This window comes from Aeromicrobium terrae, from assembly GCF_008039565.1.
GTDB lineage: Bacteria > Actinomycetota > Actinomycetes > Propionibacteriales > Nocardioidaceae > Aeromicrobium > Aeromicrobium terrae.
This window is the reverse complement of the sequence record NZ_VDUX01000008.1, coordinates 1-55,321: the sequence shown is the minus strand read 5'-3', so window position 1 is coordinate 55,321 and position 55,321 is coordinate 1. Positions and strand designations below refer to the sequence as shown.

At 71.3% G+C, this 55,321-nt stretch carries 55 protein-coding genes (1 of these 55 cut by a window edge); 22 read left to right on the top strand and 33 right to left on the bottom strand.

Annotation, left to right across the window (positions count from 1 at the left end; all coding sequences use genetic code 11):
* A protein-coding gene (locus FHP06_RS14590) for a SigE family RNA polymerase sigma factor (RefSeq protein ID WP_147687537.1) crosses the window boundary here: on the top strand, positions 1 to 1,493 show its 3' portion. 322 nt of this gene lie to the left of the window's left edge; the window shows 1,493 of its 1,815 coding nt (coding positions 323-1,815); the start codon falls outside the window, past its left edge; the stop codon is at positions 1,491 to 1,493.
* On the opposite strand, the gene sucD is transcribed toward FHP06_RS14590, so the two are convergent.
* Complete coding sequence (gene sucD / locus FHP06_RS14585) at positions 1,494 to 2,390, bottom strand: succinate--CoA ligase subunit alpha (RefSeq protein WP_147687536.1); 897 nt, start codon at positions 2,388 to 2,390, stop codon at positions 1,494 to 1,496.
* Positions 2,391 to 2,400: 10 nt separating this feature from the next.
* Positions 2,401 to 3,561 (bottom strand): ADP-forming succinate--CoA ligase subunit beta, encoded by a 1,161-nt coding sequence (sucC, locus tag FHP06_RS14580; RefSeq protein WP_147687535.1) that lies wholly within the window; start codon positions 3,559 to 3,561, stop codon positions 2,401 to 2,403.
* A gap of 134 nt (positions 3,562 to 3,695) precedes the next feature.
* Here sucC and FHP06_RS14575 point away from each other — a divergent pair, with 134 nt between their 5' ends.
* Entirely contained in the window at positions 3,696 to 4,583 is an 888-nt protein-coding gene (locus tag FHP06_RS14575) for an alpha/beta fold hydrolase (protein ID WP_187271958.1), read from the top strand.
* On the opposite strand, the gene FHP06_RS14570 is transcribed toward FHP06_RS14575, so the two are convergent.
* The gene (locus tag FHP06_RS14570) at positions 4,568 to 4,840 is read right to left on the bottom strand and encodes a hypothetical protein (protein ID WP_147687533.1); all 273 of its coding nucleotides are present in this window, start codon (positions 4,838 to 4,840) and stop codon (positions 4,568 to 4,570) included. The genes FHP06_RS14575 and FHP06_RS14570 overlap by 16 nt on opposite strands.
* A gap of 234 nt (positions 4,841 to 5,074) precedes the next feature.
* On the opposite strand from FHP06_RS14570, the gene FHP06_RS14565 reads away from it, so the two are divergent.
* Both FHP06_RS14565 and FHP06_RS14560 read left to right on the top strand, forming a co-directional pair.
* Complete coding sequence (locus tag FHP06_RS14565; protein WP_147687532.1) at positions 5,075 to 5,749, top strand: M23 family metallopeptidase; 675 nt, start codon at positions 5,075 to 5,077, stop codon at positions 5,747 to 5,749.
* Between the two features lie 132 nt (positions 5,750 to 5,881).
* The gene (locus FHP06_RS14560) at positions 5,882 to 6,811 is read left to right on the top strand and encodes a PDDEXK family nuclease (protein ID WP_147687531.1); all 930 of its coding nucleotides are present in this window, start codon (positions 5,882 to 5,884) and stop codon (positions 6,809 to 6,811) included.
* Positions 6,812 to 6,873: 62 nt separating this feature from the next.
* Here the strand turns inward: FHP06_RS14560 and pcrA are convergent, their stop codons facing one another.
* The gene (gene pcrA, locus FHP06_RS14555) at positions 6,874 to 9,192 is read right to left on the bottom strand and encodes a DNA helicase PcrA (protein WP_147687530.1); all 2,319 of its coding nucleotides are present in this window, start codon (positions 9,190 to 9,192) and stop codon (positions 6,874 to 6,876) included.
* Between the two features lie 62 nt (positions 9,193 to 9,254).
* Here pcrA and FHP06_RS14550 point away from each other — a divergent pair, with 62 nt between their 5' ends.
* Positions 9,255 to 9,614, top strand: coding sequence for a GntR family transcriptional regulator (locus FHP06_RS14550; protein ID WP_147687529.1), 360 nt, complete (start codon positions 9,255 to 9,257; stop codon positions 9,612 to 9,614).
* Here the strand turns inward: FHP06_RS14550 and FHP06_RS14545 are convergent.
* Complete coding sequence (locus FHP06_RS14545) at positions 9,604 to 10,818, bottom strand: oxygenase MpaB family protein (protein WP_147687528.1); 1,215 nt, start codon at positions 10,816 to 10,818, stop codon at positions 9,604 to 9,606. The two genes, FHP06_RS14550 and FHP06_RS14545, sit on opposite strands and share 11 nt — an antisense overlap.
* A gap of 79 nt (positions 10,819 to 10,897) precedes the next feature.
* Between FHP06_RS14545 and FHP06_RS14540 the strand changes: the two genes are divergently transcribed.
* On the top strand, positions 10,898 to 11,488 hold the full coding sequence (locus tag FHP06_RS14540; RefSeq protein WP_222706499.1) for a TetR/AcrR family transcriptional regulator: 591 nt from the start codon (positions 10,898 to 10,900) through the stop codon (positions 11,486 to 11,488).
* 3 nt (positions 11,489 to 11,491) lie between these two features.
* Here the strand turns inward: FHP06_RS14540 and zwf are convergent, their stop codons facing one another.
* Positions 11,492 to 12,928: a glucose-6-phosphate dehydrogenase gene (gene zwf, locus FHP06_RS14535; protein WP_147687527.1), complete on the bottom strand. Its 1,437-nt coding sequence runs from the start codon at positions 12,926 to 12,928 to the stop codon at positions 11,492 to 11,494.
* An 88-nt stretch (positions 12,929 to 13,016) separates the two neighbouring features.
* Here zwf and FHP06_RS14530 point away from each other — a divergent pair, with 88 nt between their 5' ends.
* Entirely contained in the window at positions 13,017 to 13,973 is a 957-nt protein-coding gene (locus FHP06_RS14530; protein WP_147687526.1) for an ATP-binding cassette domain-containing protein, read from the top strand.
* Positions 13,970 to 14,788, top strand: a complete 819-nt coding sequence (locus tag FHP06_RS14525; RefSeq protein ID WP_147687525.1) for an ABC transporter permease — start codon at positions 13,970 to 13,972, stop codon at positions 14,786 to 14,788. Before FHP06_RS14530 ends, FHP06_RS14525 begins: the two co-directional genes overlap by 4 nt.
* On the opposite strand, the gene FHP06_RS14520 is transcribed toward FHP06_RS14525, so the two are convergent.
* Genes FHP06_RS14520 through FHP06_RS14510 form a run of 3 tightly spaced genes read right to left on the bottom strand, consistent with a single transcriptional unit; the run spans position 14,785 to position 19,804 of the window.
* Positions 14,785 to 17,856: a BTAD domain-containing putative transcriptional regulator gene (locus FHP06_RS14520; protein WP_147687524.1), complete on the bottom strand. Its 3,072-nt coding sequence runs from the start codon at positions 17,854 to 17,856 to the stop codon at positions 14,785 to 14,787. The two genes, FHP06_RS14525 and FHP06_RS14520, sit on opposite strands and share 4 nt — an antisense overlap.
* 23 nt (positions 17,857 to 17,879) lie before the next feature.
* On the bottom strand, positions 17,880 to 18,527 hold the full coding sequence (locus tag FHP06_RS14515) for a response regulator (protein WP_147687523.1): 648 nt from the start codon (positions 18,525 to 18,527) through the stop codon (positions 17,880 to 17,882).
* Positions 18,524 to 19,804 (bottom strand): ATP-binding protein, encoded by a 1,281-nt coding sequence (locus FHP06_RS14510; RefSeq protein WP_147687522.1) that lies wholly within the window; start codon positions 19,802 to 19,804, stop codon positions 18,524 to 18,526. Before FHP06_RS14510 ends, FHP06_RS14515 begins: the two co-directional genes overlap by 4 nt.
* 131 nt (positions 19,805 to 19,935) lie before the next feature.
* Between FHP06_RS14510 and FHP06_RS14505 the strand changes: the two genes are divergently transcribed.
* The 3 genes from FHP06_RS14505 to FHP06_RS14495 are packed head-to-tail and all read left to right on the top strand — an operon-like array spanning position 19,936 to position 21,570.
* Complete coding sequence (locus FHP06_RS14505; protein WP_187271957.1) at positions 19,936 to 21,096, top strand: PspC domain-containing protein; 1,161 nt, start codon at positions 19,936 to 19,938, stop codon at positions 21,094 to 21,096.
* Entirely contained in the window at positions 21,093 to 21,350 is a 258-nt protein-coding gene (locus tag FHP06_RS14500) for a hypothetical protein (RefSeq protein WP_147687520.1), read from the top strand. Before FHP06_RS14505 ends, FHP06_RS14500 begins: the two co-directional genes overlap by 4 nt.
* Entirely contained in the window at positions 21,331 to 21,570 is a 240-nt protein-coding gene (locus tag FHP06_RS14495) for a PspC domain-containing protein (RefSeq protein WP_147687519.1), read from the top strand. Before FHP06_RS14500 ends, FHP06_RS14495 begins: the two co-directional genes overlap by 20 nt.
* On the opposite strand, the gene FHP06_RS14490 is transcribed toward FHP06_RS14495, so the two are convergent.
* Positions 21,503 to 22,507 (bottom strand): glycerophosphodiester phosphodiesterase, encoded by a 1,005-nt coding sequence (locus tag FHP06_RS14490; RefSeq protein WP_147687518.1) that lies wholly within the window; start codon positions 22,505 to 22,507, stop codon positions 21,503 to 21,505. The two genes, FHP06_RS14495 and FHP06_RS14490, sit on opposite strands and share 68 nt — an antisense overlap.
* Before the next feature lie 9 nt (positions 22,508 to 22,516).
* Between FHP06_RS14490 and FHP06_RS14485 the strand changes: the two genes are divergently transcribed.
* Entirely contained in the window at positions 22,517 to 23,278 is a 762-nt protein-coding gene (locus FHP06_RS14485) for a glutamine amidotransferase (RefSeq protein WP_147687517.1), read from the top strand.
* A gap of 56 nt (positions 23,279 to 23,334) precedes the next feature.
* Complete coding sequence (gene nhaA, locus FHP06_RS14480) at positions 23,335 to 24,546, top strand: Na+/H+ antiporter NhaA (RefSeq protein ID WP_147687516.1); 1,212 nt, start codon at positions 23,335 to 23,337, stop codon at positions 24,544 to 24,546.
* Here the strand turns inward: nhaA and FHP06_RS14475 are convergent.
* The 9 genes from FHP06_RS14475 to FHP06_RS14435 all read right to left on the bottom strand — a co-directional run bounded on the left by FHP06_RS14475 (position 24,537) and on the right by FHP06_RS14435 (position 34,876).
* A complete protein-coding gene (locus FHP06_RS14475) occupies positions 24,537 to 25,157 on the bottom strand; it encodes a hypothetical protein (RefSeq protein ID WP_147687515.1) in 621 nt (206 codons plus the stop codon). The two genes, nhaA and FHP06_RS14475, sit on opposite strands and share 10 nt — an antisense overlap.
* Before the next feature lie 4 nt (positions 25,158 to 25,161).
* Positions 25,162 to 26,724 (bottom strand): glutamine-hydrolyzing GMP synthase, encoded by a 1,563-nt coding sequence (guaA, locus tag FHP06_RS14470; RefSeq protein WP_147687514.1) that lies wholly within the window; start codon positions 26,722 to 26,724, stop codon positions 25,162 to 25,164.
* A 336-nt stretch (positions 26,725 to 27,060) separates the two neighbouring features.
* Positions 27,061 to 28,755, bottom strand: coding sequence for a GMC oxidoreductase (locus tag FHP06_RS14465; protein ID WP_147687513.1), 1,695 nt, complete (start codon positions 28,753 to 28,755; stop codon positions 27,061 to 27,063).
* Positions 28,748 to 30,298, bottom strand: a complete 1,551-nt coding sequence (locus FHP06_RS14460; protein ID WP_187271956.1) for a succinic semialdehyde dehydrogenase — start codon at positions 30,296 to 30,298, stop codon at positions 28,748 to 28,750. The genes FHP06_RS14465 and FHP06_RS14460 overlap by 8 nt, the downstream gene beginning before the upstream one ends.
* Before the next feature lie 45 nt (positions 30,299 to 30,343).
* Complete coding sequence (locus tag FHP06_RS14455) at positions 30,344 to 30,823, bottom strand: SRPBCC family protein (protein WP_147687511.1); 480 nt, start codon at positions 30,821 to 30,823, stop codon at positions 30,344 to 30,346.
* 13 nt (positions 30,824 to 30,836) lie between these two features.
* Positions 30,837 to 32,096 carry an iron uptake transporter deferrochelatase/peroxidase subunit gene (efeB, locus tag FHP06_RS14450; RefSeq protein WP_222706498.1) on the bottom strand — a complete coding sequence of 420 codons (1,260 nt, stop codon included), beginning with the start codon at positions 32,094 to 32,096 and terminating at the stop codon, positions 30,837 to 30,839.
* A gap of 15 nt (positions 32,097 to 32,111) precedes the next feature.
* Entirely contained in the window at positions 32,112 to 33,242 is a 1,131-nt protein-coding gene (efeO, locus tag FHP06_RS14445; RefSeq protein WP_147687510.1) for an iron uptake system protein EfeO, read from the bottom strand.
* Positions 33,243 to 33,302: 60 nt separating this feature from the next.
* Positions 33,303 to 33,776: a GNAT family N-acetyltransferase gene (locus FHP06_RS14440; RefSeq protein WP_222706497.1), complete on the bottom strand. Its 474-nt coding sequence runs from the start codon at positions 33,774 to 33,776 to the stop codon at positions 33,303 to 33,305.
* Positions 33,773 to 34,876, bottom strand: coding sequence for a GuaB3 family IMP dehydrogenase-related protein (locus FHP06_RS14435; protein WP_147687509.1), 1,104 nt, complete (start codon positions 34,874 to 34,876; stop codon positions 33,773 to 33,775). The genes FHP06_RS14440 and FHP06_RS14435 overlap by 4 nt, the downstream gene beginning before the upstream one ends.
* A 133-nt stretch (positions 34,877 to 35,009) precedes the next feature.
* Here FHP06_RS14435 and FHP06_RS14430 point away from each other — a divergent pair, with 133 nt between their 5' ends.
* Together FHP06_RS14430 and FHP06_RS14425 are read left to right on the top strand one after the other, a co-directional pair.
* Entirely contained in the window at positions 35,010 to 35,432 is a 423-nt protein-coding gene (locus FHP06_RS14430; protein WP_147687508.1) for a cyclic nucleotide-binding domain-containing protein, read from the top strand.
* Positions 35,429 to 36,415: an adenylate/guanylate cyclase domain-containing protein gene (locus FHP06_RS14425; protein WP_147687507.1), complete on the top strand. Its 987-nt coding sequence runs from the start codon at positions 35,429 to 35,431 to the stop codon at positions 36,413 to 36,415. The genes FHP06_RS14430 and FHP06_RS14425 overlap by 4 nt, the downstream gene beginning before the upstream one ends.
* Here FHP06_RS14425 and FHP06_RS14420 read toward each other — a convergent pair.
* From FHP06_RS14420 to FHP06_RS14405, 4 genes are read right to left on the bottom strand one after another with little or no spacing between them, the layout of a single operon-like run.
* Positions 36,395 to 38,074, bottom strand: a complete 1,680-nt coding sequence (locus FHP06_RS14420) for an FAD-binding dehydrogenase (RefSeq protein ID WP_147687506.1) — start codon at positions 38,072 to 38,074, stop codon at positions 36,395 to 36,397. The two genes, FHP06_RS14425 and FHP06_RS14420, sit on opposite strands and share 21 nt — an antisense overlap.
* The gene (locus tag FHP06_RS14415) at positions 38,071 to 39,096 is read right to left on the bottom strand and encodes an NYN domain-containing protein (RefSeq protein WP_147687505.1); all 1,026 of its coding nucleotides are present in this window, start codon (positions 39,094 to 39,096) and stop codon (positions 38,071 to 38,073) included. The genes FHP06_RS14420 and FHP06_RS14415 overlap by 4 nt, the downstream gene beginning before the upstream one ends.
* Position 39,097: 1 nt before the next feature.
* Positions 39,098 to 40,609 (bottom strand): IMP dehydrogenase, encoded by a 1,512-nt coding sequence (gene guaB / locus FHP06_RS14410; RefSeq protein ID WP_147687504.1) that lies wholly within the window; start codon positions 40,607 to 40,609, stop codon positions 39,098 to 39,100.
* 9 nt (positions 40,610 to 40,618) lie between these two features.
* Complete coding sequence (locus FHP06_RS14405; protein ID WP_187271955.1) at positions 40,619 to 41,242, bottom strand: TetR/AcrR family transcriptional regulator; 624 nt, start codon at positions 41,240 to 41,242, stop codon at positions 40,619 to 40,621.
* Positions 41,243 to 41,280: 38 nt separating this feature from the next.
* Here FHP06_RS14405 and FHP06_RS14400 point away from each other — a divergent pair, with 38 nt between their 5' ends.
* Complete coding sequence (locus FHP06_RS14400; protein ID WP_147687502.1) at positions 41,281 to 42,336, top strand: oxygenase MpaB family protein; 1,056 nt, start codon at positions 41,281 to 41,283, stop codon at positions 42,334 to 42,336.
* 4 nt (positions 42,337 to 42,340) lie between these two features.
* Here the strand turns inward: FHP06_RS14400 and FHP06_RS14395 are convergent, their stop codons facing one another.
* From FHP06_RS14395 to groES, 4 genes are all read right to left on the bottom strand, one after another.
* On the bottom strand, positions 42,341 to 43,099 hold the full coding sequence (locus FHP06_RS14395; RefSeq protein WP_147687501.1) for an ABC transporter permease: 759 nt from the start codon (positions 43,097 to 43,099) through the stop codon (positions 42,341 to 42,343).
* On the bottom strand, positions 43,096 to 44,490 hold the full coding sequence (locus tag FHP06_RS14390; protein WP_147687500.1) for an RNB domain-containing ribonuclease: 1,395 nt from the start codon (positions 44,488 to 44,490) through the stop codon (positions 43,096 to 43,098). The genes FHP06_RS14395 and FHP06_RS14390 overlap by 4 nt, the downstream gene beginning before the upstream one ends.
* Before the next feature lie 64 nt (positions 44,491 to 44,554).
* The gene (gene groL, locus FHP06_RS14385; protein WP_147687499.1) at positions 44,555 to 46,153 is read right to left on the bottom strand and encodes a chaperonin GroEL; all 1,599 of its coding nucleotides are present in this window, start codon (positions 46,151 to 46,153) and stop codon (positions 44,555 to 44,557) included.
* 81 nt (positions 46,154 to 46,234) lie between these two features.
* Positions 46,235 to 46,528, bottom strand: coding sequence for a co-chaperone GroES (gene groES / locus FHP06_RS14380; protein ID WP_147687498.1), 294 nt, complete (start codon positions 46,526 to 46,528; stop codon positions 46,235 to 46,237).
* 103 nt (positions 46,529 to 46,631) lie between these two features.
* On the opposite strand from groES, the gene FHP06_RS14375 reads away from it, so the two are divergent.
* From FHP06_RS14375 to FHP06_RS14360, 4 genes are read left to right on the top strand one after another with little or no spacing between them, the layout of a single operon-like run.
* On the top strand, positions 46,632 to 47,783 hold the full coding sequence (locus FHP06_RS14375) for a class I SAM-dependent methyltransferase (RefSeq protein WP_147687497.1): 1,152 nt from the start codon (positions 46,632 to 46,634) through the stop codon (positions 47,781 to 47,783).
* A gap of 10 nt (positions 47,784 to 47,793) precedes the next feature.
* Positions 47,794 to 48,483, top strand: coding sequence for a LamB/YcsF family protein (locus FHP06_RS14370; protein WP_187271954.1), 690 nt, complete (start codon positions 47,794 to 47,796; stop codon positions 48,481 to 48,483).
* Positions 48,480 to 49,061, top strand: a complete 582-nt coding sequence (locus FHP06_RS14365) for a 5-oxoprolinase subunit B family protein (protein WP_147687496.1) — start codon at positions 48,480 to 48,482, stop codon at positions 49,059 to 49,061. The genes FHP06_RS14370 and FHP06_RS14365 overlap by 4 nt, the downstream gene beginning before the upstream one ends.
* The gene (locus tag FHP06_RS14360; RefSeq protein ID WP_147687495.1) at positions 49,058 to 49,930 is read left to right on the top strand and encodes a 5-oxoprolinase subunit C family protein; all 873 of its coding nucleotides are present in this window, start codon (positions 49,058 to 49,060) and stop codon (positions 49,928 to 49,930) included. The genes FHP06_RS14365 and FHP06_RS14360 overlap by 4 nt, the downstream gene beginning before the upstream one ends.
* Position 49,931: 1 nt before the next feature.
* Here the strand turns inward: FHP06_RS14360 and FHP06_RS14355 are convergent, their stop codons facing one another.
* Positions 49,932 to 50,798 (bottom strand): patatin-like phospholipase family protein, encoded by an 867-nt coding sequence (locus FHP06_RS14355; RefSeq protein ID WP_147687494.1) that lies wholly within the window; start codon positions 50,796 to 50,798, stop codon positions 49,932 to 49,934.
* Between the two features lie 149 nt (positions 50,799 to 50,947).
* Positions 50,948 to 51,994 carry a tRNA (adenosine(37)-N6)-threonylcarbamoyltransferase complex transferase subunit TsaD gene (tsaD, locus tag FHP06_RS14350; protein ID WP_147687493.1) on the bottom strand — a complete coding sequence of 349 codons (1,047 nt, stop codon included), beginning with the start codon at positions 51,992 to 51,994 and terminating at the stop codon, positions 50,948 to 50,950.
* A gap of 25 nt (positions 51,995 to 52,019) precedes the next feature.
* Here tsaD and FHP06_RS14345 point away from each other — a divergent pair, with 25 nt between their 5' ends.
* A complete protein-coding gene (locus FHP06_RS14345; protein WP_147687492.1) occupies positions 52,020 to 52,526 on the top strand; it encodes a DinB family protein in 507 nt (168 codons plus the stop codon).
* Here the strand turns inward: FHP06_RS14345 and FHP06_RS14340 are convergent.
* Genes FHP06_RS14340 through FHP06_RS14325 form a run of 4 tightly spaced genes read right to left on the bottom strand, consistent with a single transcriptional unit; the run spans position 52,523 to position 54,671 of the window.
* Positions 52,523 to 53,275 carry a lysophospholipid acyltransferase family protein gene (locus FHP06_RS14340; protein WP_147687491.1) on the bottom strand — a complete coding sequence of 251 codons (753 nt, stop codon included), beginning with the start codon at positions 53,273 to 53,275 and terminating at the stop codon, positions 52,523 to 52,525. The two genes, FHP06_RS14345 and FHP06_RS14340, sit on opposite strands and share 4 nt — an antisense overlap.
* Positions 53,276 to 53,312: 37 nt before the next feature.
* Entirely contained in the window at positions 53,313 to 53,735 is a 423-nt protein-coding gene (locus FHP06_RS14335) for a DUF5709 domain-containing protein (protein ID WP_147687490.1), read from the bottom strand.
* Positions 53,732 to 54,187 (bottom strand): GNAT family N-acetyltransferase, encoded by a 456-nt coding sequence (locus FHP06_RS14330; protein WP_147687489.1) that lies wholly within the window; start codon positions 54,185 to 54,187, stop codon positions 53,732 to 53,734. The genes FHP06_RS14335 and FHP06_RS14330 overlap by 4 nt, the downstream gene beginning before the upstream one ends.
* Positions 54,180 to 54,671, bottom strand: coding sequence for a MarR family winged helix-turn-helix transcriptional regulator (locus tag FHP06_RS14325; RefSeq protein ID WP_147687488.1), 492 nt, complete (start codon positions 54,669 to 54,671; stop codon positions 54,180 to 54,182). The genes FHP06_RS14330 and FHP06_RS14325 overlap by 8 nt, the downstream gene beginning before the upstream one ends.
* 39 nt (positions 54,672 to 54,710) lie before the next feature.
* Between FHP06_RS14325 and FHP06_RS14320 the strand changes: the two genes are divergently transcribed.
* Positions 54,711 to 55,193 (top strand): carboxymuconolactone decarboxylase family protein, encoded by a 483-nt coding sequence (locus FHP06_RS14320; RefSeq protein ID WP_147687487.1) that lies wholly within the window; start codon positions 54,711 to 54,713, stop codon positions 55,191 to 55,193.
* The last annotated feature ends 128 nt before the right edge of the window (positions 55,194 to 55,321 follow it).

Genomic DNA, 55,321 nt, shown 5'->3' with positions numbered 1-55,321 from the left:
TCGGGCAGACCGACCTCGTCGAGGCGTCCCGCGAGGTGGGCGTCCCCGCCGAGCACGGCATGGAGACGGTCACCACCGCCCTCGACGTCCTCGAGAAGCGGCTCGGCCAGCCGCTCGAGCAGCTCGAGGAGCGCATGCACGCGCTCGGCACGGTCACCCGGCAGATGCAGATGCCACCGGCGGAGACCATCCGGCACCGCGCCCAGATCGGCCAGCGCCGCAACACCCTGCTCCTGGTCGCCGCGGCCGTCGCCCTCGTGCTGGGTGGCGGGTTCCTGGTCACCGACGGCGACGCTCTCGCCAGCCGCGCCGACCTGCCGCACCGCCAGAAGATCGGCGACGAGGGCCCCGACGTCGTCCTCGAGGCCCAGAAGATCGGCACCGACGACCTCCTCACCAGCGCGCAGGTGAAGAAGCTCGACCCCGCCCGCACGTGGCGCGTGGTCGACACCAACGACGACCTCGAGGACAAGACGCCGTACGCCACCTGCCCCACCAAGCGGTTCGCCAACAGCGACCCGCTCAAGGCGTACGTCCGCACCTACGAGGTGAAGGGCGGCACCAACGAGCGCGTGGCGCAGGCGATCGAGGTGTCCCGCAGCACCGACGAGGCCGACGACGCGTTCCGCCGGCTCGTCCGCTGGTACTCCGACTGCGAGCACCCTCGGGTGCAGCTCGTCGGCTCCTACGTCGTCAAGCGCCCGTTCGGCGACTTCCGCATCCTGCGGCTCCGCTCGTACCGCTCCCCCGAGCGCACGTTCACCGTCGGGTTCAGCCACTCCGGCACCGTCGCGAGCACCGTGGTGCACGAGGTCGACGGCGCCACCGGGCCGGAGATCGAGACGTTCGCGCAGACGCTCAACGACTCCGTCGCGCGGGTGTGCAAGGAGAGCGGCGGCCGGTGCAGCGACGACATCGAGGTGTTGTCGGCCAACCCGCCGCGCACGTCGGAGGCGCCGCAGTTCCTCGGCATCGTCGACCTCCCGCCCATCGCCGACATCGACAAGGTCTGGGCCGGCGTCGACTCCCCGGAGCGTGGCATCAACCCGGCCGCCACGCAGTGCGACCGCGCGTCGTTCAAGAGCAAGGACGTCCGCCGCTCGCAGTCGCGGGTGTTCGTCATCCCCGAGGCGCGTGAGCTGCCCCAGGAGTTCGGCGTGGCCGAGACGGTCGGGCAGTTCCGGTCCGTCACGACGGCCAAGAAGTTCGTCGCCAAGATCACCGACCGCGTGAAGAAGTGCGAGGACGACAGCCTGTCGGCCCGGGTCGACCAGAAGATGTCGGTCACCTCCGGCGAGGCCAAGGGCACGGTGTGGCGCGTCGGCCTCGAGGTCACGAAGAAGTCACGCATCTACTATCGCGTGGCCCTCGTGCGACGAGGCGCCGACGTCGCCCAGGTGACGTTCACCCCTGCGGGGAGCTACGACATCAGCCAGAAGGTGTTCAGCACCCTGGCCGCCCGGGCGGGTCAGCGCCTCGTCTACATGCCCTGATCAGGCGTTCTTGAGGATCTCCCGCATCAGCTCGGCGGTCTCCGACGGCGTCTTGCCGACCTTGACCCCGGCGGCCTCGAGGGCCTCCTTCTTGGCCTGGGCGGTGCCCGACGAGCCCGACACGATGGCGCCGGCGTGGCCCATGGTCTTGCCCTCCGGAGCGGTGAAGCCGGCCACGTAGCCGACGACCGGCTTGGTGACGTTGGCCTTGATGAACTCGGCCGCCCGCTCCTCGGCGTCGCCGCCGATCTCGCCGATCATGACGATGGCCTTGGTCTCGGGGTCCGCCTCGAACGCCTCGAGGGCGTCGATGTGGGTGGTGCCGATGACCGGGTCGCCGCCGATGCCGATGGCGGTGGAGAAGCCGAAGTCACGCAGCTCGAACATCATCTGGTAGGTCAGCGTGCCCGACTTGGAGACCAGGCCGATCGGGCCCTTGCCGGCGATCGTCGCGGGCGTGATGCCGGCCAGCGCCTCGCCCGGCGTGATGATGCCGGGGCAGTTCGGGCCGATGATCCGGGTGCTGCTGTTCTGCGAGTAGGCGTAGAACTCGGCGGTGTCCTGCACCGGCACGCCCTCGGTGATCACGACCAGCAGGCCGATGCCCGCGTCGATGGCCTCGATGACCGCGTCCTTCGTGAACGCCGGCGGCACGAAGACGACCGACGTGTCGGCGCCCGTCTCCTGCATGGCCTCGGCCACGGTGCCGAACACCGGCAGCTCGACGTCGTTGCCGTCGGCGTCGACGTGGCTGACCGTCGTGCCGGCCTTGCGCGCGTTGACGCCGCCGACGATGGACGTGCCCGCCTTCAGCATCAGCGCGGTGTGCTTGGTGCCCTCACCGCCGGTGATGCCCTGGACGATGACCTTGGAGTCCTTGTTCAGGTAGATCGACATGTTCCGTTCCTCAGGCGTTCGCCAGCTCGGCGGCCTTGTCGGCCGCACCGTCCATGGTGTCGACGAGGGTCACGAGGGGATGGTTCTTCTCCTCGAGGATCCGTCGTCCTTCCTCGACCGCGTTGCCGTCCAGGCGGACGACGAGCGGCTTGGTGGCGGCGTCGCCCAGGAGGTCGAGCGCGCCGACGATGCCGTTGGCCACCGCGTCGCACGACGTGATGCCGCCGAACACGTTGACGAACACGGACTTGACCTGCTCGTCGCCGAGGATGACGTCGAGGCCGTCGGCCATCACCTGGGCCGAGGCGCCGCCGCCGATGTCCAGGAAGTTGGCCGGCTTCACGCCGCCGTGCGCCTCACCGGCGTACGCGACGACGTCGAGCGTGCTCATGACCAGGCCGGCGCCGTTGCCGATGATGCCGACGGCACCGTCGAGCTTGACGTAGTTGAGGCCCTTGGCCTTCGCCTTGGCCTCGAGCGGGTCGGCCGCGGCCTTGTCCTCGAACGCAGCGTGGTCCTCGTGGCGGAAGTCGGCGTTGTCGTCGAGCGACACCTTGCCGTCGAGCGCCTCCAGCACGTCGCCCTCGAGACGGGCGAGCGGGTTGACCTCGACGAGGGTGGCGTCCTCCTCGACGAAGACCTTCCAGAGCGCGAGCACGGTCTGCACGGCCTGGTCGGTGAGCGCCTCGGGGAACGCGGCCTCGGCGACGATCTCGCGGGCCTTGGCCTCGTCGACGCCGGTGCCCGGGTCGATCGGGATCTGCTTGACGGCGTCGGGGTTGGTCTTGGCGACCTCCTCGATCTCCACGCCGCCCTCGACGCTGGCGATGCAGAGGTACCGGCGGTTGGCGCGGTCGAGCAGGAAGGAGAAGTAGTACTCCTCCTCGATGCTCGCGCCCGGCGCGATGAGCACGCGGTTGACCGTGAGCCCCTTGATCTCCATGCCGAGGATCGCCTGGGCGTGCTCGTAGGCCTCGTCCGGCGTCTTGGCGAGCTTCACGCCGCCGGCCTTGCCGCGGCCGCCGGCCTTGACCTGGGCCTTCACGACGACGACGCCGAGCTGCTCGGCAGCGGCCTTCGCCTCGTCGGGGGTGGTGGCGACGATGCCTTCGGTGACCGGCACGTCGTGCTTGGCGAACAGCTCTTTCGCCTGGTACTCCATCAGATCCACGGGAATGTCCGTTCTGCTGCGTTGTCTTGAGCCTTCTGGACTCTAGCCCTCATCGGCGTGCCCGAGCGCGGCGGGTGGAGGGACCGTACGGTGACATAGGTACTGTTACGGACCCCATGACGAAGGACGCCTGCATGACCGACCGCATCTCCTCGGCCGACGTCGAGCTCGACCTGAAGGTGAGTGGTCCCGAGGACGGGCCGGTCGTCGTGCTCGTCCACGGGTTCCCGGACAACCGCAGCGTCTGGAGCCGGGTCGTCGAGGACCTCGAGGTCGACCACCGCGTCGTCGCCTACGACGTCCGCGGCGCCGGGGCGTCCACCGCGCCGTCGTCCCGATCCGGCTACCGGGTGGCGCGGCTCGTCGACGACCTCGTCGCGGTGCTGGACCACGTGACGCCCGACGGCCGGCCGGTGCACCTCGTCGGGCACGACTGGGGATCGATCCAGCTGTGGTCGGCCGTGATGCGTGAGGACCGGGACGCCCGACTGACGGGGCGCCTGGCGTCGTTCACGTCGATCAGCGGACCCGGCCTCGACCAGGTGGGCCACTTCCTGCGCGAGAGCGTGCGCCGCGGCCACTACACCCAGCTCGTCGGACAGGCGCTGCGCGCCTGGCACGCGGGGGCGTTCCAGGTCCCGTTCCTGCCCGAGCTCGTGCTCGGCCGCCTCGGCGGGCCGATCCGCGCGCGGCTGGAGAAGTCGCAGCACCTCGACGGCCACTGGGACGACTCCACGTTCCGTGCTGACGCACGTCGCGGCGTCAACCTCTACCGCGCCAACCGGCCCAGCCTGCGGCGCGCCACGACCTCGGTGCCGGTGCAGCTGATCGTGCCCACGAAGGACTCCTTCGTGACGCCGGGCCTCCTGGCCGACGTGAGCTCGTTCGCGCCCGACCTGCGGCGCATCGACGTCGTCGCCAACCACTGGGTCGTGCGGACCCAGCCGGGCCGGATCGCGGGCGCGGTGCGCACGTTCGTGCAGGACGTCTCCGAGCGCGAGGCGGCTCAGACCGGGGCGTGATGCACGGACACGCCCGGGAACGCGTGCTCCGCGAGCCACGCCCGCAGCGTGTCGGCCTCGGCAGCGCTCCCGAGGACGACGACCTCCGCGGCGTCCTCCGCAACCGCCGCGCGCGCCAGGTGCTCCACGTCGAGGCCGTGGCCGAGGAGAACCACCTCCTGACCTGCGTCTCTGCGCCTGCGGGCCTCCGCCGCGGCGCGGTCGGAGGCGCCCTCGTCGGTGGCCGTGGAGCCCACCACGACGCGTCGGTCAGCCATGTCGCCATCGTCTCGCACGGGTGCATTCATGCACATGGGTTGGTGGGTGACGGTTGACGGGAATCGCTCGTCCCCTAGACTCGTCAAGTCCCACCCCCCACTCCGGAGGCCTTCTGCGTGAGTTCGTCTGCGCCCAAACGCCGACTGGACGTACGTCAACAGACCCCCAACCGCGCTGGCGGTCGCCGTGCTGCGACCCGTCGCCGTCGGGCCTCGTTCCGTCCCACCCCTGCCATGGCAGGCGCCTTTGCGCTGGTCGTGGCGGGTATCGGCTCCGCTGTGGCCTCCTCGCACACCGATGACGGCGTGCTGAGGGCGAACTACCAGACCATCTCCGCCAACTACACCGGTGGGAACGACGCCGGCGCCGGCGCGTCCGTCGACGTCAGCCGCGACTTCGACCGCGAGCTGCTGGAGAAGCAGGCCAAGGCCCAGGTCGCGCAGCGCGAGGTGGCCCTCAAGGCCCTCACCGCCAAGACGCAGGCTCGCGCCGACGAGCTGCAGAAGAACCAGTGGGTCCTCCCCGTGGCGGGCTACCACCTGACCGCGCGCTTCGGCCAGCGCAGCTCGCTGTGGTCCAGCGGCATGCACACCGGCCTCGACTTCGCCGGCCCGTCCGGCTCCACGATCGTGTCCGTGGCGGCCGGCGTCGTGAAGTCCACCGGCTACGAGGGCGCCTACGGCAACCGCACCATCATCACGCTCCAGGACGGAACGGACATCTGGTACTGCCACCAGAGCCGCATCGCCGTCACCCCGGGCGACAAGGTCGATCCCGGCCAGGTCATCGGCTACACCGGTTCCACCGGAAACGTCACCGGCCCGCACCTGCACCTCGAGGTCCACCCCGGCGGCGGCGACCCGGTCGACCCGTACCCCGTGCTGATCCAGCACTCCGTGCGCCCCTGATCTTCGCGAAATGTGACGCCCAGGGCGTCTTTCGCTCCGGTTGACGCCCACAGCGTCACGAACCACGTCGCGTCGTCCACAGTGACTCTCGTGACGCTCGGACGTCGCCGCGCCCGGTACGACGCTGGCTGGATGAGTCGACACCCCTTCATCCCGCAAGAGCTCCGCGGGCGTCCATTCACGACGGCCGAGGCCGACGCCGCCGGGCTGACGGCGTCGATGCGACGCGGCAGACACGTCGAGCAGGTGCACCGCGGTGTGTGGTCCCTGGCAGACACACCGCGAACCTTCGAGTTCCAGGTCCACGCCGCGCGCATGGCGCTCGCCCGCGACGCGGTGCTGAGCCACGTCTCCGCCTTGCGTTGGCTCGGCGTCGAGGTCGGACGTGAGACTCCGATCCACTTCTCCACGAACCGGCCGCGTCAGACGCGGGAAGACATCGTGCTGCACCGCCGGATCGGCACGATCTCGCCGCGTCTCATCCGCGGCATCGACACGCTCGGGCCTGATCGCTCTTTCGTGGACAGCGCCACGATCCTCGGCATTCGACAGCTCGTCCGCGCCGGCGACGCCCTCGTCCGCGCCGGCCTGACGACGGTGGACGACTTGGTCCACTACGTCACCAGGTCACACCTCGACGGTGTCGTCCGCGCCAGACAAGCAGCCGCACTCGTCCGCGCCCGCGTCGACTCCCTCCGCGAGACCGACCTCCGCCTGCTCATCGTCCTGGCCGGGCTTCCCGAGCCCGAGGTCAACGTCGATGTGCACGCCGACGACGGCACATGGCTGGCCCGAGGCGACCTCGTCCTTCCGGAGCTGCGCGTGGTCATCGAGCACGACGGCTGGGTCCACGAGCGCGATGCTGAGCAACGGCAGAAGGACCACTTCCGTCGTGAGCGCATCGAGGCAGCGGGATGGACACTGATCGTCGTCACCGTGGCGGACTTCCAGCACCCGATCTCCGTCGTGACTCGCATCTTCGAGGCGCTTCGACGTCGCGGATACGACGGACCGCCACCTGAGCTGACCCGGACCTGGCGCCTCTGCGCCCGCAATCTGTGACGCCCAGAGCGTCATCGGGGACGAATGGCGCCTTGAGCGTCACATTTCGCGAAGAACCGGGGCTACAGCTTCTCCACCGGCGCGTAACGCAGCAGCAGCCGCTTCACGCCCTGGGAGCCGAAGTCCACGGCGGCCACGGCGTTGTCGCCCTGGCCCTCGAGCGCCACGACGGTGCCGAGGCCGAAGCTGTCGTGGGTGACGCGGTCGCCGGGCTCCAACGACGGGACCTCGCGCGAGCGCTTCGACTTGGCCGCCACGGTGGACGCGCGGAAGCTCGACGACGCCGCAGGGCGCCGGGTCCACTGGGTGGCGGGCTGGGCCTCGCGGCGCCAGTCGATCAGGTGGCCGGGCAGCTCGTCGAGGAACCGTGACGCCGGGTTGTACGACGGGGCGCCCCAGGCCGAGCGGCTCATGGCGCGCGTGACGTAGAGGCGCGTGCGGGCGCGAGTGATGCCGACGTAGGCGAGGCGCCGCTCCTCCTGCAGCTCGTCGGTGTCGCCGAGCGAGCGCATGTGCGGGAAGACGCCGTCCTCCAGGCCGGTGAGGAAGACCACCGGGAACTCCAGGCCCTTGGCGGTGTGCAGGGTCATCAGGGTGACGACGCCGTCGCCCTCGTCGGGCACCGCGTCGGCGTCGGCCACCAGCGAGACCTGCTCGAGGAACGCGCCGAGCGAACCGCGGGCGAGGTCGTCGGGCTCGGTGCCCGCCTCGTCGTCGCTCATCGTGGCGGCGCCGACGACGAACTCGCGGGCGACGGCCACGAGCTCGGCCAGGTTCTCGACGCGGGTCTCGTCCTGCGGGTCGTTGCTCTTCTCCAGCGTGCCGAGGTAGCCCGTGCGGGTGAGCGCAGCCTCGAGCACGGCGTCGGCCGGCTCGCCGGCGTCGGCCATGGTCTTGAGCTCCGCCATGACGTCGGCGAACTCGCGGATGCAGGTCAGGGAGCGGGTGGCGAGGTCGCCGGCCTCCTCGGCCCGCAGCATGGCGTCCCAGAACGAGATGTCCTCGCGGGCGGCCAGCCGCTCGATCGAGGCCTGGGCGCGGTCGCCGATGCCCCGCTTGGGCTCGTTGATGATCCGCCGTAGCGAGACGGCGTCGCGCGGGTTGGCCAGGACGCGGATGTACGCGAGCGCGTCCTTGACCTCCTTGCGCTCGTAGAACCGCACACCGCCGACGACGCGGTACGGCAGCCCGACACGGATGAACACTTCCTCGAAGACACGGGACTGCGCGTTGGTGCGGTAGAACACCGCGACGTCGGACGGCTTGGCGTCGCCCGCGTCGGTGAGCCGGTCGACCTCGTCGGCCACGAACTGCGCCTCGTCGCGCTCGTCGTCGCCGACGTACCCGACGATGAGGTCGCCGTCGCCCTCGGCGGACCACAGGTTCTTGTCCTTGCGGCCCTCGTTGCGGCTGATCACGGCGTTCGCGGCCGAGAGGATGGTCTGCGTGGAGCGGTAGTTCTGCTCGAGCAGGATCGTCTCGGCCTTGGGGAAGTCGTCCTCGAACTCCAGGATGTTGCGGATGCTCGCGCCGCGGAACGCATAGATGGACTGGTCGGAGTCGCCCACGACCATGAGGTCGGTCTCCTCGTCGCAGAGCTCGCGGATCAGGGCGTACTGCGCGTGGTTGGTGTCCTGGTACTCGTCGACGAGCACGTGGCGGAAGCGGCGGCGGTACGTCTCGCGCACGTCCGGGAACGCCTGCAGCAGGTGGACCGTCATCATGATGAGGTCGTCGAAGTCCATGGCGTTGGCAGCCTTGAGCCGACGCTGGTAGTGCCCGTACGCCTCGGCGTACAGCTCCTCGGTGGGGTTCTCGGCGCGCCCGCCGGCGGCCTCGTGGTCGACGAGGTCGTTCTTGAGGTTGGACACCCAGTGCAGGACCGCGCGGGGGTTGACGCGCTTGGGATCGAGATCCATGTCTCGGCACACGAGCGTCATCAGCCGACGCGAGTCGGCGGCGTCGTAGACGCTGAACGTGGACGTGTAGCCGAACCGGTTGGCCTCGCGGCGCAGGATGCGGACGCAGGCGCTGTGGAACGTGCTGACCCACATGGCCCGGGCGGCGCCGCCCACGAGCTCGGCCACGCGCTCGCGCATCTCGGCCGCGGCCTTGTTGGTGAACGTGATGGCGAGGACGGAGCCCGGGTGGGCGCCCCGGGCGGCGATCAACCAGGCGATGCGCCGCGTGAGCACCCGGGTCTTGCCCGAGCCCGCGCCGGCGACCACGAGCAGCTGCCCGGGGGCGTGTCCGACCGCTTCGCGCTGGGCGTCGTTGAGGTCGTCCAGCAGCGTCTCGGACCGCGGCCGACGGCGCTCGCGCGGCTGGTCCGAGGACGGCGGTGGAGCGGCCTGCGGCGGCACGGGAAAGGGGAGCGTCATCGTCGTTCCAGGGTACGTTCCGGGGGCGACAGTGCTCCGGGCGGCGTGCCAGAATCGGCCGGGTGAATCTCGTCAGCATCGACATCGAGAGCAGCGAGCCACCGTACGAGCAGGTGCGACGCCAGATCGCCGAGGCGGCCGCCGCCGGCGCCCTCGCGCCGGGGCACAAGCTGCCGACGGTCCGACGTCTCGCCGGCGACCTGAAGCTGGCCACCAACACGGTCGCCCGCGCCTACCGCGAGCTGGAGGTCGACGGCGTGGTGGAGACGCACGGGCGCAACGGCACCCTCATCGCGACCCGGCGGATCGGCGACACCGACGCCGCCGACGCCGCCGCGGCGTACGTGCACGTGGTGCGCAGCCGCGGGCTGTCCATCGAGGAGGCGCAGCGCCTGGTGGAGACCTGCTGGCTCAGACCTTGAGCGTGCCGATCTCCGGCTGGTCCGGCCCGAAGTGGCGGTACATGACCCGCTTCGGCACCCGGTCGCCCCACGCCTGGAGACGGCGCTCGCCCCAGGCCGTGCGGCCGACGAGCTGGTAGCGCACGACGTTCAGCGCCTGGACGTAGAGGATCGCCCACGGCGGGCGGCGCGGCAGGCCGAACTCCTTCATGCTGCGCGGGCCGAGCAGCAGGGTCAGCATGCTCAGCAGCCGCTCGCGGGACAGCCAGCGACTGATCCCGGCGAACCGGTCGAAGTGCAGCGTGCGCTGCGCGTCGACGATCGCCTGGGCGAGCTTCGGCCCGGCCTCGCTGATGTCGTCCTGCGCCAGCAGGACGTGGTAGTTCAGCCGGTGCTGCTCGCGCTCGGTCTCCATCAGCCACTGCTCGTCGACGCCCATGAGCCAGCCGATGTACTTCCACAGGTGCATCACGGCGTCGGACTCGGCGCGCGTGATCCGCACGCCCAGCGCCTTGGAGCCGATCAGGAGCACGCCGTTGAACAGCCCGAGCGTCGCGGCCTGGTCCGCCTGGTTGATCGGCAGGCCCCACCGCTCGACGTCCCACTTCTTCGTGAACGTCTCGTTCACCAGGGCGTGCATCACGCGGACGTGGACGGTCAGGCGGAAGCCCTCGCCGTCGCGGCGCATCGCGTGCGGCCGGCCCACGGCGACGGTCCACTTCTGCGTCTCGCCGAGGCGTCGCATCGTCGCGTCGCCGGTCAGGCCGCCGGTGGCGACGAGGAGGTCCGTGGGGCCGCCGAAGCGGTAGCCGCCGATCAGGGACAGCTGGGTGAGGACGTCGGCCGCGTTCTGGCCGAGGCGGCGCGACACCCGGCCGCCCTCCTCGACGAGGTCCCAGTCGACCCAGTCCGGCACGACGTCCACGACGTCGAACAGCGCCCGCAGCGCCGGTGGCGGGTCGTCGACCGCGTCGATGCCCGCGTCGATCGCCGTGCGCAGCTGCGCCATCGAGACGCGGTCCGGGTCGCCGTGCGGCAGCCGCATCGCCCGGGCCACCGCGGCACCGAGCTCGTCCTGCTCCATGAACCCGCGGGCCAGACGCTGCATCAGCTCCTCGTCGACCTCCCGCACGCGGGCCACCCGACGCAGCACGGCGCCGATGCGGCGACTGCGATGCTCGGCGGCGCGATAGCGGGTCGGGACGGCGACGGTGCTAGTCGTCATGGCTCCATGCTGACACGAGTCATCGCTCGCATACAATTCGCATCATGACTCAGCCGCCCGCGGCCCGGCACCCCCGCCGATGAAGAAGATCCCGCAGCAGGAACGGTCCCGGCAGATGGTCGGACGCATCATCGAGGCTGGTCACGCCGTCCTCGTGCGCGACGGCTATGACGCCCTCTCGACCAACCGCGTCGCGGCCGAGGCGGGCGTGAGCCCCGGCTCGCTCTACCAGTACTTCCCGAACAAGGAGGCCGTCATCGAGGCGGTCGTCGAGCGGTACTCCGACGTGCTGGCCGAGCGCATCACCGCGTCGCTGGCCGATCGGATCGACGACGCCGGGCCCGCCATGGTGCGGCCCACGATCGAGGCGCTCCTCGACGCCCTGGAGGAGAACGCGGAGTTCCTGCGCGTCATCGCCGACGAGATCCCCCGGGCGGAGAACAGCAGCCGGACCGAGGCGCTGGAGCAGCGCATCGTCGGGCTCGTCGGCGCCTACCTGGCCGCGCGCCGGGCCGATCTCGGCGACACCCGGCCCAGCACCGCGGCGTGGGTGATGGTCCGCGCCATCGAGCACCTCACCGTCCGGTACGTGCTCGAGCACCCGACGATCCCTCGCGAGGAGTTCGTGTCCGAGCTGGTCAGACTGGTCGCCGGGTACCTCCCGGACTGACGCCTACTCTCCGCTCGGATTCGGCCGGCGCCAGGTGCGCTCGAACGGCAGCCGCCAGGCGCGCGGTGCGATCAGCTGGTGCACCGAGTTCGGCCCCCAGGTGCCCGGGGCGTACGGGCGCACCGGCGGCGGGTCGTCGAGCAGCGGCTGGCTGATCTCCCACAGCCGCTCGATGCCCTCGGCGTTGGTGAAGAGCGTGCGGTCGCCCCGCATGGCGTCGTAGATGAGCCGCTCGTAGGCCTCGAGGACGTCACCGGCCCGCTCGGTGTCCTGCAGGGCGAACTGCATGCTCAGCTTGTCGAGCTTCATGCCCGGGCCCGGGCGCTTGCCGTAGAACGAGAGCGAGAGCCGGCTCGAGTCGGCGAGGTCGAACGTCAGGTGGTCCGGGCCGGAGAGGCCGACCCCCGAGCCGCCCGGGAACATGCTCTTGGGCGGCTCGCGGAACGCGATCGAGATGATGCGTGCGCCCTCGGCCATGTTCTTGCCCGTGCGCAGGTAGAACGGGACGCCGGCCCACCGCCAGTTGTCGACGTGCGCCTCCAGCGCGACGAACGTCTCGGTCTCGGACTCCGCCGAGACGCCGTCCTCGTCGCGATAGCCCTGGTACTGGCCACGCACGACGTTCGCCGGGTCGAGCGGGAGGATCGAGCGGAAGACCTTGGTCTTCTCCTCGCTGATGGACTCCGAGTCCAGCGTGGTGGGCGGCTCCATGGCCATGAACCCGAGGATCTGGAACAGGTGGGTGACGACCATGTCGCGGAACGCGCCGATGCCCTCGTAGAACCCGGCGCGGCCCTCGATGGAGAGGGTCTCGGGCACGTCGATCTGCACGTGGTCGATGAACGTGCGGTTCCAGATCGGCTCGAACAGGCCGTTGGCGAACCGGAACGCGAGGATGTTGAGCGCCGCCTCCTTGCCGAGGAAGTGGTCGATGCGGAAGATCTGCTCCTCGTCGAACACCTCGTGCAGCGACGCGTTCAGCTTCTTGGCGGACTCCAGGTCGGTGCCGAACGGCTTCTCCATGATGATCCGGGCGCGCTCCACGAGGCGCGCCTCGTCCAGGGTGCTCACGACGTCGAGCGCTGCCTTGGGCGGGACGCTCAGGTAGTGCAGCCGCCCCGGCGCACCGCCGAGGGCGTCCTCGAGCTCGGTGGCCCGGGTGGCGAGCGTCTCCGCGCCGTCCTTGGCGTTGACGTAGTGCAGCTTCGACGCGAACTCGGCCCAGCGGTCGGTGTCGAAGTCGTCCTTGCCGAACTCGCGGCACGCCTCTTGGGCGAACTCGCGGAACGACGTGTCGTCGTGCTCGTCGAGCGAGACGCCGATCATGCGGAAGTCCGCCACGAGGCCGGACTGGAGCAGGTGGAGGATCCCGGGCAGCAGCTTGCGGCGGGCGAGGTCGCCCGTGGCGCCGAAGATCACGATGAGATGCGGCTGGTCCACGCGACCACGGTAGCCCCGTAGGACCACGTCAGCCCGCTGTCAGCAGCGTGACAGCGACCTGACAGCCGTGGCCAGCACCGTGGTGGTCATGACCAACCACGCCATCCACGCCGAGGGGCTCACGAAGCGCTTCGGCGAGACTCTCGCCCTCGACGGCGTCGACCTGTCCGTGCCGCACGGCACGGTGCTCGGCGTCCTCGGGCCCAACGGCGCCGGCAAGACCACGGCCGTGCGCATCCTCGCGACCCTGCTGCAGCCCGATGCCGGCTCGGCCACCGTCGCGGGACACGACGTGCTGCGCGAGCCCGACGCCGTGCGGCGCGCCATCGGCCTCACCGGCCAGTACGCCGCCGTCGACGAGCAGCTCACCGGGCGCGAGAACCTCGTGCTCGTCGGCCGCCTGCTCGACCTCACCCGCGCCGCGGCCGCCCGTCGCGCCGAGGAGCTGCTGGAGCAGTTCGGCCTCACCGAGGCCGCCGACCGGCGCACCCGGACGTACTCGGGCGGCATGCGGCGGCGGCTCGACCTGGCGGCCAGCCTCGTCGGCCGGCCCGAGGTCATCTACCTCGACGAGCCGACCACCGGGCTCGACCCGAGCAAGCGCGAGGACATGTGGGACGTCGTCCGCGAGCTCACCCTCCAGGGCACGACGGTCCTGCTGACCACCCAGTACCTGGAGGAGGCCGACGCCCTCGCCGACGCCATCTCGGTGTTCGACCGCGGCCGGGTGATCGCGCACGGCACGCCCGACGAGCTCAAGGCGATCGTCGGCGGTCGCACGCTGCGCGTCCGTCCCGCCGATCCGGTCGACCTCGCCGACGTCACCGCGCTGCTCGCGCGCGTCGTCGGTCGAGAGCCGGAGGTGCTCAAGGGTCACGCGAGCGTCCCGGTCGAGGACAGCGCGGCGCTCGCCGCAGTCGTGGCCGGCCTCGACGCCCGGGGCATCGACGTCACCGAGCTGGCGCTCGAGCTGCCCGACCTCGACGAGGTCTTCTTCACCCTGACCGGTCGAAACGAGTCACACGAGATGGAGAACGTCCGATGAGCAACACCCTCGCCCCGCGTCCGGTCCCCGGGACCGTCGACGCCGACCGCGTCACCTGGTGGCCGTGGCTGCGGCACGCGCTCGTGCTGTCCGGCCGCTCGGTGACCAAGATGATGCGCCACCCGGAGCAGTTCTTCGACGTCACGCTGCAGCCGGCACTGTTCCTGGTGATCTTCGTGTACGTCCTCGGCGGCGCGATCTCCGGCAACACCCACGACTACCTGCAGTTCGTCCTGCCCGGGATCATGATCCAGACGGTGCTGTTCAGCACGGTCAGCATCGGCGTGAACCTGAGCACCGACATCAAGGAGGGCGTCTTCGACCGGTTCCGGTCACTGCCCATCCCCCGCTCGGCTCCGCTGGTCGGCGCGACGATCGCCGAGTGCCTGCGGTACGGCATCACCATCGTGGTGAGCCTCGCCATGGGCGTCCTGATGGGGTTCCGGACGAGCACGTCACCCGTCTCGGTCCTGCTGGGCATGCTGATGGTGCTCGCCTTCGCCTGGTGCCTGTGCTGGGTCTCGATCTGGCTCGGCATGATCGTCCGCGAGGCCGGCTCCGTGCAGGGTCTCGGCTTCCTGGCGCTGTTCCCGCTGACGTTCGGGTCGTCGATGTTCGCGTCGGCCGACACGATGCCGGGCTGGCTGCAGACCTGGGTGAAGATCAACCCGGTCACGCACCTGACCGACGCCGTCCGCGGCCTGCTCACCGGCGGGCCGGTCGCCGAGGACGCCACCATCGCGGCGCTCACCTCCGCGGTCATCCTGGCCGTGTTCGCCCCGCTGGCCGTCCGCGCCTACCGGCGCAAGGCCTAGCCGCTGACAGCACGCACCAGGGCGAGGGCCTCGACACGATCGAGGCCCTCGCCTCGCGCGCGCTCGGCCTCGAAGGCGTCGTTGCCGAGCTCGACACGGAGGCGCTCGGAGAGCTCGCGGTCGTCGCGGTTCGACAGGTCACCGCGGCCGCGGATGTTGTCGGCGGCGCCGAGCAGACGAGCAGCTCGTCCCGGGTCGCCCTCGGCGTGGGCCAGCACGGCCGCGGCCACGCCGACGGACGAGACCACCGGCATGTCCTCGGACTCCGTGGCGAAGGACGTCGCCGCGGCGAGCTCCTGACGGGCGCGGTCCAGCTTCCCGTCGTCGACGAGCCCGACGGCGAGCGCCGCGCGGATGACCGCCCGCATCTGGCTGCTCCCGGGGATGCCCTCCGTGATCTCGCCGATGTCGGCGACCAGACCCTGCAGCAGCTCCACCGCGGCGCCGGTGTTGCCGGACAGCCGCTCGACCTGGGCCAGGTTGAGGCGCCAGAGCTGGCTGGCCCGCGCGTCGCCGGTCTCGCTGGAGGCCGCGACCTGTCGCTCGACCTCCGCGCGCAGCGCCGGCAGGTCGTCGGGCGTGGCCGACGAGAGACGGAGCGACAGCATGCGCTGGCGCGTGAACGTGGCGTCGTCGGTGGCTCCGAGCTGCTCGAGCAGCGGGATCGCCTCGTTCATCGAGTCGAGCGCGTCGTCGAGCTTGCCGATCTGGCCCTCATACGACGCGCGCTGTGACGCCGCCATCGCGATCCCCCATCGGTCGCCCACGGCCCGCAGGTCCTCGAGGGCCTGGTCGAGCAGCGCCACAGAGTTCTCCGGCTCCCCGGCGTTCTCGAGCAGTGCTCCGCGCATCAGCCGGGTGGCCGCCCGGGTCCACGGGTCCTCGGGCTCGGGGATCACCCGGTCGCCGGTGGCGCCGAAGAACTCGAAGGCGGCCACCGCCATGTCGACCAGCCGACCGTGCGCCTCGCCGGTGTCGTACGCGGCCAGCGCTCGCTCGATCCGCGGGGCGACGCTGTCGCGGTCCTTCTCGAACGCCGCGATGATGCCGAGCGCGTTGATGGCCACCTCGGTGCTCGGGTCGGCGGTGCCCGGCAGTCCCTCGATCAGCTCCATCCAGGTCCGGAAGTTGGTCTCCTGCCCGCGGATCCCCCACCACCACGCGAAGACCGCGGCGAGCCGCCCGGCCCGACCGCGGTCCTGCTCGTCGACGGCGAAGCGCAACGCGGCGAGCAGGTTGCCGGCGTCGCGGTCGAGCATCGCGAGGGCCTCGAGCTGGTCCGGGCCGTGCAGGTCGGGCTCGGCGGCCTCGGCGAGGTGGAGATAGTGATCCAGGTGGGCCGAGCGCACCTCGGTGACGATGCCGCGCTCGAGCAGCCGCTCGACGCCGAACTCACGCAGCGTCTCCAGCATCCGGAACCGTGGCTGCGGCCCACGGACAGGGACCAGCAGGGACTTGTCGACGAGCGACTCGAGCAGCTCCGCGGCGTCGCGGCCGAGCACCGCGGAGGCACCGTCGGCGTCCACCCCGCCGGGGAAGACGGCGAGGCGTTCGGCGAGGTCGCGCTCGTCCTCGTCGAGCAGGTCCCAGCTCCACTCGACGACGGCCCGGAGCGTGCGGTGCCGCGGCAACGCGGTGCGGCTGCCACCGGTGAGCAGGCGGAAACGGTCCGACAGCCGGGCCGCCACCTGGTCGACCGTCAGCGTGCGCAACCTCGCCGCGGCCAGCTCGAGCGCGAGCGGCTGCCCGTCGAGGCGCTGGCAGACCTCCACCACGCCGCTGACCGTGGACTCGTCGAGCACGAACGCCCGGTCCACGGCCTGGGCGCGCTGGACGAAGAGGTCGACGGCGCTGTGCTTGGCCGCCTGCTCGGCGCTCACCCCCGACTCGGGGATGCTCAGCGGCTCGAGCGCATAGGTGAGCTCGCCCACCAGGCCGAGCGGCTCGCGGCTGGTGGCGAGCACGACGATGCCGGGCGCGTGCCGCAGGACGTCCTCGGTGACCTGCGCGACGGTGTCGACCAGGTGCTCGCAGTTGTCGAGCAGCAGCAGTCCGTGCGCGTCGGCCACGGCCTCGAGGAGTCGGTCCTTGCTGTCCTGGGAGCTGCCCGCCCGCCGGCGGTCGACGGCCGTCACCTCGAGCAGCCCCATGGCCGCCAGGACGGCTGGCACGACGTCCTCGTCGTTGGTGATGGCCGCCAGCTCGACCGGCCAGACGTCGTCGTGCCGGGACGCCCGGGCCGCCTCGACCGACAGCCGGGTCTTGCCGGCGCCGCCCGGCCCCACCACGGTGACCAGGCGATACGCGTCCAGCGCGTCGACGATCTGCGCGACGTCGTCGTCGCGGCCGACGAACGTGGTGAGACCCACGGGCAGCCGGTCGGCCGACCGCCGCTGCGGCACGACGTCGCCACGCAGCAGCGCGACGTGGGTGGCCTGGAGCTCCGGCGACGGGTCCGCGCCGAGGTCCTCGGCGAGGCAGGAGCGCAGCCGCTCGTACGCGGCGAGCGCCTCGGCCTGGTGCCCGAGCGCGGCGAGCACCTGGAGGTAGATGTTCCACAGACCCTCGCGGTACGGGTGGGCCGCGGTGAGGTCGGCGAGCTCGGCGACGAGGGCCGCGTCGGGCGCGCCGGCGCGCTCGCGCATCGACGCCTCGACGGCGCCGAGCCGGAGCTCGGACAGCCGCGACGCGACGGCGTCCGCGAACGGTGCGTCGACATCGGCCAGCGGGTCGCCGCGCCACAGCCGCAGCGCGCTCGCCGCGTCGCCGCTCGACACCGCGCGCTCCAGCTCGGCGGCGTCGACCTCGTCGACGTCGAGCGCGTAGCCGGCGGCGCTGGACGTCAGCGCGCCGTCCGGCAGGCGGCGCCGGGTGCGCGAGACAACCGACTGCAGCGCGTTCGCCGACGGCGGATCCTCCCAGAGGTCGTCGACGAGCGTCGTGGTGGAGACCGGCCGGCCGGGCTCGAGCGCGAGCCGGGCCACGAGGGCGCGGTTCAGCGCACCGCCGAGGTCGACCTCGGCGCCCCCGTCCAGGACCCGCAGAGGTCCGAGCAGCTCGACGCGCACTGGTCCATCCTGCACCCGTCGTGCTAGATCAAGCGACGATCGTTGGCCCAGCGGGTGAGCTCGTGGCGGCTGGAGAGCTGGAGCTTGCGCAGCACGCTCGACACGTGGGTCTCCACGGTCTTGATCGAGATGAACAGCTCCTTGGCCACTTCCTTGTAGGCGTAGCCGCGGGCGATGAGTCGCATGACCTCGCGCTCGCGCTCGGTGAGCCGGTCGAGGTCCTCGTCCACCTGGGCGATCTCGATGGTGCCGGCGAACGCGTCGAGCACGAATCCGGCGAGGCGCGGCGAGAACACGGCGTCGCCGCCGGCGACCCTCTCGAGCGCGTCCAGCAGCTCAGGACCGCTGATGTTCTTGGTGACGTAGCCGCGCGCGCCGGCGCGGATGATGCCGATGACGTCCTCGGCCGCGTCGCTGACCGAGAGGGCGAGGAACGTCGTCTTCGCCGAGCTCGGCACGCGGCGCAGGACCTCGAGCCCGCCGCCGCCGGGCATGTGCACGTCGAGCAGCACCACGTCCGGCTGCTGCTCGGCGATCGCGGCCACGGCGGAGTCGACGTCCTCGGCCTCGGCGACGATCTCGACGCGGTCCGCGGACGACTCCAGCTCGGTGCGCACGCCGGTGCGGAACATGGCGTGGTCGTCGACGATCGCGACGCGCAAGGTGCTCATGTCGAGGTCTCCTGGTCGGTGGTGGTGCGGAGGGGCAGGCGCATCGCGATCTCGGTCCCCTCGCCGGGGGCGCTGCGGACGTCGACCGTACCGCCGTGGCGCTCGACCCGGCCGATGATGGACCCCTTGAGGCCGAGCCGGTCCTCGGCGACGGCAGCAGGGTCGAAGCCGACGCCGCGGTCGCGCACGAACACCTCGGCCGTGCGCCCGTCGGACTCGGCGTAGACGTCGATGCGGGCGACGCGGGCGTGCTTGGCGGCGTTGACCATCGCCTCCCGGGCCGCGCGGGCCAGCGCGGAGACGTCGGGATCGAGGGCCGCGTCGCCGACGCCCACGACCTCCACCGGCACGTGGTGGGCGTCCTCGACCTCGGCGGCCGCGAGCCGGAGGGCGGCGACGAGCGAGTCGCCGTGCTGCGCCTCGTCGCCGTACAGCCACGAGCGCAGGTCGCGCTCCTGGCGGCGGGCCAGCGTGGCCACGGCAGCGGCGTCGCCGGCGTTCTTCTGCAGCAGCGCCAGAGTCTGCAGGACGGAGTCGTGCAGGTGGGCGGCGACGTCGGCCCGCTCCTGCGAGCGCACGCGCTCACGACGCTCGGCCGCGAGGTCGCCGAGCAGCTTGCTGATCCAGGGGCCGAGGATGAGCGCCGCGCCCACCAGGGCGATGCCGGCGGCGGACGCGACGTCGACGATGCCGCTCCAGCCGCGCTCCTGGGAGAAGAAGTACAGACCGGCGAGCACGATCATCACGACGCCGGCCGCGGCGCGAGCGGCGAACGCCCAGCCCGACGTCTGCCGCATCCAGCGCTGCCACGCGGCGTCGTCGAGCTGGCGCCAGACGACCGCCACCCCGAGCAGCCCGACCAGCACGGGAAGCAGGAGCGAACCGCTGATGCCCCGGCCGGTGACCTGCAGCAGCACCAGCACGCCGGCGCCGATCGCGCAGATGGCGATGGTCTGCAGGATCTCCTTCGGGCCGAAGCGCCGCCGGCTGCCGGAGCGCAGACCCCGCCGCTCGGCCGACTCCAGCCCGGGTGAGCTCTCCGGCTCCGCGAGTGCCATGAAGCGCCAGAGCAGCAGGTAGGCGATGACCCCTGCGCCGTTGAACCAGGTGGCCACGACGAACACCACGCGCACGGCCATCACCGGCACGGCGAAGTGCTCGGCGAGGCCCGCCGCGACGCCACCGGCGAGGCGATGGTCGGCGGGGCGCGTCGCGCGGCGGTACGGATACGGCGGGGGTGCCGGGCCGCGGGCTGCTGATGGTGCAGGGCTGCTCACCCTCGAATCGTCACACGCGCGCGAAGACCGCCGCCACCGTGCCGGACCCCGGTCGCACCCTGAACCCCGCCCCCGAGGTTTCAGGGTGGTACCCGATGGTCCGCACGCGCCCGGCCTTGCACGATGGAGCCATGAACGAGACCCAGCACGACGACACCGGCTTCGAGAGCCATCGTCTGCGCACCATCGCCGACATGCGGCGCTCCCGCGACGACCGCATGCTCGCCGGCGTCTGCTCCGGCGCCGCCCGCTACCTGAACGTCGATCCCGTCGTGGTCCGCGTGGTCATCGCGGTCCTGACGTTCGTGGGCCTGGCCGGCGCCATCCTGTACGCCGCCGCCTGGTTCCTGATCCCGCCGGAGGACTCCCCGTCGGGCGAGCCCGGCCGGAGCATCGCGAGCGACTGGTTCAACCTCGACAAGAACGAGGAGCAGGTCCGCGCCGTGGGCCTCCTCGTCGCCGCCGTCCTCGCCGCGCTCGCCGTCGTCGGCGACCACAGCTGGGGCTGGGGCGGCGCGCTGCCGTGGATCCTGCTCCCGGTGGCCTTCCTCTACTGGCTGTTCGTCGTCCGGCCGCGCCGGCGCCATGCGGAGCTCGCCGCGCCGAAGGAGTCGTCGACGGACGCCGGCATGATGACCGTCTCCGAGTACACCGACCGCGTGACCGCCGAGGCCCTGGAGCGCAAGCTGCGCCGCCGGGCCGAGCGCTCGCCCGCCCTGACCGTGCTGACCCTCTCGGTCGCCGCGATCGCCGTGGCCGTCGCGCTGCTGATCGCGCAGGCCAACGACGGCACCGACTGGACGTCGTACGTCGCGATCGCCCTCGCCGTCGTCTCGGTCGGCCTGCTGGTGGGGACACGGTTCGGCCAGGCCGGCCCGCTGGTGCCGATCGGCGGCCTGCTCGCCGTCGCGCTCGCGGTCGGCACGCTGCTTCCGAGCCCCGCGCTCGGGGAGCGGAGGTACGACCCACTCTCGGCCGCCGACGTGAACGGCTCGTACGAGCACGGCATCGGCAAGCTCCAGCTGGACCTGGCCGACCTCACGGACGCCGACCAGCTCACCGGCAGCACGGTGAGCCTGGAGAACGGCATCGGCGAGATGCGTGTCATCGTCCCGAGCGACCTGAACGTCGTGATCGACGCCGAGCTGGAGGCGGGCGAGATCCGCGCCTTCGACCGCAAGGTCAACGGCACCGACAACGAGCTGACCTATCCGGCCGCCGAGCCGGACCGACCCGCCCTGACCCTGAAGCTTCGCCAGGGACTCGGCAACATCGAGGTGATCCGCCGATGAACCGCCACCCGTTCCGCTGGGAGGGCCTGGCCTTCGGGCTGTTCTTCCTGGCCGTCCTCGGCCAGTGGGCCGTCTGGGAGCAGGACTGGCTCGAGCCGGAGGACCTCGGCTACCTGGCCGCCGCCACGCTGATCCTGCTGGGCGTCCTCGGCATCGTCGCCACCCTGGGCAACAGCCGCCGGCCGCAGCAGGCCCCGCACACCCCCGACAAGACCACCGAGGAAGGACCCACCCATGAGCACGAAGAAGCTTGAGCGCAGCACCAGCAACCGCTGGTTCGGCGGCGTGTGCGGCGGCATCGCCGAGTACACGGGCGCCGAGGCGGGCTTGATCCGGTTCATCGTGGCCGTGGGGACCCTGCTCGGCTTCGGCTCGCTGTTCGTCGCCTACGTGCTGGCGTGGGTGATCATGCCGAAGAGGACCGAGCCCGCTCGGACCACCATCGTTCACGAACCGGTACCGCCGTCGGCGTGAAGTCGGTGAAGACGCCGTCGACGCCCGCGTCGAAGAACGCAAGATACTCGTCGACGGCGCTGGTGCCCACCGGCCGGAAGCTCTCCTCGTCGCGCAGCGTCCAGACGTGCACGAACAGCCCGGCGGCGTGCGCACGGTCCGCCAGGCCGGTCGGGCCGGCGAACCGCTTCTGACGGTCCCGCCCGATCACCAGGTCCTTGTGCGGGCCGATCCCGTCGGCGTACGTCGCGATCTCGGCCAGGTTCTCCGACTGCGTCAGGTCGCGGTACGTGCGGGGGTCGCCTGAGGCGACGAGGTCGGCGGGCGCGCCCTTCTTCTCCATCAGCTGGACGAGCGGGAGCGGCGTCCGCGGCCGGAGGCCGTGCAGGTTGCCGGTCTCCATCGACTGGATCACCACCGGCGTCGGCGCGTCCGCCTGGTTGAGGCCGCGAGCCTCGAGCGCCGCCAGCAGCCGCTCGTCGAGGTCGAGCCCGATGCTGCGGAAGTACGTGGGGTGCTTGGTCTCGACGTAGACCCCGATCGGCTCCGACCGCCCGGCGTTGGCCCGTTCGGCGACGTCCAGGACCTCGTCGAACGTCAGGATCGGCTCCTGCCCCGCCAGCGGGAGGTTCTGCGGGCGGATCTCGGGCAGCCGCTCCCGCGCGCGCAGCGTCTTGAGCTCGTCGAGGGTGAAGTCCTCGGTGAACCAGCCGGTCAGCGCCTTGCCGTCGACAAGCTTCGTGACCATCCGGTCGGCGAACTCCGGGCGGTCGGCCACGTCCGTGGTGCCGCCGATCTCGTTCTCGTGTCGCACGACCAGCACCCCGTCGCGGGTGCTGACGACGTCCGGCTCGATGTAGTCGGCGCCGCTCTCGACGGCCAGCTCGTACGACGGACGGGTGTGCTCGAGCCTCATGCCGGGGACGCCGCGGTGGGCGATGAGAACGGGCAGGTTCACGCCGCCATCATGGCTCACACGGGTACGGTGCTCGTCGTGAAGCCGTTCCTGCTGCTCGCGACGCGGGCCGAGGACCCGGCCGCGGACGGCGAGCATGACGCCTTCCTGCGGTTCGGCGGGTTGCGCGACGATCAGCTGGAGCGCCGCCGGCTCGAGCAGGAACCGCTCGGCACCGTCGACCTCGACGCCTACTCCGGCATCATCCTCGGCGGCAGCCCGTACAACGTCTCCGATTCGGAAGACGTGAAGTCGGATGCGCAACGACGCGTCGAGGCGGAGCTGCTGGCGCTGCTCGACGAGGTGGTCGAGCGCGACTACCCGTTCCTCGGCGCCTGCTACGGGGTCGGCCTGATCGGCCGGCACCAGGGAGCCGTGGTGGACCGCGCGCACCCCGAGCCCGTCGGCCCGATGACGATCGACCTCACCGCCGCCGGCCGCGACGACCCGCTGCTCGGCATCCTGCCGGACACGTTCGAGGCGTTCCTGGGACACAAGGAGAACGTCAGCTCACTGCCGGACGGTGTGCCCAACCTGGCGTCGTCGGCCAGCTGCCCGGTGCAGGCGTTCCGGGTGGGCAGCAACGTCTACGCCACCCAGTTCCACCCCGAGCTCGACATCCCGGGCATCCAGACCCGGATCGACGTCTACAAGAACTACGGCTACTTCGCGCCGGAGACGGCGCAGGACCTCAAGGACGCGGCGGCGCGCAGCCACGTCGTCCACCCGCCGCGGATCGTCAGCCGGTTCGTCGAGCTGTACGCCGTAGACTGACTCCCGGTGTGCCGGGAAGTCTGGTCGGCGTCCTGTCGCCGACCCCCGGAGCGCCCATGAGCCACGACCGCCCCCGCCTCCTCGCACGAGGCAGCCGCCTCGAGGCCGCGCGGATCGCCGAGCTGCTGCGGCAGGAGACCCTCGGCGGCATCCTGCTGATCGGCGCCGCGGCCGTCGCGCTGCTGGCGGCCAACGTCGGCGACGTCTACGCCGACGTCCGCGACACCGTCGTCGGCCCGTCGGGCCTGCACCTGGACCTCACGATCGGCGCGTGGGCGTCCGACGGCCTGCTGGCGATCTTCTTCTTCGTCGTGGGGCTGGAGCTGAAGCGCGAGCTGGTGGCCGGCGACCTGCGCGACCCGAGGCGAGCCGCCGTGCCGATCGTCGCGGCGGTCGGCGGCATGGTCGTGCCCGCGGTGATCTACACGCTCGTGAACCTCGGCGGCGCCACCCGCGGCTGGGCGGTCCCGACGGCCACGGACATCGCGTTCGCCCTGGCGGTCCTGGCGGCGCTCAGCACCCACCTCCCGTCGGGCCTGCGGACGTTCCTGCTCACGCTCGCGGTCGTCGACGACCTGTTGGCGATCTCGATCATCGCAGTGTTCTACACCGACGACCTCGACGTCCTCTGGCTGCTGGCCGCCGTCGTGCCCATCGCACTCTTCGCCGCCGTCGTCCGGTGGCGCACCTCGCCGTGGCTGCTCGTGCCACTAGCTGTCGTGGCCTGGGCGTGCGTGCACGAGTCCGGTGTTCACGCGACCGTCGCGGGCGTGGTCCTGGGCTTCACCGTCCCGGTCCACGGCGCGGCCGAGCGCCTCGAGCACGTGCTGCGGCCGCTGTCGGCCGCCGTCGCCGTCCCGGTGTTCGCGTTCTTCTCCGCCGGCGTCGCGATCGGGGGGTGGTCAGGCCTCACCGACGCCCTCAGTGATCGCGTCACGCTCGGCGTGGTGCTCGGGCTGGTGGCGGGCAAGACGATCGGCGTGCTGGGCGCGACGTGGCTGATGGCCCGGTTCACCCGGGCCGACCTCGACACCGACCTGTCGTGGTGGGACGTGCTCGGCCTGTCGATCCTGGCGGGCATCGGGTTCACCGTGTCGCTGCTGATCGGCGAGCTGGCGTTCGGGCCGGGCAGCGAGGCCGACGAGCACGTCAAGGTCGGCATCCTCGCCGGGTCGCTCGTCGCGGCCGCCCTGGCGGCGGTGGTGCTGCGCGCCCGGAACCGCGTCTACCGGCGAATCGAGGCTCGCGAGCGGGACGATCAGTCGTAGTCGGACTCGTTGTCGAGGGAGATCCACTCGCTCGACTTCTGCGTGGTGGTCCGGCCGTCGCGCGTGACGACCAGCGTGCCGTCGTAGGCCTGCACCTCGTAGCGGACGCCGTCCTTCTTGGCCACGAACGAGTCGGCCCCGGGGTTGTAGTCGCCCTTCATGTCGATCACCTCGCCGCCGTTCGCCTGGGTGACGAAGCGGAACGTCTCGCCGGTGGCGTCCTTGCCGCAGATCGACGTCCTCGCGCCGGACGTGGTGGTCTTGTAGAGGATGACCGGGTAGGTGCCGCCGCAGCCGAGCCCGAGACCGGACTTCTTCTGCTCGGCCCGCGTGACGACCTTGGTGCCGCAGTCGGGCAGGAGGCTGTCCTGGTCGCGGCCCTCCAGGTTGAACTGCGTCGTGGGGCCTTCGCAGGTGGGCGTCGGCGACGCCTTCGGGGACGGCGAGGCGGACGGGCTCGACGAGACGGTGGCCGACGGCTCCGCGCTCGGACCGGCGTTGACCGGGTCGGCGTCGTCGCCGCCGAGGTCGAGGAGCGCCCACCCGGCGGCTCCGATCGCCGCGAGGGCGACGATGACGATCGCGGCGATGCGCAGGCGTGCGGTGGTCATCGGGTCACTCCCACTCGATGGTTCCCGGGGGCTTGCTGGTGATGTCGAGGACGACGCGGTTGACCTCTTCGACCTCGTTCGTGATGCGGGTGGAGATGCGCTCCAGCACGTCGTACGGGAGGCGGCTCCAGTCGGCCGTCATCGCGTCCTCGCTGGACACCGGACGCAGGACGACCGGGTGGCCGTAGGTGCGGCCGTCGCCCTGGACGCCGACCGAGCGGACGTCGGCCAGCAGCACGACCGGGAACTGCCAGATGTCGCGGTCGAGGCCGGCGGCGGTGACCTCCGCACGGGCGATGGCGTCGGCCTCCCGCAGGATGTCGAGGCGCTCGGCGTCGACCGCGCCGATGATGCGGATGGCCAGGCCGGGTCCGGGGAACGGGTGGCGCCAGACGATCTCCGGCGGCAGGCCGAGCTGCTCCCCCACGAGCCGCACCTCGTCCTTGAACAGGCTGCGCAGCGGCTCGATCAGGGTGAACTGGAGGTCCTCCGGCAGCCCGCCGACATTGTGGTGGCTCTTGATGTTGGCCGCGCCCTCGCCGCCGCCGGACTCGACGACGTCGGGATACAGCGTGCCCTGGACGAGGAACTCGACGGGCGTTCCTTCGGACTCCTCGACGATCTCGCGCTCCGCGGCCTCGAAGACCCGGATGAACTCGCGGCCGATGATCTTGCGCTTCTGCTCGGGGTCGGTGACGCCGTCGAGGAAGCCGAGGAAGCGCTCCTGAGCGTCGACGACCTTGAGGTCGACGCCGGTGGCCTCGACGAAGTCGCGCTCGACCTGCTCGGCCTCGCCCTGGCGCAGAAGTCCGTGGTCGACGAACACGCAGGTCAGCTGGTCGCCGATGGCGCGCTGCACGAGCGCGGCGGCCACGGCGGAGTCGACGCCGCCGGACAGCCCGCAGATGACCCGCTTGTCGCCCACCTGCTCGCGGATGACCTTGATCTGCTCCTCGACGATGTTGACGCTCGTCCACGTCTGGCGACAGCCGGCGATATTGACGAGGAAGTGCTCGAGGATGGCCTGACCGTGCTCGGTGTGCATGACCTCGGGGTGCCACTGCACGCCGGCGAGGCGGCGTTCGGTGTTCTCGAAGGCGGCGACGGTGGCGCGGGGCGACGTGGCGTTGACGGCGAAGCCCTCGGGCGCCGCGACGACCTCGTCGCCGTGGGACATCCAGGACGTCAGCACCTCGGGCAGACCCGCGAGGAGGGCGCCCGGCTCGAGCACCGAGACGGCCGTGCGGCCGTACTCGCGCTGGCCGGTGTGCGCGACGCTGCCGCCGAGCGCCTGGGCCATCGCCTGGAAGCCGTAGCAGATGCCGAACACCGGGACGGAGCCGTCGAACATCGCGGCGTCGAGCTGCGGAGCACCGTCGGCGTAGACGCTCGACGGGCCGCCGGACAGGATGATCGCGGCCGGCTTGCGGGCCAGCATCTCCTCGACCGGCATCGTGTGCGGGACGATCTCGGAGTAGACCTTGGCCTCACGCACGCGACGGGCGATCAGCTGCGCGTACTGAGCCCCGAAGTCGACGACGAGGACGGTGTCATGGTCAGGGCCCACGCCATGATCCTAACGGCCCGAAAATTGTTCGAACTGGTAGTAACCTCTCGCTCCCAAGGTCGTTGAACGGGGTGATCTAACTACACTCCCTCCCGTTAGATCAGGTGCCCGCTCCTCGTGGCACGACAGAGCCCGGCCCGTGAGCTCCCTCCCGGCCGGGCTCTGTGCTGTCCGGAGGCGACGCGAGCCCTGCGAGCGGGCGCCGAAGGAGGTCGAGCGCGTCACGCCGAAGGCGTCAGGGTGACGAGACCTGGTGAGAAGTCAGGCTCGCTGCCGATGTGGTCTCGATACACCCCCAGCTCGCTGGCGCTCGCGGGGGCACTCGACCACCGGAGGTCAGGCGGGCGAGATGGGAAGCCTCAGCGCGGCGGGGGCGTCGGCGGGGACGACCGGGTTCTTCGGCACGACGGGCGAGATCGCGCGGTACTCCTCGTGCATGGGCGGGCGCGGGTCCTCCTCGCCGCGGTTGGGCCAGAACGACATCGCGCGCTCGGCCTGGGCGGTGATCGTCAGGGACGGGTTCACGCCCAGGTTCGCGCTGATCGCCGAGCCGTCCACCACGTGCAGGCCCTCGTAGTTGTAGAGCCGGTGGTACGGGTCGATGACGCCGGTCTCGGGGCTGTCGCCGATGGCGCAGCCGCCCATGAAGTGCGCCGTCATCGGGACGTTGAACGGCTCGCCGATGGTGCCGCCCGGCGTGCCCTTCATGTGCTTGGCCATCAGCTGCACAGCCTCGTGCGCCGGCGGGATGAACGTCGGGTTCGGGGCGCCGTGGCCCTGGCGGGACGTCAGCTTCCGGCGGCCGGTGAGGGTGCGCTTCGTGTACGTGGTGATGGAGTTGTCGTGGGTCTGCATCACCAGCGCGATGATCGTGCGCTCGGACCAGTGCCGCAGGTCGTACAGCTTGAAGATGTTGCCCTTCTGCCGCCACAGCTCCTTCAGCCAGGTCCGCCAGCGCGGGGTGGCCAGGCTGCCGTCGGTGAGGACGGTCTGCAGCAGCGACATCGCGTTCGAGCCCTTGCCGTAGCGGACCGGCTCGACGTGCGTGTGCTCGTCCGGGTGGAACGACGACGTGATCGCGACGCCGTGGCTGTAGTCGACGTCCTTGCCGTCGGCGATGGAGCCGAGGAGTGCCTCCGAGTTCGTCCGCGTCAGCACGCCGAGCCGCTGCGAGACCTGCGGCAGCAGGCCCTTGTCGCGCATCCGGTGCAGCAGCTTCTGCGTGCCCATCGTGCTGGCCGCGAACACCACCTGCTCGGCCGTGATCTTCCGGTGCGGACGGAAGCGCTTGTTCGTGCGTCGGGTCTCGATCTCGTAGCCGCCACCGGGGAGCGGGCGGACCGCGACGACGGTGGTGAGCGGGTGCACCTCGGCGCCGTTCTTCTCGGCGAGATACAGGTAGTTCTTGACCAAGGTGTTCTTGGCGTTGTGCCGGCAGCCCGTCATGCACTCGCCCACCTGGAGGCACGCGTTGCGCCGCGGGCCGACGCCACCGAAGTACGGGTCGCCGACGTCGGCACCGGGCTCGCCGAAGACGACGCCGACCGGCGTGTGGTGGAACGTGCCCTCGACGCCCATGTCGGCAGCCACCTGCTTGATGACCCGGTCGGCGGCCGTCTCGATCGGGTACGTCGTGACGCCGAGCATCCGCTTCGCCTGGTCGTAGTACGGCTCGAGCTCGGCCTTCCAGTCGGTGATGTGGCCCCACGCGGGGTCGCGGTAGAACGGGTCGAGCGGCTCGTAGAGCGTGTTGGCGTACACCAGCGAGCCACCGCCCACGCCGGCACCGGAGAGGATCAGCGCGTCCTTGAGCTTGTCGATGCGCTGGATGCCGTAGCAGCCGAGCTGCGGCATCCAGAGGAACTTGCGCAGGCGCCACGAGGTCTTGGCGAAGTCCTCGTCGCGGTAGCGCTTGCCGGCCTCGAGCACGGCCACCTTGTAGCCCTTCTCGGTCAGCCGCAGCGCCGAGACGCTCCCGCCGAACCCCGAACCGATGACGACGACGTCGTGGTCGAACTTGCTCTCAGGCACGCGGTGTCCTCCGGAGGATCTTCATGCCCAGGGTGAGCAGCTTCGCGTAGCGCTCCGGGGCGAGGAACGCGGGACCGGCCATCGGCATCGCGCGCTGGACGGCCACGGACTGCGGCTCGGTGTAGCGGTGGATGCCCTCGGCGCCCTGGCGGCGGCCGACACCGGAGTGCCGCATGCCGCCCATGGGTGCGTCGATGCTGCCGAAGCTGGCGGCGAACCCCTCGTTGATGTTGACCGTGCCGGCCTTGATCGTCGGCGCGATCCGGCGGGCCAGGCGGGTGGGCCCGTAGATGCTCGCGTTCAGGCCGTACTCGCCGCCGTTGGCGAGCTCCACGGCCTCCTCGACAGTGCGGTACGGGTACAGCGAGACCAGCGGGCCGAACGTCTCGCCGGCGAAGCACTCGGCCGCGTCGGTGACGCCCTCCAGGACGGTGGGCTCGTAGAAGAACGGGCCGAGGTCCGGGCGGGCCTTGCCGCCCGTGAGCACGGTGGCACCGTTGGCGACGGCGTCCTCGACGTGCTTCGTGATGGTCTCCACCTGGGCCTGCGACACGAGCGACCCCATGTCGGCGTCCCAGTCGAGTCCCGCGCCGAGCGAGAGCGCCTGCACCCGGCGGACGAAGGCGTCGCGGAAGGCGTCGTACTGCGCCTCGGGGACGTAGAGGCGCTCGATCGAGACGCACAGCTGGCCGGCCGAGCTGAAGCACGCGTTCACCGCGCCGGCCGCCGAATTCTCGACGTCAGCGCCCGGGAGCACGATCATCGGATTCTTTCCGCCCAGCTCGAGCGACGTGCTGACCAGACGCTCGGCCGCCTGCTTGGCGATCAGCGTGCCGGTGGCGGTGGAGCCGGTGAAGCAGATGTAGTCGGCCCGCTCGATGATCGCGGTGCCCACCACAGAGCCGGCGCCGCTGACGACCTGCCAGACGTCGGCCGGGAACCCGGCGTCACGCAGCAGCTCGACGCCTGCCAGCGCGATCAGCGGGCTCTGGCTGTCGGGCTTGTGCACCACCACGTTGCCGGCCGCGATCGCCGGCAGGCCGTCGGAGATGGCCATCGTGAGCGGGTAGTTCCAGGGGCTGATGATGCCGACGACGCCCTTGGGCACGTGGTTCAGCTTCACCGACGTGAGGAGCGGGAGGGCGCCGTTGCGCCGCTCCGGCTTCATCTGCCGGCGGAGGCGCCGCGCGTAGTAGCGCGCCGTCAAAGCCAGGTGGGCCACCTCGTCGAACGCGTGCGCACGCGACTTGCCGGACTCGATCTGGATGAGGTCGAGCAGCTCCTCGCGGCGCTCGAGCACCAGGTCGTGCAGGCGCAGCAGCGCGCGGCGGCGCTCACGGAGGGAGGTCTGCGACCAGGACGCCTGGGCGACGCGGGCGGCGTCGAAGGCCGCCTCGACGTCCTCGATGCTCGAGACGGGGATCTCGGCGACCGGCTCGCCGTCCAGCGGCGAGATGGTGGTGCGGGACTCCTGCGTCGTGGTGCGGATCAGGCGCGTGAGCGTGGCGATCCGGTCAGGAGCGATGCGCTCGGAGACTGGCATGCCGGTCAGGATACCGCGAGTATGCGAAGCGTGACATGGCCGATGTCACGTGCTGGATGAGCCGGACTCCACGACGTCGCGGATGCGCTCGAGGGTCGTGCGCATGCCTTCGCGGTTGGTGCGGCCGCGGGCCCAGCCGAGGGCGCCCCAGTACAGCTTCAGCAGCGGGTTCCCGGCGAGCTGGAAGTACTCGGTGACGTCGACGCCGTCGTCGGCCGGTTCGATCCGGTAGCCCCACGTGTTCACGTCGCGGTCCCCCACGATCACGGTGAACTCGAACTGCCGGCCCGGCTCGCAGCGGTCGACGCGGCACAGCGTCCAGTAGACCGGGCCGACGCCGTTCCGCTTCACGTGGCCCTTGAAGTGGGCACCGACCTCGGGTCCGGTGGAGCCCCGGGTCCAGCGGGCCTCGAACGTCTCGGGGCTGAACTCGCCGATGCGGGTGACGTCGCTGACGAGGTCCCAGACCTCTTCCGGCGACGCCTTCATGTGGACGGTCACGGAGTCGCCGAGGTTCATCGTCATGCCGTGAACCTACTCAGGCGAACAGGGTCTCGCCGACGAACCCGGTGCGGCCGACTCCGGGCGGGCAGGCGAAGACGCCGGTGCTGACGTGGACGATGTACTCGTTGAGCAGGTCGTTCTGCGAGCCGGCGAGGCTCTTCTGGATTCGGATGAACTGCTCCGGGTCGCGCTGGTAGGCGATGAAGAACAGCCCCGCGCTCAGCTGGCCGAGGCCGTCGGACCCGTCGACGAAGTTGTAGCCGCGCCGCAGGATCTTGACTCCGCCGTTCGTGTCGGGGTGGGCCAGCCGGACGTGCGACTTTTCCGGGATGGCGAGCTCGCCGTCAGGGCCCTTCGCCTTCAGGTCGATCGTCGCGAACTCGTCGCCGCCGCTCAGCGGACCGCCCGACCCCTTCGTGCGCCCGATGATCTGCTCCTGGCCTTGCAGCGACTCGCGGTCCCAGGTCTCGATCCGCATGTTGATCTTGCGGGTGACGAGGTAGCTGCCGTCCACCAGCCAGTCGGGGCCGTCGTCGGGCCCGACCCAGACGAACTCGTCGACGCTCCTGCGCTCCTCGACCTTGATGTTGGCCGTGCCGTCCTTGAAGCCGAGCATGTTGCGTGCGGTGACCTGCGCCTGCGACGTCGACGACGTGCGGCCGAAGCCCATCTGCGAGTACCGCACGGAGGCCCGGCCGAACGCGATGCGCACGAGGTTGCGGACCGCGTGCACCGCGACCTGCGGGTCGTTGGCGCACGCCTGGACGACGAGGTCCCCGTGCGAGATGGCCGGGTCGAGCTGGTCGCCGGAGAACGCCGGCAGGTCGGTGAGCTTCTCCGGCTTCCTCCCGTCGAGCCCGAACCGGGGCTTGCCGTCCTTCTCGAACAGGCTCGGCCCGAACCCGAAGGTGAGGGTCAGCTGCGACGGCGGCAGGCCGAGCGCCTCCCCGGTGTCCTCCGGCGGGCCGAGCGGCGAGCCCGCGACGGCACCGTAGACGCCGATCTCGTTCCCGGCCGTGAGCTTGCGGGCCGCCCGCGTCCAGTCCTTCAGCAGCGAGATCAGGTCGTCGCGCTTCTCGCTCGTCATGTCCAGCGCGACGAGGTAGAGCCGGTCCTGGGCCGGCGTCACGATGCCCGCCTGGTGGCGTCCGGTGAACGGCACCGGGAGAGCCGCCTCCGCCGGCTTCACCGGCGGGTCGTCGGAGCTCCCGAGGGCGTAACCGCCCCCGACGCCGGCCGCGACGGCACCGATGCCGGCGGCGCCGAGGAGGGCGCGGCGGGACAGGTCAGTCACGTGGAACCACGGTACTCACGCTGAGGAAGCCACCACCGAGGCGACCTTGCTGATCGGCTCGCTCAGGGCGGCCACGGCGTCGGACAGCTTCTTGACCTGCGCCTTGGACAGGTCCGTGTACGGCGCCCACTCGCCGGTGCTCTTGTCCTGGTACTGGTTCAGCTCGGCGTCGAGCTCCTTGAACCGCTGGTCGATCAGGGCGACGAGGTCCGGGTCCTGCTCCTCGAGCACCGGGCGCAGCGCCGCGATGGCCGCCTGGGAGCCCTCGATGTTCGCCTTGAAGTCCCACAGGTCGGTGTGGCTGAACTCGTCCTCCTCGCCGGTGATCTTGCCGGTGGCCACCTCGTCGAGCAGGCCCTTCGAGCCCTGCGCGAGCTGCAGCGCGGTGAGCGGCTGGTCCTTCGCCTGAGCGACGACCTTCTTGATGTTCGCCAACAGGTCGTCGGCGTACGTGCCCATGCCGTCGGTGTTGCCGGCCACCCAGAGCTGCTTCTCGATGCGGTGCCAACCAGTGAAGTCGCGGCCCTCGGCCTTCGCGTCGGGCTCGCGGCCGTCGGTCAGCGGGTCGAGGTCGCCGAAGACCTCGGCCACGGGCTCGATGCGCTCCCAGTACGTACGGGCGACCGGGAACAGCTTCTTGGCCTCGTCGACCTCGCCGGCCTTCACGGCGGCGACGAACTCGTTCGTCTTGTCGATCAGCGCGTCGGTCTGCGACGCGACATAGCGCTCGTAGCTCTTGGCCGCGGCCTTGAGCTCGGCGGAGTCGGACAGCTTCTTGGCGGCCTCGCCGGTGACGGTGAGCTTCTGGCGGATGCCGTCGCCGACCATGCCCGGCTTGCAGGCGCCCTCGTAGGTGCCCTTCTCCAGGTCGACCACGAGGTTGCGCGACAGACCCGGGCCGATGTTCTCGACCTCGCCCATGATCCGGTCGCCCTTGGCGTACACGTAGAACTCGGTCACCTTGGAGCCCTTGTTCGTGACCGTGAAGGTCGACGGTCCGGCGTCGAGCTCGGTCTTGGAGACCTTGCACGAGGAGTCGGTGGCCTCGACCGTCAGGCCCTTCGAGCCCGCGGCGTCCTCCGACGCACAGGCGGAGAGGCTGACGAGAGCCAGGGACACGACACCGAGGGCGGCGAGGGACTTCATGCACGAGCTCCTTGAAAGTTAGGTGAGCCTCACCATGCTAGGACACCTCTCCCGCGCGGCTCAGAGGGGGCTCGGGAACACCTTCGCGAAGCACCGCGAGTAGGCCAGCTGCTCGTACGGCGGGTACACCGGGATGGGCGTGTAGCCGTGCCGCGTGTAGAACGCGATCGCCGCGAGCTGCTTCTCCCCGGTGTGCAGGACGAGCCGTGGGACGCCCTGCTCGCGGGCCCACTCCTCGACCTCGGCCAGCAGCCGATCCGCGACGCCCTCGCCGCGGTGCTGGGGCGGGACGTACATGCGCTTGATCTCCACGTCGTCGCCGAGCCGGCGCACCGCGACGTGGCCGACGGGCTCGTCACCGTCGTAGAGGACCTCGGTGAGCAGCACGGTGGCCGGGTCGATGGTCAGCCCGCCGTCGCGGTCCTGGACCGCGGCGCCCTCGAGGTGCGCGGCGTCCTCGTACAGCCCGCGGACCTCGGCCTGCATCGCCTCGCGCAGCCGGACCGCGTCCGGGTGCAGCCAGTCGACGTTCAACCAACCACGACCTCGACCCGCTGGAACTCCTTGAGGTCGGTGTAGCCGGTGGTAGCCAGCGCGCGCCGCAGGGCGCCGATCAGGTTCATCGTGCCGTCGGGCACCGACGACGGGCCGAACAGCACCGACTCCAGCGTGCCGACGGTGCCGATCTCCACGCGCTCGCCGCGTGGCAGCTCGGAGTGCCAGGCCTCGGCGCCCCAGTGGAAGCCGCCACCGGGCGCCTCGACGGCGCGGGCGAACGGCGAGCCGATCATCACGGCGTCGGCACCACAGGCGATGGCCTTGGCGATGTCGCCGCTGCGGCCGATCGAGCCGTCGGCGATGACGTGGACGTAGCGACCACCGGACTCGTCGAGGTAGTCGCGCCGGGCGGCGGCGACGTCGGCGACGGCGGAGGCCATGGGCACCGCGACGCCGAGCACGGACCGCGTGGTGTGCGCCGCTCCCCCGCCGAAGCCGACGAGGACGCCGGCGGCACCGGTGCGCATCAGGTGCAGGGCGGCCTGGTGGGTGGCGCAGCCGCCCACGATGACCGGTACGTCGAGCTCGTAGATGAACTCCTTGAGGTTCAGCGGCTCGGTCTGGCCGGAGACGTGCTCGGCGGACACCGTGGTGCCGCGGATGACGAACAGGTCGACGCCGGAGTCGACGACGACGTCGGCGAGCTGCTTGGTGCGCTGCGGGGAGAGCGCGCCCGCGACGGTGACGCCGGCGTCGCGGATCTGGCGGAGCCGCTCGGTGATGAGCTCGGGCCTGATCGGCTCGGCGTAGAGCTCCTGGAGGCGCCGCGTGGCCTGGGACGCGTCGATGCCGCGGATCTCCTCGAGCAGCTTCTCCGGGTTCTCGTACCGGGTCCACAGACCCTCGAGGTCGAGGACGCCGAGCCCGCCGTGGCGGCCCAGCGCGATGGCGGTGTCGGGGCTCATCACCGAGTCCATCGGGGCGGCCATGACCGGGAGCTCGAAGCGGTACGCGTCGATCTGCCAGGCGGTGGAGACCTCCTCGGGATCACGCGTGCGACGGCTCGGCACGATGGCGATGTCGTCGAAGGAGTACGCGCGACGACCGCGCTTCGCGGTGCCGATCTCGATGTCCATGGGTTCAGCCTAGAGCGAGCTCGGACCTGGTGGTTTGGTGGACAGGTGCCACGGTCGATGGAAGTATTCCGACGGAAGAGCCCGGTCGGCGGCCCGTCGGGTCGCCCTGAGCAGGAAGTTCGTGGTGCCTCCCATGCGCAGAGATCGCTTCGCCCCTGATCCGGAGACGATCGCACGGCTCAAGGAGCTGTCCGGCCTCAACGACAACGACGTGCAGAAGGTCGCCGAGCTCGGCCGCCTCGTGCACCTCCCCGACAGCTGGTCCCTGATCCTGGAGACCACGCCTGCGGACGCCGCCTACTACATCCTCGAGGGCGAGGTGTCGGTCCGTCGCGGTGGCGAGGAGGTCGCCACCCTCGGCCCGGGCACCTTCATCGGCGAGGCCGCGATCATGAACCACTCGATCCGGTCGGCCGCGGTGGTCACGAAGACCGAGGTCACGGCGCTGAACTTCACGCCGGAGTCCGGACGCGAGCTCGTCGCGGCCGTCCCGTCGATCGGCGAGGCCATCGCCGAGGCCGACGCCGAGCGCACCGCCGACAACGCGGGAGAGTGAGCGACGAGGAGTCCTTCGACCCCTCGTTCATCGTCGACGCCCTCGCCGAGCTGGTCCTCGGTGAGGCGCCGAACCTGAAGCGCGCGGACGTCGCCCGCCTGTCGGGGCTGTCGCCGGAGGTCACCCGTGCCCGCTGGCGCGCGCTGGGCTTCCCGGAGGTCGGCGACGACGACGTGGCGTTCACCCAGGCCGACGTCGAGGCGCTCGGGATGGCGCAGCAGCTGATCGACCTCGGTGTCATCAACGACGAGACCGAGCAGGCGTTCATCCGCACCATCGGCCGCACGTTCTCGCGGCTGGCCGAGTGGGAGGTCCGCGCGATGCTCGTGGCGCTGTTCGCGGACGCCGGCGACCCGAAGGTCGCGGCGGAGCGGCTCGGGATGCTGGAGGAGCTCATCCCGCTCGGCGAGCGCATCCAGACGTACGCCTGGCGGCGGCACCTGGTCGGGGCGGCGAGCCGGCTCGCCCTCACCGACACGCAGGTCGACGTCGCCGAGGACACGTGCATCGGGTTCGCCGACATCGTCGGCTACACGACGCGCAGCCGTCGGATGACCGCCCGCGAGCTGGCCGAGCTGGTGGAGCGGTTCGAGAGCGTGGTCGCCGGGCTCATCACCGACCACCACGGCCGCGTCATCAAGAGCATCGGCGACGAGATCCTGTTCGCCACCGACGACGTCCGCGACGCCGCGTCCCTCGCCCTGGACCTGCTCGAGCAGCACGAGCAGGACAAGACGTTCCCGCAGATCCGCGTCGGCATGTCCTACGGCCGGGTGATGAACCGCCTCGGCGACGTCTACGGTCCGGTGGTCAACCTCGCGTCACGCCTGACCAACGTGGCCCGCCCCGGCCACGCCGTGATCGACCACGACATGGCCGCTCAGCTCAAGGGCGACGAGGACTTCCGGCTCCGGAGGATGCGCCGGACGTCGGTCAAGGGGTTCGAGCTGCAGGAGATGTGGTCACTGAAGCGACCCCGCTAGTGCCCTGCCGGCGCGCAGGCCGGAGAAGATGCAGCCGCCGAGGAACGTGCCCTCCAGCGCGTTGTAGCCGTGCACGCCGCCGCCGCCGAAGCCGGCGACCTCGCCGGCGGCATAGAGGCCGGGGAACGGCTGGCCGTCGGGCCGCATGACCTGTGAGTCGAGGTTGGTCTCCAGACCGCCGAGGGTCTTGCGACTCAGGATGTTCAGCCGGACGGCGTGCAGGGGGCCGTTGGCCGGGTCGAGGAACCGGTGCGGCTTGGCCACGCGGACGACGCGGTCGCTGCGGAAGCGTCGGGCGTTGGCGATCGCCATGACCTGCAGGTCCTTGGAGTACGGGTTGTCGACCTCGGCGTCGCGGGCCTCGATCTGCCGGCGGAGCTGCTCGTGGTCGAGCACGGCGTGGTCGCGGTCCGGCGTCGACGCGGTGAGCTCGTTCATGCGCCTGACCAGCTCGTCGAGCGTGTCGGCCTGGACGAAGTCGATGCCGTGGTCGATGAACTTCTGCACCGGCACCGGGGCACCCTTGGCGAGCCGGTTCTTGACCAGGAACTTGACGTCCTTGCCGGTGAAGTCGGGGTTCTGCTCCGAGCCGGAGAGGGCGAACTCCTTCTCGATGATCGGCTTGGTGGTGACGAACCAGGTGTAGTCGTAGCCGGTGTGCCCGATGTGGCGCAGGGTGCCGAGCGAGTCGAAGCCCGGGAAGTTCGGCGCCGGCAACCGCCTGCCGGTGGCGTCGAACCACAGCGACGACGGCCCGGGGATGATCCGGATGGCGTGGTCGGGCCAGATCGGGTCCCAGTTGTGGATGCCCTCGACGTAGTGCCACATGCGGTCGCGGTTGACGAGGTTCGCGCCGGCGGACTCGCTGATGCCGAGCATGCGGCCGTCGACGTGGGCCGGGACGCCGGGGATCATGTGCTTCGGCGCGGGCCCGAGCCGGTCGACGGGCCAGTTGGCCCGGATGATGTCGGGCGCGTGACCGATGCCGCCGGACGTCACCACCACGGCCTGGGCGCGGAGCTCGAAGTCGCCGACGGCCTCGCGGTTGGACGCGACCCCACGGGCCTCGGTGGACGGGGCGAGCAGGGTGCCGCGCACGCCCACCACGGCGCCACCCTCGACGACGAGCTCGTCGACCTGGTGGCGGTGCGCGAACCGGACCGTGCCGGCACGCTCGGCCGCCTCGACCGGCTCGAGGAAGATCCGGACGACCTCCGGCCCGGTGCCCCAGGTGAGGTGGAACCGCGGCACGGAGTTGCCGTGGCCCGTCGCGGTGCCGTCGCCGCGCTCGGCCCAGCCGACGAACGGGACGAACTTCAGCCCGAGGTCGGTGAGGTAGGCGCGCTTCTCGCCGGCGGCGAACGCCACGTACGCCTCGGCCCACTGCCGGGGCCAGTGGTCCTCGTCCTCGCGGTCGAACTGCGCCGAGCCGTGCCAATCCTGCAGGGCCAGGGCGTGCGAGTCGTGGATGCCGAGGCGGCGCTGCTCAGGGCTGTCGACGAGGAAGATGCCGCCGAGCGACCAGAATGCCTGGCCGCCGCGGTTGGCCTCGTTCTCCTGGTCCACGATCAGCACGGACTTGCCGGCCTTCACCAGCTCGTGGGTGGCGACCAGGCCCGCCAGCCCCGCACCGACCACGATCACGTCGGCGTCAGTCATCGAATCTCCTTCAGGGACAGGTCGGGGAGCATGTCGGCGGGCTTGGAGCGGCGCATGACCAGGACGGGCTGGGCGTCGTCGTCGCCCTGGGCCAGGGCGTAGCGAGTGCCGGCGAGCGCGAAGCGCAAGGCACGCGACAGGTTGCGGACGCCGACCGCGGACGGGCTGAGCTGCGGCGCGGCGGCACGGATCGCCATCGCGAGCAGCGGCAGCGTGCCGCCGCGCGCGACGAGCTTGTCGCAGTAGCTGTGGAACTTGGGCGTGGCGAGGAGCTTCGCGATGGCGTCCTTGTACTGCTCCGGCGACGAGGCCGGGCCCTTGACGACGACGCCGATGTCCTTCGCCAGGGCGTGCCAGTTGGGCGTGCTCGACGGCGGTGGCTCCTCCGGGGGCGGGGCGGCCTTCTTGGCCTTCTTCTTCGGCTCCGGCTGCTTCTTCGGCTCGGCCTTCTTCTCCGGCTGCGCCTTCTTGGCGGTCTTCTTCGCGGTCTTCTTCGCCGGCGCCTTCTTCTCGACCGTCGGCCTCGGGATGGAGACGTAGAGGTCGGCCTCCTCGCGGAGCAGCGAGTTCACGTCGTGCTCGGCGAGCGTGGCGCCGACGACGTACTTGCCGAGCTCGTGCAGGCGGCGGACGAGCGGCACGAAGTCGCCGTCGCCGGAGACGATGACGAACACCTCGATCGACTCGCGCTCGGTGGCGAACCGCAGGCAGTCGACGACGAGCTCGATGTCGGCGGCGTTCTTGGTGGGCGCACCGGCCGCGAACACCTGCATGGTGCGCACGCCGTCGCGCTCGACGTCGCGGCGGAAGTCCTCCAGGCCGAGCCGGTTCCAGTCGGCGTAGGCGTGCGCCACGGCGATGCCGCCCGCCCCGGCCTCCTCGCCGGCCTCCCGCTCGACGAGCTCGAGGATGTCGGCCATCGAGACGTCCGGGATCTCCAGCTTCCCGTAGCCCTTGAACAGGTTCTCGGCGTCGATGAACACGCCGACGTTGCGCTGGCGCGCGGCGGATGAGCGGGCCACGTCAGCGCGAGCTGTAGTTGGGCGCCTCGACGGTCATCTGGATGTCGTGCGGGTGACTCTCCTTGAGCCCGGCGGCCGTGATGCGCACGAAGCGGCCCTTCTGCTGCAGGTCGGGGACGGTGCGCGCGCCGACGTAGAACATCGACTGGTGCAGGCCGCCGATGAGCTGGTGCGCCACGGCGCCGAGCGGTCCGCGGTACGCGACCTGGCCCTCGATGCCCTCGGGCACGATCTTGTCGTCGCTGACGACGTCGGCCTGGAAGTAGCGGTCCTTGGAGTACGACTGCTTGCCGCGCGAGGCCATGGCGCCGATCGAGCCCATGCCGCGGTAGCTCTTGAACTGCTTGCCGTTGACGAAGATGAGCTCGCCCGGGCTCTCCTCGCAGCCCGCGAGCAGCGAACCGACCATGACGGAGTCGGCACCGGCCACGAGCGCCTTGGCGATGTCGCCGGAGTGCTGGAGGCCCCCGTCGGCGATCAGCGGGACGCCGGCCGGCTTGCAGGCGAGCGATGCCTCGTAGACCGCGGTGACCTGCGGCACGCCCACGCCGGCGACGACGCGGGTGGTGCAGATGGAGCCCGGCCCGACGCCGACCTTCACGGCGTCGACGCCCGCCTCGACGAGCGCCTGGGCGCCCTCGCGGGTGGCGATGTTGCCGCCGATGACCTGCACGTCGTGGAACGCCGGGTCGGCCTTGAGCCGACGGATCATGTCGAGCAGCGCCCGGGCGTGGCCGTGCGCCGTGTCCACCACGATGACGTCGACGCCGGCCTCGCGGAGCGCGTTGGCGCGGTCCCAGGCGTCGCCGAAGAAGCCGACGGCGGCACCGACGAGGAGTCGGCCGTCGCCGGCCTTGCTGGCGCGCGGGTACTGCTCGGACTTCACGAAGTCCTTGACGGTGATGAGCCCGGCGAGCCGTCCCTCGTCGTCGACGATCGGGAGGCGCTCGCGCTTGTGGGCGCGCAGCAGGGCGGAGGCGTCGTCGTGGCTGATGCCGACGGGGCCGGTGATCAGCGGCATCGGCGTCATGACGTCGCCGACGAGGGTGCGGCCCCACTCGGCCACCGGGGTGAAGCGGAGGTCGCGGTTGGTGACGATGCCGAGCAGCTTGTCGTCGGGGTCGACGACCGGGAGGCCGGAGACGCGGTACTCGCCGCAGAGCTCGTCGAGCTCCTCGAGCGTGGCCTTCGGGCCGATGGTGACCGGGTTCGGGATCATGCCCGTCTGCGTCCGCTTGACGAGGTCGACCTGGTACGCCTGGTCCTCGACCGAGAGGTTGCGGTGCAGGATGCCGATGCCGCCCTCGCGCGCCATCGCGATGGCCATGCGGGCCTCGGTGACCGTGTCCATGGCGCTGGACAGCAACGGGATGCGCAGCTCGGTCTCGCGGGTCAGCCGCGTGGTGGTGTCGACCTCGCTCGGGATGACGTCCGTCTCACCGGGGAGGAGCAGGACGTCGTCGTACGTGAGTCCGAGGTTCGCGAACGGATCAGGGATGCCGGTCTGCTCCATGCACCAATGCTACTCGCGGGGGGCAGGCGGCTCGACGAGCGTCAGGACGGCGCGGACGCCCGCGACGAGCCGGTCGGCGCTGAACCGGTCCGGGTCCTCCAGGAGGAGGCGGCCGAAGTGCTCCAGCACGGCCACGACGGCGTGCGAGAGCAGCTCGACGTCGGCGGTCCCGGGCACGCCGAGCTCGGCCAGCTCGGCGATGCGCCGGCGGATGGCCTCGCGGTCGCCGTCGATGCGGTCGCGCACCGGGCCCGGTGTTCCGTGCGGCGCGAGGAGGATGGGCCGCCACGTCTGCGGGTCGGACGTGACCGCCTCGACCATCCGGGTGGCGGTGCCCACGACGATCTCCTCGAGCGAGCCGGCGCCGCTCGCCTCCGCGAACGCGTCCTCCAGCTGCCCCAGCGCGCGGGACTCCTGGCGGTCGAGGAGGGCGGAGAGCAGCGGACCGAGACCGTCGAAGACGCCGTACACGACGGGGCGGGTGACACCGACCTCGCGTGCGATGGCGTCGATCGAGACGCCGCCGTACCCGTCGCGGTCGATGATCGCGATCGCCGCGTCGAGCAGCTGCTCACGACGGACCTCCCGCGGGACGCGGGCGGCGTAGGGGCGGCGCTTCGTGACGGTCGGCACCTTGCCAACTTTACTACACATGTGTAGTAATTGGATCCATGAAGAAGCGCCACGCACCCGAGCCGCACGAGGACTACGGATTCTTCGGACCCGACTCCGTCACCTGGAAGGTGTGGGGCTACCCCACCTCCGCCACGATCGGGTTCCAGCGATCCGTCGTGATCGAGGAGCTCGATCCCGCTCTCGTCGCGTCGGTCGACGCCACGCAGGCGATCATCGAGCGCCCGCGCACGCGGTACGACCGCACGCTCCGCTACTTCTCGATGGTCGCGTTCGGCGACAGCCGCTCGACGTCGCAGGCTGCGGACGTCCTGGTCAAGGTGCACTCCAAGGGCATCGGCATCGAGCCGCTGAGCGAGAAGGCGTACGACGCCAACGACCCGCACTCGCAGCTGTGGATCCACCTGACCGCATGGCACTCGATCCTCTACGCCTACGAGAAGTTCGGCCCCGGCCGGCTCTCCCCCGAGGATGAGGCGCAGTACTGGCAGGAGTGCGCCGTCGCGGCCGAGCTGCAGACCTGCTCCCCCGACGACGTCCCGCGCACGCGCGAGGGCATCCGGGAGTACTTCGAGCACATGCGCCCGAAGCTGGCCGGGTCCGAAGTGGCGCAGCGGACGATGGCGCACCTGCTGAACACCCACGTGATGATGCCGAAGATGCCGCTGGTCGTGCGGCCGGGCATCTGGGCGGTCAGCCGGGTCATCCGGGCCGGCACGATCGCGACGATGCCCCGCTGGATGCGCTCGATGGGCGGACTGCGCCAGTCCCGTCTCACGGACGTCCTCGCCACCATCGCGCTGCGGATCGGGTTCGCGGTCGTCGAGCACATTCCGGGCGCCAAGCTGGCCGTCGTGAAGGTGATCTCGCCCATGACGGTTCCGGTCGTGGCCCCGATCTTCGCGGGCGTCCCGCCGGTCAACCCCGTCACGCTGACGCCCGCCGAGGCGCGGGAGCGCTACGGCTACGACAAGCCGGCCGAGGCGCACCTCGCTCTGCGCGCCAAGCAGCACCGCAAGGTGTTCGGGGAAGGCGGCAAGCCGAGCGAGGAGGGCATCCTCGAGTCGCAGGCGATCCTCGGGTCGATCGCCTAGAGCCTCAGTCGACGAGCCTGAGCCGGAGGTCGTCCGGGAGCAGCCGCCGAGCGGCGACCAGCCGCTCGGCGACGAGCACCGTGACGGCCTGGGCGGCCATGACGCCGAAGAGCACCAGCACCTGCGTCGTGGCCGCCTGGACCGGCGTGCCGCCACCGAGCATCACGCCGATGAAGGCGCCGGGCAGCGTGACCAGGCCGGTGGTGCGGACCTGGTCGAGGTTGGGCAGCAGGGCCTCCGGGACCCGGCGGTGGATGATCTCGTCGATCGCCTGGCCGGGCAGCAGCCCCAGCGCGAGGGAGGCCTCGTACTGCGAGTGCTCCTCCCGGAGCGCGGCGAACACCCGGCGACCGGCGAGGGTGTGCGCCGTCATCGCGTTGCCGACCACGATGCCGGCGACGGGGATGACCGCGATGCCCTCGGCCGGCACTGCGCCCGACGCCAGGACAATCACCAGCACCGGCACGAGACCGGCTGCCATGGCGAGGGCCGCCCAGGTCCAGGCGCGTGGCGCCTCCACGCGCCGCGTCGTGGTGAGCACGGCCACCGCGAACATCACCGCGACGAGCACCGCCGACCAGGCGAGGTTCTCGACGGCGGCCTTGATGAGCAGGGCGATGACGACGAGCTGCAGCAGCGCACGAGCGGCGGCGACGAGGACGTCGCGGTCGAGGCCGTACCCGGCCATCCGGTGCGCGGCGAGGGCCAGCACGAGCAGCGCGACGAGCGCGATCGCGACGGGCCAGCCGGGGTCGATCGTCACGGCACGTCGAACCTGACCTCGCGGGCGGCCACGTCCACCTCCGCGAGCCGGACGTCGACGGTCTCGCCCTCCTTCAGGCCCTGACCCGTGCACGGCGCGAGGACGGACGGGTCCTCCAGGAGGACGGTGGTCTCGGTGCCGTCGGTGTGCACGACCAGGGCACGGAACGTGTCCCCCACCCGGTCGGCGAGCTGCCAGGCCTCCACCTGGGCGACCGCGGCCCGGTCGGCGGCGGAGGCTTGATGTCCGGACTCCCGCATGATGTCGGGCAGCGTCGGCAGCGCCTCGCGGATGCCGTCCGGCACGGCTTCGCCCGCCGCGAGGGCGACGCAGACCTCCGTGGCGAACCGGTCGGCGAGGCGCCGCAAGGGTGCCGTGACCTGCGCATACGCGCCACCGACCCCCACGTGCTCCACCACCTCCGGATCCTCGCCGTCGAAGGCGTGGAAGCCGGCGCCGCGCAGCAGCACGGTGGCGTCGTTCATCAGGGCCACGTGCGCCGGGACCGTGATGTCGAGCCGGGCCAGGACGGTCGCGGCGGTGTCGTCGTCCTTCACGTCGACACCCATCGACGCAGCGCGCTTGAGGAAGCCGGTGACGTCCTCGGCCGCCGGGGCCGGCAGCGTGCGCAGGATGCCGACTTTGGCGTCGACCATCATCCGGCCGGCCACCAGGCCGGTCAGCAGCGACAGCTCCGCGTTCCAGTCGTCCGCCGGGGTGCGGTGGGCCCACTCGATCGTCCAGTGGTCTTCGGACGTCACCACCACCTGCTCCGGGATGCCGAGCTCGAGCGCTCCGGCGGCGACGCGGTAGGCGCGGCGGGCCTCGCCGAAGTCCTGGAGCGCCTCGATCGACGGGTGCGCGTTGCCGTCGCCCACGGCGGACATGACCTCGTCGTAGTCGAGCCGAGCCACCGAGCGGACGACGGCTCGCTTCACCTCGACGTCGCCGGGCTTCCCGTCCGCCCCGACGTCGATGGTCCAGACCACCGCGCGACGCTCCTGATCGGGCAGCAGGCTGAGCGCGTCCTCGGACAGCCGCGGCGGGTGCAGCGGCACTCGGCCGTCCGGCAGGTAGATCGTCTCGCCGCGCCGGCGCGCCTCCTCGTCGACCGGGCCGCCGAGCGGCAGGGCCGCGCCGACGTCGGCGATGGCGTAGTGGACGCGGAAGCCGTCACCCCGGCGTTCGAGGTGGACGGCCTGGTCGAGATCCATCGACCCCGGCGGGTCGATGGTGACGAACGGGACGTCGGTGAGGTCGAGCGGCGCCTCGGGCTTCTCCCCGGCGATGCGCTCGGCCTCGGCCTCGACGTCGGCGGGGAAGTCGCTCGTCCGCTCCACGGGAGGGAGGTCGAGCTCGGCGCGCAGCGCGGAGAAGTCCTGGGAACCCACGCCTCGACCCTAACGACGAAACCCGCCCCGGGAATCCGGGGCGGGCGTCGTCAGGGGTGGTGCGTCAGTGGTTGTGACCGGCGTGCTCGTCCTCGTCGGCGGGCTTGTCGGCCACCAGCGTCTCCGTGGTGAGAAGCATCGCCGTGATGGACGCGGCGTTGGCCAGCGCGGAGCGGGTGACCTTGACCGGGTCGAGGACGCCCTGGGCGACCAGGTCGCCGTAGGTGTCGGTGGCCGCGTTGTAGCCCTCGCCGGACTCGCGGACCTTGGAGACCACGACCTCGCCGGACTGGCCGCCGTTGCGGGCGATCCACTCGAGCGGGGCGTCGGCACCGATCCGCACGATGCGGACGCCGACGGCCTCGTCGCCGCTCAGGCCGAGGTCACCGTCGAGCACCGACACGGCGTGGACGAGAGCGGAGCCGCCACCGGCGACGATGCCCTCCTCGATCGCCGCACGGGTGGCCGAGACGGCGTCCTCGATGCGGTGCTTCTTCTCCTTGAGCTCGACCTCGGTGGCCGCGCCGACCTGGATGACGCAGACGCCACCGGCCAGCTTCGCCAGCCGCTCCTGCAGCTTCTCGCGGTCCCAGTCGGAGTCGGTGAGCTCGATCTCGGACTTGATCTGCTTGACCCGGCCCTCGACCTCGGCGGCGTCGCCGCCGCCGTCGATGATCGTCGTGGCGTCCTTGGTGACGACGACGCGGCGGGCGCTGCCGAGCACCTCGAGCCCGACCTGGTCGAGCTTGAGGCCGACGTCGGCCGTGACGACCTGCGCGCCGGTGAGCGTCGCGATGTCCTGCAGCATGGCCTTGCGGCGGTCACCGAACGCGGGGGCCTTGACGGCGACCGAGGTGAAGGTGCCGCGGATCTTGTTCACGACGAGCGTCGACAGGGCCTCGCCCTCGACGTCCTCGGCGATGATGAACAGCGACTTGCCGGCGCCGATGACCTTCTCCAGCAGCGGCAGCAGCTCGGCGACGGCCGAGATCTTGCCCTGGTGGACGAGGATGTACGGGTCGTCGAGGACCGACTCCATGCGCTCGGTGTCGGTGACCATGTACGGCGACAGGTAGCCCTTGTCGAACTGCATGCCCTCGGTGAACTCGAGGTCGGTGCCGAGGGTGTTGGACTCCTCGACGGTGATGACGCCGTCCTTGCCGACCTTGTCGAACGCCTCGGCGATGAGCTCGCCGATGTGGGCGTCTCGCGAGGACACGGTGGCAACCGCGGTCATGTCCTTGACGTCGTCGACGTCGCGGGCGAGCTCGCGGAGCTTGGCCACGACGGCGTCGACGCCCTGCTCGATGCCCTTCTTCAGGCCGACCGGGTTGGCGCCGGCCGCGACGGCGCGCAGGCCTTCGTGGACCATGGCCTGGGCGAGCACCGTGGCGGTGGTGGTGCCGTCACCGGCGACGTCGTTGGTCTTGGTGGCGACCTCCTTGGCGAGCTGAGCGCCGAGGTTCTCGAACGGGTCGTCCAGCTCGACCTCACGGGCGACGGTCACGCCGTCGTTGGTGATGGTGGGCGCGCCCCACTTCTTGTCGAGGACGACGTAGCGGCCCTTGGGGCCGAGGGTGACCTTGACGGTGTCGGCGAGCTTGTCGACGCCGCGCTCGAGCGCGCGGCGGGCGTCCTCGTCGAACTCCAGGATCTTGGGCATGTGGTTCTCCTAAAGAGGAAGGGCCTGGCGTGCCTGGCGCCCGGCGGGCGGCGAACGCCGCCAGCCGGGATGCCAGGTGCGTCAGGAGACGACGGCGAGGACGTCGCGGGCGGAGAGGATGAGAAGCTCCTCGCCGCCGTACTTGACCTCGGTTCCGCCGTACTTGCTGAAGATGACCTTGTCGCCGACGGAGACGTCGAGCGGCACGCGGTTGCCGTTGTCGTCGACACGGCCCGGGCCGACGGCGATGACCTCGCCCTCCTGCGGCTTCTCCTTGGCGGTGTCCGGGATGACGAGTCCGGACGCAGTGGTCTGCTCGGCCTCGACCGCCTTGATGACAAGACGATCCTCGAGCGGCTTGATGGTGACCGACACGGTGTCGACCTCCCCTTTCAACGGTGAACGAGACCTTCGATCAAAACTTAGCACTCTCCCCTAGCGAGTGCTAAAGGGTGTTCGCCCCCGGCAGAATCGGACTGTGGACCTCGCGACGTTCCGACGACTGCTGACCCCGGAGGGGCAGGCACTGCTGGCAGAGGCGACGGCCGGCGCGGCGTCGGAGTCCGACCTGGCGCTGGGCACGCGACTGCGCCGCGAGCACGACGCGGACCTCGTCGCGGCCGCGGTCTCGCAGGTGCGGCTGCGGGCCAAGGCGCGCACCAAGCTCGGGGACGACGCCGCGTCGATGTACTTCACGCCGGACGCGCTGGAGCAGGCCACCCGTGCGACGGTGGCCCGCCTCCGGGCGGAGCGGCTGGCGCGGTCGGCCGAGCGCGTCGTCGACCTGGGCTGCGGGATCGGCGGGGACCTCGTCGCGTTCGCCCGGGCCGGCGTGACCGTGCGCGGTGTCGAGCGGGACCCCGTGCGGGCGGCGATCGCGCGCGCGAACCTCGAGGCACTGGGGCTGGACGGCGAGGTGATCGAGGGCGATCTGGCCGACGTCACCCTCGCCGCGGACGAGGTGCCGTTCCTCGACCCCGCGCGACGGAGCGGTGCCGGCCGGGTCTTCGATCCCGCCGCGATGGAGCCGCCGTGGGACGTCGTGCTGCAGCACCTCCGCGGGCGGGCCGTCGTGAAGACGCTGCCCGGCCTCGACCACGGGCTGGTGCCTGACGACGTGGAGGCGCAGTGGGTCAGCGACGGCGGCGACCTCGTCGAGGCCTGCCTCTGGGGGCCGGGCCTGGCCGAGGTGCCACGTCGCGCGACTGTGCTGCCAGGCGAGCGCGAGCTCGCCGGATCGGGCGAGCCCGGCGTCGTCGGCGAGGTCGGCGGCTTCCTGCACGAGCCCGACGACTCCGTGATCCGGGCCGGGCTCGTCGGCGAGCTCGCCGCGCGGATGGGCAGCCGGCTCGTCGACCCGCACATCGCCTACGTCACGACGGACGACGCGGTCACCGACCCGCTCGCCCGCTCGTTCCGCATCGACGCCGAGCTCCCGTTCCGCGAGAAGCAGCTGCGCGCCGCCCTGCGCGAGCGCGGCGTCGGCACCCTGACCGTCAAGAAGCGCGGCGTCGACGTCGTCCCCGAGCGGCTCGTCCAGCGCCTCCGTCTTCGCGGCGAGGTGACCGCGACGGTCGTCATGACCCGCGTCGCCGGAGAGGGCCGCGCCTTCCTCGTCGACCCGCTCTAGGCTCGGGACCATGCGGATCGACCTGAACGCGGACGTGGCCGAGTCGCCGGACGACCTGGCGCTGCTCGACGTCATCACCAGCGCAAACGTGTGCTGCGGGGCGTACGGCGGGAGCGAGGAGCTGATGCTCGAGGCGTGCGAGCTGGCGGTGCCGCTCGGGGTCACCATCGGGGCGCAGGTCGGGTACCCGGACCGCGAGGGGTTCGGCCGTCGGCCGATGGACCCGCTGAGCGACGAGCTGATCGACGAGCTCCGACGGCAGATCGACCTGCTCGCCGAGATCGCCGACGCGGTCGGTGGGCGCGTGGCCTACGTGAAGCCGCACGGCGCGCTGTACAACACGATCGTGAGTGACGAGCGCCAGGCGGCAGCCGTCGTCGAGGCCGTCGGACCGTACGGGCTGCCCCTGCTCGGACTGCCCGGCGCGGCCTCGCTGCGCATCGCCGCCGAGGAGGGGCTCGAGGTGGTCCGTGAGGGCTTCGCCGATCGCGCCTACCGAGACGACGGCACGCTCGTGCCGCGCACCGAGGACGGGGCGGTGCTCAGCGATCCCGACGACGTCGTGGCGCAGGCGTTGAAGCTCGTGGGCGACGTCGACTCGATCTGCGTCCACGGCGACTCCCCCGGCGCGGTCGCGCTCGCCCACGCCGTCGGGTCGGCCCTGCGCGGCTCTGGCCACGAGGTCAAGGCCTTCGCATGAAGATCCTGCCGAGCGGCGATCGCGCGGTCCTGCTCGACTGCGAGTCGCTCGACGAGGCCCAGGCCTGGTTCGCCGCCCTGCACGAGCAGGCCGACGCCGTGCTGGGCGCCCGCACCGTGCTCCTGCGCGGGACGCCAGCCGAGCTGCTCCGGCTGGTCGCCCACACTCAGCCTGCGGAGGATTCGGCCGTCGGAGCCGGCGCCGAGATCAAGATCGCGGTCACCTACGACGGCGAGGACCTCGACCACGTCGCCGCCCACACCGGGCTCACGCCGGACGAGGTCGTCGCGGCCCACACGGGCACACCGTGGACCGTCGCGTTCGGCGGCTTCGCGCCAGGCTTCGCGTACCTCGTCGGCGGCGACGAGAGGTTGATCGTCCCGCGCCGCGACTCTCCGCGCACGAGCGTCCCAGCCGGATCGGTCGGCCTGGCCGGGGAGTTCAGCGGCGTCTACCCGCGCTCGTCGCCCGGCGGGTGGCAGCTGATCGGCCGCACCGACGCCGTGATGTTCGACGTCGACCGCGACCCGCCGGCTCTGCTCTCCCCCGGCGCCACCGTCAGGTTCGTCGCGACATGAGTCTCGTCGTCGTGCGGCCCGGGCCGCTCACGCTGGTGCAGGACGCCGGCCGGCCCGGCCTGTGGTCGCAGGGCGTCGGCGCCGCAGGTGCGTTCGACCGCGCGGCCCTGCGCCAGCTCCACCGGTTGCTCGGCGACGCGGACGACGCGGCAGCCCTCGAGGTGCTCGGCGGCGGTCTGCACCTGCGCGCCGAGGCGGAGCACCGGATGGCGGTCACCGGGGCCGTCGGACCGATCACGGTCGCCGGCGAGCAGGTGGCGCACGGCCGTGCATTCGTCGTGCATCCCGGCGACGACGTGGTGGTCGGGCCGGTCTCGGTCGGCCTGCGCGCCTACGTCGGCGTGGCCGGCGGCGTCGTCGTGGACCCGGTGCTCGGCTCGCGGTCGGCCGACACGATGAGCGGCCTCGGCCCTCCCGCCCTCGCGGAGGGCGACCGCATCGACGCCGGCGAGCCGGCCCACCCCGACGAGACCGAGGACGTCCCTGCCCTGCTCACGCCCGGCACCACGACGATCGACGCCGTGCCCGGCCCGCGCGACGACTGGTTCACCCCCGAGTCCGTTGCCACGTTCTTCTCCGCGGCGTGGACGGTGTCGGCACGGTCCGACCGCGTCGGCGTCCGGCTCGAGGGGCCTCCGCTGGAGCGTGCGGTCACCGACGAGCTGCCCAGTGAACCGTGCGTGCGAGGCAGCGTGCAGGTCGTCTCGGCCGGCACGCCCGTCGTGCTCGGCCCGGACCACCCCGTGACCGGCGGCTACCCGGTGATCGCCGTGGTGGTCGACGCAGACGTCGACCACCTGGCCCAGGCGCGGCCCGGCGACGTGGTGAGGTTCCGCCGCCGGGCTGCGCCTCAGGGAGTGGGGCCCTGACTCACCGCCAGAGCTCGGCGACGCGCTCGGCAGCCGCCTTCCCGTCGGCGTGCCCGGCCTGCGCCGCGGCGGGCCGCAGCGACACGTCCATGGCGTTGGTGCCGAACAGCTCCTCGGAGTCGGGACCGATCACCTCGACGGCGCTGCCGCCCGCACGGAGTGCGTCGACCTGAGCCGCGAGGTGGGTGCCCCACTCCTCGGGGTGGAGGGACCTGCCGCCGAACGGCGACAGCACCAGCACGCGGTCATAGCCGGTGGCCACGTCCGCGTTCTCGGCGTTCGCCCGGTAGCCGCCGTCCAGGTACGGGCGGCCGTCGATCCAGAACGGCAGGCCGCTCGAGCAGCTGGCCGCCACCGCGTCGGCGAGGGAGACCCCGCTGTCGCGGTCGAACGCGGCCGGCTCGCCGGTGTCGGCCTCCAGGACCGTCAGCCGGATCAGCCGGTCGGGCCAGTCCTGGCTGGGCAGCCGAGCCGCGACGGTGAACCGCCACTGGGGCTGCCAGGTGCCGTCGGCCTCCGCGTCGCGCTCCAGCGCCGCGGCGCCGATCCGCCGGCGCATCTCGACCACGTCGGCCGAGCCGTCGATGATCGCGAGCATCCGCTCGAGCTGGTCGGAGACCGGTCGGCCCGGACCGGTCTGCCGGGCCTGGACCGGCGCCAGCGTCGCGGTGTAGACCGCTGCCGGGTCGGCCGTGGTGATCTGGACGGCAGCCGTGGCGCCGGCCGACGTCCCGACGATCAGGTCGGCGTCGGTGACGTCGACCCCGCCCTCGAGCAGTCCGCCCACGACGCCGACCAACCAGGCGTTGCCGGTCGATCCGCCGCCGCCCAGCACGAGGGCACGGGTGGGTGAAGAAGAAGTGTTCATAGGAGTCGCCTCTTTCGCGATGCGTGTCCGGCGCTCCCGGCGGCGACTACCTCAGCCGCGTGATCGTGGACTGCGTGGGAGCGCCCACGTGGATTGGGTTCATGGGGCTCACCTCCTGCGGTCGAATCACGATCACCTCGAGGATAGACCTACGCCGCAACGATCTGCGTGACGGGCATGCTCGAGTCGGCCGGCAGGTCGAGCGACGACGGCGGCAGGCCGCGCCGCACCACCTCGGCGCCGAGCGCGGCGATCATCGCTCCGTTGTCCGTGCACAGCCCCGGACGTGGCACGCGGACGGTGAGGCCGGCTGCGGAGGCCCGCTCCTCGACGAGCGCCCGCAGGCGCCCGTTGGCCGCGACGCCACCGCCCACCACGAGGGTGTCGACGTCGTTCGCGCGGCAGGCCTCGATCGCCTTGGCCGACAGCACGTCGCACACCGCGTCCTGGAACGAGGCCGCGACGTCGGCGACGGCGACCTCGCGGCCCATCCGCTGCTCGTGCTGCACGTGGCGGGCGACGGCGCTCTTGAGGCCGGAGAACGAGAAGTCGTAGCGGTGCCGCTGGAGGTCACGATCCTTCGTGAGCGCCCGCGGGAACGGGATCGCGGTGGTGCTCCCCCGCTGCGCCTCGCGATCGATGTGCGGACCGCCCGGGTACGGCAGGCCGAGCAGCCGCGCCACCTTGTCGAACGCCTCGCCGGCCGCGTCGTCGATGGTGGTGCCGAGCATCGTGACGTCGGTGGCGATGTCGTCGACGAGCAGGATCTCGGTGTGGCCGCCGCTGACCAGCAGCGCACCGACGCGCTCGTCGAGGCGGCCGTGCTCGAGCTGGTCGACGGCCACGTGCCCGACCAGGTGGTTCACCCCGTACAGCGGCTTGTCGTGCGCGATCGCGAGCGCCTTGGCCGCGGCCACGCCGACGAGGAGGGCGCCGGTGAGACCGGGTCCGCAGGTGACGGCGATGGCGTCGACGTCCTCCACCCGCACGCCGGCCTGCGCGTACGCCTGCTCGAGCGTCGGGACCATCGCCTCCAGGTGCGCGCGGCTCGCGACCTCCGGCACCACGCCGCCGAACCGGACGTGCAGGTCCACGCTTGAGGCCACCGCGTTGGCCAGCATCTCCGTGCCCCGGACGATGCCGACGCCGGTCTCGTCGCACGACGACTCGATGCCGAGGACGAGGGGCTCACTCACCGGTTCATTGTGTCAGGGTGTCCGCATGCCACGAGACGACCTGCCCGCCGAGGGTGAGAGCTGGGACGAGCGGTCGCTGCTGCTCACGATGCTGCGCTACACGCAGCAGACCGCCGTCGAGAAGGTCAGCGGCCTGAGCCAGGACCTGGCCCGCACCGCGCCAATCAGCACGTCGCCGCGGATGTCACCGGCGAACCTGCTCAACCACCTGCGCTGGGTCGAGTGGTCCTGGATCCACGTCGACCTCCTCGACGAGCCCGACCAGGGCCCGTGGACGAAGGAGAACCCGGACGCGGAGTTCGACGAGGGCTCGGAGCTGCCGATCGACGAGGTGATCCGGCGGTACGAGGAGCAGGCCGCCGCCACGTTGGCGTACTTCGCCGACGCGGACCTCGACGCCGAGACCCGGCGGAAGCGGAAGCGGACGCTGACGACGCGCTGGGTGCTGCTCCACCTGATCGAGGAGACGGCCCGTCACAACGGGCACCTCGACATCCTGCGCGAGATGGCCGACGGCAGCGTCGGCGACTAGCCCTTCGCGCGCTTGGCCGCGCGGGCGGCCTTCTCCTCCTCGTCGAGGCGGCGGGCCTCCTCGGGCGTGGGGGCGAGGCCGCCGTGGCGGGCGGGGGCCCACCACTGGCCCTCGGGGCTGATCGGGTACTCCGCGATGGCCTTGTCGAGCAGCGCGCTCATGGCGGCGCGGAGCAGCTCGGTCTCGGCGACCGGGTCGGCGCCGGTGACCTCGAGCGGCTCGCCGACGTGCAGCGCGATGGTCTTGCCGCGGCCCGTCAGGTCGGACGGGTGGTCCTTGGTCTTCAGCAGCTGCGTGCCCCAGGTGACCATCGGGATCAGCGGCACGCCCGCCTCGGCGGCCATGCGCACAGCGCCGGTCTTCAGCTCCTTGATCTCGAACGAGCGGCTGATCGTGGCCTCCGGGAAGATGCCGACGATCTCGCCGGCCCGCGCGTACTCGACGGCCTTGCGGTAGGACTCCTCGCCCTTCTCCCGGTCCACCGAGATGTGGTGGAACGACCGCATGATCGGCCCGGTGATCTTGTGGTCGAACGCCTCCCGCTTGGCCATGAACCGGACGAGGCGCTTGCTCGGCTGGGCCGCGAAGCCGTCGAAGACGAAGTCGACGTAGCCGATGTGGTTGGCGGCCAGGATCGCGCCGCCCTCGCGCGGGATGTTCTCCGTCCCCGACATCTGGAACCGCATGCCGAGGACCTTGAACAGGGTCTTCGCCGTGAGGATGACCGGCGGATAGGTGATGTCGCGCATCACGTCAGCCTAGTGCACACGTGTTCACTCAATCCAGTCAGTACTCGTCGTCGTCGCGGACCGTGTGGACCGCCGCCTCCTCCGCGCTGGCGCCGGCACCGTCGATGCCGACGTCGTCTCCCACGAGGTCCTTCTCGGTGTCCTCGCCGAGGCCCTGGTCGGGGTCGACGAGTCGGCCGGATCGCTGGTCGCCCACCTCGTCGTCGTAGTCCTCGACGTCCTCGTCGGCGTACGGGTCGACGTCGGGCTCCTCCTGGGCCACCCGCTGGTCGAGCGACTCCCCCTGGAGCTGTTCGTCGGCGGTGGACCCGAAGCCCTCGCCCGCGCTGTACCGCTCGGGCGGCGAGTAGCCCTCGTCCAGGACGTCATCGACCCCGCGGTCGACGAGCGTGTCCTCGGGCTGCATCTGGTCGAGGATCTCCGACGGCTCGTTGGTCTGTTCCGATGGCGTCTCGGTCATGCGTCAAGGGTGGCATGACCTCCGAGCGGCGCAAGCTCCATGACGAGGGCGTCGACGCCGGCCCCGTAGTAGCCACGGCGCCGGGAGATCTCGACGAAGCCCGCAGACCGGTAGAGCTGGATCGCCGGGCCGTTGGTGGCCGCCACCTCGAGGAGCATGCGGTCCGCACCCTCCAGCCGGGCGAGGTCCACCGCTCCGTCCACCAGCGCGCGTCCGAGCCCGCGGCGCCTCGCGTCGGGATGCACGGCGACTCGGGTGAGGTCGGCCGGCTCGTCACCGCGCACGGCGACCCAGCCCAGGACCTCGCCGTCGGCGTCCACGACCGCGGCGGATCCGTGGAGCAGCTCGGCGTCGACCAGCTCGACCGACCAGGCATCGTCGCCGAATGCGGCCCGCTCGAGCGCGACGATCGCCTGGATGTCGTCGTCGTCAGCGGGCCGCAGCTCAGTCATCCTGACCCTCGGTCAGCGCCGCGAGCAGGCGGCCGAGCTGGGCGACCTCGTCCTCGGTCAGCACCGAGAGCAGCCGGCGCTGGTTCTCGAGGTGCACGGCCATCAGCTCGTCGACGAGCGCCACCCCGGCCGGGGTGAGCGAGACGGTGCGACCGCGGGCGTCCTCCGGGGACACCTCACGGGTGACGAGGCCCTTGTCGATCAGCCGGTCGACCTGCTTGGTCACCGCGCCCTGGGTGACCATCAGCGCGTCCCGGAGCTCGCTCGGGGTGAGGGACGGCGGCTCGCCTGCTCGGCGCAGTGCGGCCAGCACGTTGAAGTCGCCTCGACCCAGTCCAGCCTCGGCGAACGTCGGGCGCAGAGCGGACTCGGCGAGCTGGGCGGCCACCTGGATGCGGCCGACGACGAGCAGCGGCGAGGCATCCAGGTCGGGCCTGACCTCGCTCCACTGCTCGACGATCCGGGGCACGGTGTCTCCGCTCATGGGTTGACTATACATTCCGTGGAAAGTATTCTTGTTTCCATGGAAACTACCACGATCGCACCCCGACTGGACTTCGACACCCACGCCGCGACGTTCTCCAAGGCGCTCTCCCACCTGGACCACGCGGCCACCAAGCAGCTCGACGCCGTCGACTTCGACCGCCGACTCCGCGAGCTGGTGCGGATCCGCGCCTCGCAGCTCAACGGCTGCGCCTACTGCATCGACATGCACACGAAGGACGCGCGCGCGATCGGCGAGACCGAGCAGCGGATCTACGCGCTCCCGGCGTGGCGGGAGACGCCGTTCTTCACCGAGGCCGAGCGCGCCGCCCTCGCGTTCACCGAGTCCGTCACGCTGATGGCCGAGAGCCACGTGCCGGACGCCGCGTACGACGTCCTCACACCGCACTACTCCCCCGAGGAGATCGCCGCCCTGGTGAGCCTGATCATCATGATCAACGCCTGGAACGCCGTGGGAGTGAGCACCCGCGCCTGGGAGCCGGGCTCGTACTCGCTCGACTAGGTGTAGTTCCTCCGGACGTTGTGATCGCGTGACGTGAGGCGAGGACCTCCGATATCGAAGGGGTTACGACACCAACTTCGATCCGGAGGTCCTCGTGACTCACGCTAATGCCCCTTTGACTCCGCTCG

Excerpts from the sequence above, each read along its gene's own strand:
- FHP06_RS14345 (WP_147687492.1), top strand. The coding sequence starts at position 52,020 with ATGCCACGAGACGACCTGCCCGCCGAGGGTGAGAGCTGGGACGAGCGG.
- nhaA (WP_147687516.1), top strand. The coding sequence starts at position 23,335 with ATGAGCCACGACCGCCCCCGCCTCCTCGCACGAGGCAGCCGCCTCGAG.
- FHP06_RS14330 (WP_147687489.1), bottom strand. The coding sequence starts at position 54,187 with ATGACTGAGCTGCGGCCCGCTGACGACGACGACATCCAGGCGATCGTC.
- FHP06_RS14325 (WP_147687488.1), bottom strand. The coding sequence starts at position 54,671 with ATGAGCGGAGACACCGTGCCCCGGATCGTCGAGCAGTGGAGCGAGGTC.
- FHP06_RS14515 (WP_147687523.1), bottom strand. The coding sequence starts at position 18,527 with ATGAGCACCTTGCGCGTCGCGATCGTCGACGACCACGCCATGTTCCGC.
- FHP06_RS14320 (WP_147687487.1), top strand. The coding sequence starts at position 54,711 with ATGGAAACTACCACGATCGCACCCCGACTGGACTTCGACACCCACGCC.
- FHP06_RS14575 (WP_187271958.1), top strand. The coding sequence starts at position 3,696 with ATGACCGACCGCATCTCCTCGGCCGACGTCGAGCTCGACCTGAAGGTG.
- guaB (WP_147687504.1), bottom strand. The coding sequence starts at position 40,609 with ATGGAGCAGACCGGCATCCCTGATCCGTTCGCGAACCTCGGACTCACG.
- FHP06_RS14365 (WP_147687496.1), top strand. The coding sequence starts at position 48,480 with ATGAAGATCCTGCCGAGCGGCGATCGCGCGGTCCTGCTCGACTGCGAG.
- FHP06_RS14570 (WP_147687533.1), bottom strand. The coding sequence starts at position 4,840 with ATGGCTGACCGACGCGTCGTGGTGGGCTCCACGGCCACCGACGAGGGC.
- FHP06_RS14340 (WP_147687491.1), bottom strand. The coding sequence starts at position 53,275 with ATGCGCGACATCACCTATCCGCCGGTCATCCTCACGGCGAAGACCCTG.
- FHP06_RS14530 (WP_147687526.1), top strand. The coding sequence starts at position 13,017 with ATGACCAACCACGCCATCCACGCCGAGGGGCTCACGAAGCGCTTCGGC.
- FHP06_RS14545 (WP_147687528.1), bottom strand. The coding sequence starts at position 10,818 with ATGACGACTAGCACCGTCGCCGTCCCGACCCGCTATCGCGCCGCCGAG.
- FHP06_RS14430 (WP_147687508.1), top strand. The coding sequence starts at position 35,010 with ATGCGCAGAGATCGCTTCGCCCCTGATCCGGAGACGATCGCACGGCTC.
- FHP06_RS14460 (WP_187271956.1), bottom strand. The coding sequence starts at position 30,298 with ATGCCAGTCTCCGAGCGCATCGCTCCTGACCGGATCGCCACGCTCACG.
- groL (WP_147687499.1), bottom strand. The coding sequence starts at position 46,153 with ATGCCCAAGATCCTGGAGTTCGACGAGGACGCCCGCCGCGCGCTCGAG.
- efeO (WP_147687510.1), bottom strand. The coding sequence starts at position 33,242 with ATGAAGTCCCTCGCCGCCCTCGGTGTCGTGTCCCTGGCTCTCGTCAGC.
- sucD (WP_147687536.1), bottom strand. The coding sequence starts at position 2,390 with ATGTCGATCTACCTGAACAAGGACTCCAAGGTCATCGTCCAGGGCATC.
- FHP06_RS14355 (WP_147687494.1), bottom strand. The coding sequence starts at position 50,798 with ATGAACACTTCTTCTTCACCCACCCGTGCCCTCGTGCTGGGCGGCGGC.
- pcrA (WP_147687530.1), bottom strand. The coding sequence starts at position 9,192 with ATGACGCTCCCCTTTCCCGTGCCGCCGCAGGCCGCTCCACCGCCGTCC.
- FHP06_RS14435 (WP_147687509.1), bottom strand. The coding sequence starts at position 34,876 with ATGGACATCGAGATCGGCACCGCGAAGCGCGGTCGTCGCGCGTACTCC.
- FHP06_RS14400 (WP_147687502.1), top strand. The coding sequence starts at position 41,281 with ATGAAGAAGCGCCACGCACCCGAGCCGCACGAGGACTACGGATTCTTC.
- FHP06_RS14335 (WP_147687490.1), bottom strand. The coding sequence starts at position 53,735 with ATGACCGAGACGCCATCGGAACAGACCAACGAGCCGTCGGAGATCCTC.
- FHP06_RS14475 (WP_147687515.1), bottom strand. The coding sequence starts at position 25,157 with ATGACCACCGCACGCCTGCGCATCGCCGCGATCGTCATCGTCGCCCTC.
- FHP06_RS14500 (WP_147687520.1), top strand. The coding sequence starts at position 21,093 with ATGAACCGCCACCCGTTCCGCTGGGAGGGCCTGGCCTTCGGGCTGTTC.
- FHP06_RS14455 (WP_147687511.1), bottom strand. The coding sequence starts at position 30,823 with ATGACGATGAACCTCGGCGACTCCGTGACCGTCCACATGAAGGCGTCG.
- FHP06_RS14360 (WP_147687495.1), top strand. The coding sequence starts at position 49,058 with ATGAGTCTCGTCGTCGTGCGGCCCGGGCCGCTCACGCTGGTGCAGGAC.
- FHP06_RS14495 (WP_147687519.1), top strand. The coding sequence starts at position 21,331 with ATGAGCACGAAGAAGCTTGAGCGCAGCACCAGCAACCGCTGGTTCGGC.
- FHP06_RS14565 (WP_147687532.1), top strand. The coding sequence starts at position 5,075 with ATGGCAGGCGCCTTTGCGCTGGTCGTGGCGGGTATCGGCTCCGCTGTG.
- FHP06_RS14485 (WP_147687517.1), top strand. The coding sequence starts at position 22,517 with ATGGCTCACACGGGTACGGTGCTCGTCGTGAAGCCGTTCCTGCTGCTC.
- FHP06_RS14505 (WP_187271957.1), top strand. The coding sequence starts at position 19,936 with ATGAACGAGACCCAGCACGACGACACCGGCTTCGAGAGCCATCGTCTG.
- FHP06_RS14525 (WP_147687525.1), top strand. The coding sequence starts at position 13,970 with ATGAGCAACACCCTCGCCCCGCGTCCGGTCCCCGGGACCGTCGACGCC.
- FHP06_RS14560 (WP_147687531.1), top strand. The coding sequence starts at position 5,882 with ATGAGTCGACACCCCTTCATCCCGCAAGAGCTCCGCGGGCGTCCATTC.
- FHP06_RS14370 (WP_187271954.1), top strand. The coding sequence starts at position 47,794 with ATGCGGATCGACCTGAACGCGGACGTGGCCGAGTCGCCGGACGACCTG.
- FHP06_RS14540 (WP_222706499.1), top strand. The coding sequence starts at position 10,898 with ATGAAGAAGATCCCGCAGCAGGAACGGTCCCGGCAGATGGTCGGACGC.
- FHP06_RS14420 (WP_147687506.1), bottom strand. The coding sequence starts at position 38,074 with ATGACTGACGCCGACGTGATCGTGGTCGGTGCGGGGCTGGCGGGCCTG.